This window comes from Bifidobacterium callitrichos DSM 23973, assembly GCF_000741175.1.
Classification (GTDB): Bacteria; Actinomycetota; Actinomycetes; order Actinomycetales; family Bifidobacteriaceae; genus Bifidobacterium; species Bifidobacterium callitrichos.
In genome coordinates, this window is record NZ_JGYS01000015.1 from 57,672 (window position 1) to 108,896 (window position 51,225).

37 protein-coding genes, 2 tRNA genes and 2 pseudogenes (1 of these 41 cut by a window edge) are annotated in these 51,225 nt (G+C 65.3%); 28 read left to right on the plus strand and 13 right to left on the minus strand.

Annotated elements, in window-relative coordinates:
• Positions 1-322 carry the end of a lysophospholipid acyltransferase family protein gene (locus BCAL_RS08465; RefSeq protein WP_043163848.1) on the plus strand. It extends 398 nt beyond the left edge of the window, so only the last 322 of its 720 coding nucleotides appear in the window; its start codon lies beyond the left edge, outside the window; its stop codon occupies positions 320-322.
• Between the two features lie 120 nt (positions 323-442).
• On the opposite strand, the gene BCAL_RS08470 is transcribed toward BCAL_RS08465, so the two are convergent.
• Positions 443-2,773, minus strand: coding sequence for a protein kinase domain-containing protein (locus BCAL_RS08470; protein ID WP_043163850.1), 2,331 nt, complete (start codon positions 2,771-2,773; stop codon positions 443-445).
• 48 nt (positions 2,774-2,821) lie between these two features.
• On the minus strand, positions 2,822-3,901 hold the full coding sequence (locus tag BCAL_RS08475; protein WP_043163852.1) for a polyprenyl synthetase family protein: 1,080 nt from the start codon (positions 3,899-3,901) through the stop codon (positions 2,822-2,824).
• A gap of 188 nt (positions 3,902-4,089) precedes the next feature.
• Between BCAL_RS08475 and BCAL_RS08480 the strand changes: the two genes are divergently transcribed.
• The 6 genes from BCAL_RS08480 (at position 4,090) to BCAL_RS08505 (ending at position 16,053) form a co-directional block, all read left to right on the plus strand.
• Positions 4,090-4,749 (plus strand): DUF4192 domain-containing protein, encoded by a 660-nt coding sequence (locus BCAL_RS08480; RefSeq protein ID WP_140444767.1) that lies wholly within the window; start codon positions 4,090-4,092, stop codon positions 4,747-4,749.
• 208 nt (positions 4,750-4,957) lie between these two features.
• Positions 4,958-6,397, plus strand: a complete 1,440-nt coding sequence (locus tag BCAL_RS08485) for an RNA polymerase sigma factor (RefSeq protein ID WP_043163854.1) — start codon at positions 4,958-4,960, stop codon at positions 6,395-6,397.
• Positions 6,398-6,471: 74 nt separating this feature from the next.
• Complete coding sequence (locus BCAL_RS08490) at positions 6,472-8,733, plus strand: DNA gyrase/topoisomerase IV subunit B (RefSeq protein ID WP_043163856.1); 2,262 nt, start codon at positions 6,472-6,474, stop codon at positions 8,731-8,733.
• Between the two features lie 159 nt (positions 8,734-8,892).
• On the plus strand, positions 8,893-9,864 hold the full coding sequence (locus BCAL_RS08495) for a ribokinase (RefSeq protein WP_043163981.1): 972 nt from the start codon (positions 8,893-8,895) through the stop codon (positions 9,862-9,864).
• Positions 9,865-9,984: 120 nt separating this feature from the next.
• Entirely contained in the window at positions 9,985-11,169 is a 1,185-nt protein-coding gene (locus BCAL_RS08500) for an MFS transporter (protein ID WP_043163858.1), read from the plus strand.
• Positions 11,170-11,238: 69 nt separating this feature from the next.
• Complete coding sequence (locus BCAL_RS08505; protein ID WP_043163859.1) at positions 11,239-16,053, plus strand: Lhr family helicase; 4,815 nt, start codon at positions 11,239-11,241, stop codon at positions 16,051-16,053.
• A gap of 32 nt (positions 16,054-16,085) precedes the next feature.
• Here BCAL_RS08505 and BCAL_RS12340 read toward each other — a convergent pair whose 3' ends face one another.
• The gene (locus BCAL_RS12340; protein ID WP_152600282.1) at positions 16,086-16,868 is read right to left on the minus strand and encodes a response regulator transcription factor; all 783 of its coding nucleotides are present in this window, start codon (positions 16,866-16,868) and stop codon (positions 16,086-16,088) included.
• A gap of 186 nt (positions 16,869-17,054) precedes the next feature.
• Between BCAL_RS12340 and BCAL_RS13790 the strand changes: the two genes are divergently transcribed.
• Positions 17,055-17,558, plus strand: a complete 504-nt coding sequence (locus BCAL_RS13790) for a tetratricopeptide repeat protein (RefSeq protein ID WP_223847509.1) — start codon at positions 17,055-17,057, stop codon at positions 17,556-17,558.
• A 384-nt stretch (positions 17,559-17,942) separates the two neighbouring features.
• Here BCAL_RS13790 and BCAL_RS08525 read toward each other — a convergent pair whose 3' ends face one another.
• Both BCAL_RS08525 and BCAL_RS08530 read right to left on the minus strand, forming a co-directional pair.
• Positions 17,943-19,088 (minus strand): 4-hydroxybutyrate dehydrogenase, encoded by a 1,146-nt coding sequence (locus tag BCAL_RS08525; RefSeq protein ID WP_043163863.1) that lies wholly within the window; start codon positions 19,086-19,088, stop codon positions 17,943-17,945.
• Positions 19,089-19,382: 294 nt separating this feature from the next.
• Entirely contained in the window at positions 19,383-22,058 is a 2,676-nt protein-coding gene (locus tag BCAL_RS08530) for a DNA gyrase/topoisomerase IV subunit A (protein WP_043163864.1), read from the minus strand.
• A gap of 80 nt (positions 22,059-22,138) precedes the next feature.
• Here BCAL_RS08530 and BCAL_RS08535 point away from each other — a divergent pair, with 80 nt between their 5' ends.
• Complete coding sequence (locus tag BCAL_RS08535) at positions 22,139-23,431, plus strand: alkaline phosphatase family protein (protein WP_043163865.1); 1,293 nt, start codon at positions 22,139-22,141, stop codon at positions 23,429-23,431.
• Positions 23,432-23,434: 3 nt separating this feature from the next.
• Here the strand turns inward: BCAL_RS08535 and sepH are convergent, their stop codons facing one another.
• Positions 23,435-24,505: a septation protein SepH gene (gene sepH / locus BCAL_RS08540; RefSeq protein ID WP_043163867.1), complete on the minus strand. Its 1,071-nt coding sequence runs from the start codon at positions 24,503-24,505 to the stop codon at positions 23,435-23,437.
• 158 nt (positions 24,506-24,663) lie between these two features.
• Here sepH and BCAL_RS08545 point away from each other — a divergent pair, with 158 nt between their 5' ends.
• From BCAL_RS08545 to BCAL_RS08555, 3 genes are read left to right on the plus strand one after another with little or no spacing between them, the layout of a single operon-like run.
• Complete coding sequence (locus BCAL_RS08545; protein ID WP_043163868.1) at positions 24,664-24,957, plus strand: DUF4193 domain-containing protein; 294 nt, start codon at positions 24,664-24,666, stop codon at positions 24,955-24,957.
• Between the two features lies 1 nt (position 24,958).
• Positions 24,959-25,441 carry a dUTP diphosphatase gene (gene dut / locus BCAL_RS08550; RefSeq protein ID WP_043163870.1) on the plus strand — a complete coding sequence of 161 codons (483 nt, stop codon included), beginning with the start codon at positions 24,959-24,961 and terminating at the stop codon, positions 25,439-25,441.
• Positions 25,442-25,489: 48 nt separating this feature from the next.
• Positions 25,490-27,820, plus strand: coding sequence for a RelA/SpoT family protein (locus BCAL_RS08555; RefSeq protein WP_043163872.1), 2,331 nt, complete (start codon positions 25,490-25,492; stop codon positions 27,818-27,820).
• Positions 27,821-27,913: 93 nt separating this feature from the next.
• On the opposite strand, the gene BCAL_RS08560 is transcribed toward BCAL_RS08555, so the two are convergent.
• The 5 genes from BCAL_RS08560 to BCAL_RS08580 form a co-directional block, all read right to left on the minus strand.
• Entirely contained in the window at positions 27,914-28,453 is a 540-nt protein-coding gene (locus tag BCAL_RS08560; protein ID WP_043163874.1) for a peptidylprolyl isomerase, read from the minus strand.
• A 31-nt stretch (positions 28,454-28,484) separates the two neighbouring features.
• The gene (locus BCAL_RS08565; protein ID WP_043163876.1) at positions 28,485-29,165 is read right to left on the minus strand and encodes a methionine ABC transporter permease; all 681 of its coding nucleotides are present in this window, start codon (positions 29,163-29,165) and stop codon (positions 28,485-28,487) included.
• A 2-nt stretch (positions 29,166-29,167) separates the two neighbouring features.
• Complete coding sequence (locus BCAL_RS08570) at positions 29,168-29,989, minus strand: methionine ABC transporter ATP-binding protein (RefSeq protein ID WP_043163878.1); 822 nt, start codon at positions 29,987-29,989, stop codon at positions 29,168-29,170.
• Between the two features lie 104 nt (positions 29,990-30,093).
• Positions 30,094-30,933, minus strand: coding sequence for a MetQ/NlpA family ABC transporter substrate-binding protein (locus BCAL_RS08575; RefSeq protein WP_043163879.1), 840 nt, complete (start codon positions 30,931-30,933; stop codon positions 30,094-30,096).
• Between the two features lie 190 nt (positions 30,934-31,123).
• Positions 31,124-31,936, minus strand: a complete 813-nt coding sequence (locus tag BCAL_RS08580; RefSeq protein ID WP_043163881.1) for a Cof-type HAD-IIB family hydrolase — start codon at positions 31,934-31,936, stop codon at positions 31,124-31,126.
• A 62-nt stretch (positions 31,937-31,998) separates the two neighbouring features.
• On the opposite strand from BCAL_RS08580, the gene BCAL_RS08585 reads away from it, so the two are divergent.
• The 16 genes and pseudogenes from BCAL_RS08585 to BCAL_RS08660 all read left to right on the plus strand — a co-directional run bounded on the left by BCAL_RS08585 (position 31,999) and on the right by BCAL_RS08660 (position 49,587).
• Complete coding sequence (locus tag BCAL_RS08585) at positions 31,999-33,150, plus strand: M20 metallopeptidase family protein (protein WP_043163883.1); 1,152 nt, start codon at positions 31,999-32,001, stop codon at positions 33,148-33,150.
• Between the two features lie 20 nt (positions 33,151-33,170).
• The gene (locus BCAL_RS08590) at positions 33,171-34,868 is read left to right on the plus strand and encodes an NAD+ synthase (RefSeq protein ID WP_043163885.1); all 1,698 of its coding nucleotides are present in this window, start codon (positions 33,171-33,173) and stop codon (positions 34,866-34,868) included.
• 25 nt (positions 34,869-34,893) lie between these two features.
• Positions 34,894-35,118 (plus strand): hypothetical protein, encoded by a 225-nt coding sequence (locus BCAL_RS08595; RefSeq protein WP_043163887.1) that lies wholly within the window; start codon positions 34,894-34,896, stop codon positions 35,116-35,118.
• Positions 35,119-35,327: 209 nt separating this feature from the next.
• Positions 35,328-37,703, plus strand: coding sequence for a formate C-acetyltransferase (pflB, locus tag BCAL_RS08600; RefSeq protein ID WP_043163889.1), 2,376 nt, complete (start codon positions 35,328-35,330; stop codon positions 37,701-37,703).
• Between the two features lie 214 nt (positions 37,704-37,917).
• Entirely contained in the window at positions 37,918-38,796 is an 879-nt protein-coding gene (gene pflA / locus BCAL_RS08605) for a pyruvate formate-lyase-activating protein (RefSeq protein WP_043163891.1), read from the plus strand.
• Positions 38,797-38,845: 49 nt separating this feature from the next.
• Positions 38,846-39,511: a DUF3000 family protein gene (locus BCAL_RS08610; RefSeq protein ID WP_043163892.1), complete on the plus strand. Its 666-nt coding sequence runs from the start codon at positions 38,846-38,848 to the stop codon at positions 39,509-39,511.
• A gap of 55 nt (positions 39,512-39,566) precedes the next feature.
• Positions 39,567-40,816 (plus strand): annotated as a pseudogene (locus tag BCAL_RS08615) (HRDC domain-containing protein).
• Positions 40,817-40,869: 53 nt separating this feature from the next.
• The gene (tig, locus tag BCAL_RS08620; RefSeq protein ID WP_043163895.1) at positions 40,870-42,237 is read left to right on the plus strand and encodes a trigger factor; all 1,368 of its coding nucleotides are present in this window, start codon (positions 40,870-40,872) and stop codon (positions 42,235-42,237) included.
• 236 nt (positions 42,238-42,473) lie between these two features.
• Entirely contained in the window at positions 42,474-43,889 is a 1,416-nt protein-coding gene (locus BCAL_RS08625) for a chloride channel protein (RefSeq protein ID WP_043163897.1), read from the plus strand.
• Between the two features lie 72 nt (positions 43,890-43,961).
• The gene (locus BCAL_RS08630; protein ID WP_107040650.1) at positions 43,962-44,576 is read left to right on the plus strand and encodes an ATP-dependent Clp protease proteolytic subunit; all 615 of its coding nucleotides are present in this window, start codon (positions 43,962-43,964) and stop codon (positions 44,574-44,576) included.
• A gap of 5 nt (positions 44,577-44,581) precedes the next feature.
• Positions 44,582-45,283: an ATP-dependent Clp protease proteolytic subunit gene (locus BCAL_RS08635; protein ID WP_043163899.1), complete on the plus strand. Its 702-nt coding sequence runs from the start codon at positions 44,582-44,584 to the stop codon at positions 45,281-45,283.
• A 90-nt stretch (positions 45,284-45,373) separates the two neighbouring features.
• Entirely contained in the window at positions 45,374-46,687 is a 1,314-nt protein-coding gene (gene clpX, locus BCAL_RS08640; protein ID WP_043163902.1) for an ATP-dependent Clp protease ATP-binding subunit ClpX, read from the plus strand.
• Between the two features lie 107 nt (positions 46,688-46,794).
• Positions 46,795-46,868: transfer RNA gene (locus BCAL_RS08645), tRNA-Arg, on the plus strand.
• Positions 46,869-46,903: 35 nt separating this feature from the next.
• Positions 46,904-46,977 (plus strand) — tRNA-Arg (locus BCAL_RS08650).
• A 162-nt stretch (positions 46,978-47,139) separates the two neighbouring features.
• A pseudogene (locus BCAL_RS08655) lies at positions 47,140-48,492 on the plus strand (Na+/H+ antiporter NhaA); the annotation flags it as partial.
• 420 nt (positions 48,493-48,912) lie between these two features.
• On the plus strand, positions 48,913-49,587 hold the full coding sequence (locus BCAL_RS08660) for an LOG family protein (protein ID WP_202961959.1): 675 nt from the start codon (positions 48,913-48,915) through the stop codon (positions 49,585-49,587).
• Positions 49,588-49,626: 39 nt separating this feature from the next.
• Here the strand turns inward: BCAL_RS08660 and BCAL_RS08665 are convergent, their stop codons facing one another.
• Positions 49,627-50,298: an O-methyltransferase gene (locus BCAL_RS08665; RefSeq protein WP_043166595.1), complete on the minus strand. Its 672-nt coding sequence runs from the start codon at positions 50,296-50,298 to the stop codon at positions 49,627-49,629.
• 99 nt (positions 50,299-50,397) lie between these two features.
• On the minus strand, positions 50,398-51,225 hold an 828-nt coding region (locus BCAL_RS08670; RefSeq protein WP_043260076.1), incomplete at its 5' end, for a succinate dehydrogenase/fumarate reductase iron-sulfur subunit.

Here is a 51,225-nt window from a genome sequence, read left to right on the forward strand (position 1 = left end):
CGTGGCGCGCCTCGCGCTCGAGACCGGCTGCCCGATCGTGCCGACCGCGCTCATCGGCTCGGACAAGCTCCAGCCCATCGGCACCACGATCCCGAAGAAGGGACGCACCCAGGTGATCTATGGCAAGCCGATCAAGGTCGAGAAGAAGGCCGCCGACGAGATCACGCATGACGACCTGCGCGCGTTGACCGACCATCTGACCGCCGAGATCCAGAAGCTCAGCGGTCAGGAGTACGTGCCCGAATACGCGCAGAAGGTCAAGGCCGAGCTCAAGGCCAAGCAGGAGGCCGAGGCGGCCAAGTCGGCCACCGAAACCGCGTAAGTAGGCATCGGCCGGCGAAGTCTGGACGCAGTTTGGACACAGCATGACGAAGGGCGGACCCTTGAAAGGTCCGCCCTTCGTCATGTGTCATACGACTCACGATTCAGCTCGCACGCCGGCTCATACGACCGTAAGCGTGACGACCGTCTTCTTGCCGTTCGTATCGCGCACGCGCACCTGCTGACCCGGGTTCGGGTCCTGCAGACGCACCGTGTGCGTCAGGTCGCCGAGCGGGGCGGTCTTCTGCACGTCCAATCCCAATGCCTGCAGCGTCTTGGCCGCATCGTCGTACGCCTGACCTCGCACGTCCGGTATCGTCACCATCTGCGGGCCCTTGGAGACGACCACGTCGACCGAATCGCCCCAGTGCAGCTGCGTGCCCTTCGCCACGGATGCGGAGATGATCTTGCCGGCCTCCACGGTGTCGCTGTACTGTTCGGAGTAGTTCGCCTTGAGCTTCAGATCGCCCAACGCCTGCGCGGCCTCGTCCTTGGAGCGGCCGACGATGTCGGGCATCTGCACCGGCATCGGGCCCTTCGACAGGGTCACCGTCACCTCGTCGTTGTGCTTGATCGTGGTTCCCGGATCGGGGGAGATGGACAGGGTCACGCCCTCGGGCAGCGTCTCCGAATAGGCGTCCTTCGACTCGTCATGTTTGACGTTCGTCAGTCCGGCGTTCTTCAACGCGTCCAACGGCGCCTTGCCGTTCGCCGAGTTCGGGTCGAGGATATCCGACGGGATCGTCGCCATCTTGACGCCCTTGGAGATCACCACGTTGAGCGTCTGCGTGTGGCGCTTGCTCACATGAGCATCCACCGTGGCGTCCGAACCGGCGAGTTTCGCGGAGATGATCGCCCCTTGGGCAACGGTGTCGCTGTAGTCCTCGGCGGTCGTATACGGGATTCCCGCCACCTTGAGCAGGCTTTCATAGGACTGCCATTTCGCGCCGGCGATCCTGCAGGCCTGACCCTCCGTGCAGCTCACATCGGCGGGCTTGGGCAGCGCCCAATAGCTTCCCGGGCCGAGGTAGTACCACCATGCTCCGGTTCCGCCGCCTGCGAGGGCGAGCGCCAGCAGCACCGCGATGGTGATGAGGATCGCCTTCTTCGGTCCCTTGCGGCGCTTGTCCTGTTTGGCGGGTGCCTCGGTGGAGGGGGTCGGGACTGCCGGCTCGGATTCATCTCCCATGGCGGGCATCGTGCGCGTGGCGCCGGTATCGGCCATCGGCGGCAGCATGCGCGTGGCGGCGGCCCCCATGGTCATGGTCGGCTGCGCGTTGTCCCCGTTGGTATCGGAGGCGTCGGAGGCGGCATCTGCGGGGGCGGTGGGGTGCGGCGGCATGGGTGAGGAGATCGAGGTGTGCGGGGGGTTCGCGGTGGCGGGGGCCGGGGGTATCAGCGGCAGTCGACGCGAACGAAGCGTGCTGGCGTCGATGTCCGAACCCGTGGAATCCGTCATACCGGCGGCGTTTTCGGATGCGGCGGTGCCTTCGGTCACGCCGGTGCCGGTGTCCTCCATGCCGGCGAGCATCGGTCCCTCGGGGGCCGGGTGCACGTCGGCGGCCGAGGCCGCGGGCCTGCGATACGCCCAGGCGTCCGCCGACAGCGTGCCTCCGATCCGACGCAGCTCGTCGAGCGCCGCGGCAGCGTTCGACGGCCGCTCCTCGATCGAACGGGCCGTCAGGTGCGCGATGAAGCGGGCCACGGACGGGTCTATGCCCGGGCACGGCACGGACACCGACGGCACGTCCTCGTGGACGTGCTTGAAGACGAGGGTGACGGGATTGTCCGAGATGAACGGCACCTCGCCGGCGAGCATCTCCCATGCCATGATGCCCACCGCGTACAGATCGCCCTGCGGGGTGGCCTCGTTGCGTTCGATGGTCTCCGGCGGCAGATAGGCGGCCGTGCCGAGCAGCATGCCGGTGGAGGAGAGCGTCGCCTGGGACGTGGCCTTCGCCAGACCGAAATCGGTGATCTGCACGCGGCCGCGATCGTTGAGCATGATGTTCTCGGGCTTGATGTCGCGATGCACCACGTTCACGCGATGCGCGGAGGCGAGCCCGTCAAGCGTCTCGGCCACGATCCTGAGCGTCTCGCGTACGGTGAACGTGCCCTGCAGGTTCATCTCGTGCCTGAGGTTCACGCCATGCACGTACTCCATCACCAGATAGGCGAGGCCGTTGAACTCTCCCGTGTCGTATACCTGTACGATGTGCGGGTTCGCTATCTGCGCCGCCGAACGGGCCTCGCGCCTGAATCGTTCGATGAACTGGTCGCGGTGCGGCCCCTGCGCCAATTGCGTGTGCATGACCTTGATGGCCACCGTGCGGGCCAGACGCTCGTCGCGCGCCTCGTACACCGTGGCCATGCCGCCCTGCGCGATCCTGCGCACGATGCGGTAGCGTCCTTCGATCAACTGGCCTTCGGGCGCGTTTGCGGCTTCACTCATAGTGGTTATCGTAGATTCCTCGATGTGCTGGAAATGTCATGAACTACTTTACCGGCCGGCGACGTCCGGCACGAACATCGCGCACATGGCGGTCAGATCCGCCCTGCGATCCGCGTCCAGGCCGCTCGCGTCGATGGCATGGCTCGTCTGGTCCCACAACGCCGCGATGCGCGACTTCGAACGGTCGATGGCGCCTGTGGCGCCGAACAGCTCCATGGTTCTGCGCACGTCGTCCTGCGAGCGCGATTCCGCCTCGAACATCGAGATGAGCTCGGCGCGCCCGTCGGCGTCGGCCGCACCGATGGCGTCGGCCAGCAGCACCGTGCGCTTGCCCTCGCGGATGTCCCCGCCCACCGGCTTGCCGCTGGATCGGCTCGAACCGATGACGTCGATGAGATCGTCCTCCAGCTGGAACGCCAATCCCAGAGGTCGTCCGATCGCCGTCGCCGTGCGCTCGGCGTGTTGCGGGTCGCATCCCGATGCGAGCATCGCCAGACGCAGAGGGGCGATCGTCGTATAGCTTGCCGTCTTCCATCGGAACACGCCCAGTGACGCCTCGACCAGCGCATCGGGATCGTCGAGCGGGGCCTGCTCGACCGCAAGATCAAGCACCTGTCCGATCTCCACCTCGCGCTGCATGGTGAGGAACGCGTCGACCAGCTTCGCGGAGTTCGGCAGACTGTGCGCCGCCTCATTGGCGATGGCCACGCATGCGGTGGCCAGCAGGTCGCCGAGCATCAGTCCCAGACCGCGGCCGATGGCCCTGTCCCCGGTCCAATCCTCCAACGCCTTGTGTGCGCTGGGTCGACCGCGGCGAAGATCGGATTCGTCGATGATGTCGTCATGCACCAGCGCGGCCGTCTGGAACACCTCGATGGCGCACGCCATGTCCACCATCGCGTCACGGGTCCGTGGTTCGCCGCCGAACGCGTCGTACGCGGTCAGCGCCAGCAGCGCCCGCAGCCGCTTGCCGCCCTCGCTTGAGGACACGCCCTGGCGGACGACCTCATCCATCACCTTCCGGCATGCGTCGGGGATCTCCTCGCCGTCGGGAATTCCGGCCCGTCCCGCCACCAGGGCGGCGATACGGGGCTCGATCAGGGAACGGTCAACGTCGGTTCTGCACATGCCTCTAAGTTATCCACAATGCGCCATGATTACAAGAACCCGCTATTTCCAAGGTCTTTCGAGGCCTCATCCACAAAGGCGGGAGGTTATGGCGATCGGGCGTCGAACCATTGATACTTGGGGGCGCGGCCGTCGCGGACATGTCGTCGGTCGCATCCGACAACACGATCATCAAGGAGGATGACACAATGACCAACAGACATGGGAAATGCTGCGACGGCTTCGGCTTCGACGACATCGATGCCGACGGCATCGAGCCGGTCGACGACGCCTTCATCGAGGACATGACGGAGCATCTGCGCAGCTCCCGGCGCGAGCAGGGGCCGGAGATGGCCAACCGGCAGTGGATGAACGGTCCTCTCGACTTCTGGCTCGACCATCTCGACGACCACCGTGTCGACCATGACGAGGACGTTCTGGCGGCGCTGGCGGTGGGTATGGATGAATCGCTCTCGATCCGCGATGCGCTGCTTTTGTCCCTGATGCTCAGGCGGGGGGAGTGCGACCGGGACGTGCTGATGGACGTCATCGCCCGCCCGAGCACCCCCGAGGTGGCGACCACCGTCCGTGACATGATGTTCGACCTGTTCGACGACGATCGCGGTCCGGACGTCGAACGCTGCAGGACGGGGATCGCGATGTTCTCCTCGATGGGATTGATGATGCCCAGGCGTCTGACCGTACAGCCGCTGGCCTCGATCGCCTACATCCTGTGGTGGCTCGGGGATCGCAGGGCGCCGCTCTATGCGCTCCGCAGTCTCGCTGTGGACGACTCCTGCTCGCTGGCGGTGCTGGTGCTGACCGCCGTGAGCAAGGGCGCACGTCCACGGGGATGCGCATGCCCGTAGCGTGATCCCCTTCCGCGACCGCATCCGCCGCGTCGGTTAGGGCCGAATGGACGTTTCGGATCCGATCGGCGCGACGGATGCGGTTTTCTCTGCCCGGGAATAATCGTCCCTATGAGGTGGTTTACTCACATAGTTGACGATTTGCCCTTGCCATAAGTATGCCCATGTGGTATATGCGGCCGGGGCGAGGACCCGCGAGGAGGAAAGTTTGGCTACTACGAGCACGACGGCCGGCGACAAGACCGAGGACACCACGGACGAGACCAAGGCCGCCTCCGCCAAGAAAGCCAGCACCGCACGCAAGACAGCCGCAAGGAAGTCCACCGCGAAGAAGGCTGCGACCGGCAAGACGGCGGCGAAGGGCACGGCCAAGCGCGCCGGCCGCAAGAAGACGGAGAAGGCGGAGGAGCCCGTCAAGCCCGTGGATGGCGAGGAGCCCGTCGATCAGCTGGAGGATGACGAGGACGACGATCTCGAGGTCGACGACATCGACGACATCGACGAGGTCGACGGCGAGGACGTCGACGATCCGGACGTGGACGGGGATGACGAGGACTCCGACGACGAATCCGAGGATGACGAGGATGAGGACGACGACGAGGAGGACAAGCCCGAAGTCGTCGAGGAGCCCAAGCAGAAGGGCGCCTTCGTCGTGCGCGATGACGACGATGACGACGAGCCCCGCCGCCGCGGCAAGGCGGGCAACCCGAAGCGTCGCGTGATCACCGCCGGCGCCACCGCGGATCCGGTCAAGGACTACCTCAAGCAGATCGGCCGTGTGAACCTGTTGAACGCCGAGCAGGAGGTCGACCTGTCCGAGCGCATCGAGGCCGGCCTGTACGCCCAGCATCTGCTGGACACCGAGGGCGACAAGATGGACTTCAAGCGCAAGCGCGAGCTCAAGTGGGCCGCGAACGACGGCAAGAAGGCCAAGGACCACCTGCTGGAGGCCAACCTGCGACTGGTCGTCTCGCTCGCCAAGCGCTACACCGGCCGCGGCATGCTCTTCCTCGACCTCATTCAGGAGGGCAACCTCGGTCTGATCCGCGCGGTCGAGAAGTTCGACTGGAAGAAGGGCTTCAAGTTCTCCACGTACGCCACGTGGTGGATCCGTCAGGCCATCACCCGAGCCATGGCCGATCAGGCGCGCACCATCCGCGTGCCCGTGCACATGGTCGAGGTCATCAACAAGCTCTCGCGCGTGCAGCGCCAGATGCTGCAGGATCTGGGACGCGAGCCCACGCCGGACGAGCTGGCCCGCGAGCTCGACATGCCCGTCGAGAAGGTGCAGGAGGTGCAGAAGTACGGTCGTGAGCCGATCTCGCTGCACACCCCGCTCGGCGAGGACGGCGACTCCGAGTTCGGCGACCTCATCGAGGACACCGACGCCATCGCCCCGTCCGACGCCGTCGCGTTCTCCCTGCTGCAGGAGCAGTTCAAGAGCGTGCTGGAGACGCTCTCTCCGCGCGAATCCGGCGTCATCAAGATGCGCTATGGCCTGGAGGACGGCCAGCCCAAGACCCTCGACGACATCGGCCGCGTGTACGGCGTGACCCGCGAACGCATCCGCCAGATCGAATCGAAGACCATGTCGAAGCTGCGTCACCCGTCCCGCTCGCAGACCCTGCGCGACTTCCTTGACCAGTGAGTCGCCGGGCCAGACCTGTGAACGCAGTCAACTGCGGCATGTGACGACCTACTCATCCAGCCAACGGAAGGATTATGGCGAAAGAAGAATACGGCGCGAAGGATCTTGCCGTCCTCGAAGGGCTTGACGCGGTGCGCAAGCGTCCCGGCATGTACATCGGCACCACCGACAGCCAGGGCCTCATGCACTGCCTGTGGGAGATCATCGACAATTCGGTCGACGAGGCGCTGGCGGGGTTCTGCGACGACATCGTCGTGACCCTGCACACCGACGGATCGATCGAGGTAGCCGACAACGGTCGAGGCATCCCCGTCGACAAGGAGCCGAAGACCGGTCTGTCGGGCGTTGAGGTCGTCATGACCAAGCTGCATGCCGGAGCGAAGTTCGGCAGCTCCTCCTACAACGCGGTCGGCGGTCTGCACGGCGTCGGCTCGTCCGTCGTCAACGCGTTGAGCTCCCGTCTCGACGTGTACGTGGACCGTGAGGGACTGACGCATCACATGTCGTTCCATCAGGGACATCCCGGCGTCTACGCGGATGCCGACACCGAGCATCCCTCGCCGGATTCGCCGTTCAAGCGCACGCGCAAGAACCGTCCCACCGAGCTGGAGATCACGGGCAAGGTGCCCGCCAAGCGCACCGGAACGCGCATCCGCTACTGGGCGGACCCTGAGATCTTCAACAGCACCGCCGAGTTCTCCTACGAGCGGCTCATCGATCGCGTGCGCCAGACCAGCTTTCTTGTGCCCGGACTCAAGATCACCGTCATCGACGAGAACGTGCCGGCCACCGGCGACGCATCCGTCGACGAGATGCTTGAAGTCGACGGGGATGAGGTTTCGGACGGCACCCCGATCGCGGACGAGCAGGCCGAGACACCGGAACCGGATAGCGCCGTCGTGCCGCAGGGCGTGGCCGTCGCCAAGGCCGACGCGGCGAACCGCACGCACGCACGCGTCGAGGAGTTCCGCCACACCGGCGGCGTGAAGGACTTCGTCGACTTCCTGTCGCACGGCGAACCCGTGAGCGACATCTGGCGCATCCAGGGTGAGGACACCTACGAGGAGGAGACGCAGAGCGTCGGCGAGAACGGCGAGCTGCACGCGCAGAAGGTCACCCGCACCTGCGGCGTCGACATCGCGCTGCGCTGGGTCAACGGATACGACACCACCATCCGCAGCTTCGTGAACATCATCGAGACCCCGGGCGGCGGCATGCACGTCGACGGCCTCATGAACTCGGTCACCAGACAGGTACGCAAGGCCGTCGAGGCGAACGCCCGCAGGCTCAAGGTGAACCTCAGGGATTCCAACATGCGCGTCGAACGCGACGACATCATGGCGGGTCTCGTCGCCGTCGTCACGGTGCGCATCGCCGAACCGCAGTTCCAGGGGCAGACCAAGGACGTGCTCGGCACCGCTCAGGTCAAGCCGATCGTCACGCGCATGGCCGACAGCCAGTTCGGCGAGATGATCTCCGGATCCAAGCGCGGCTACAAGGAGCAGTCCGGCCGCGTGCTCGAGAAGATCGTCGGAGAGATGCACGCCCGCGTCCAGTCGCGCAAGGCCAAGGAGGTGACGCGTCGCAAGAACGCGCTCGAATCCGCATCCATGCCATCCAAGCTGTCCGACTGCCAGCCGGGCAATGATGATGTGGCCGAACTGTTCATCGTCGAGGGTGATTCCGCACTCGGCACCGCCAAGGCCGCCCGCAACTCGGGCTTCCAGGCGTTGCTGCCGATCCGAGGCAAGATCCTCAACGTGCAGAAGGCGTCGATCACGCAGATGCTGTCGAACAAGGAGTGCGCGGCCATCATCCAGGTGGTGGGCGCGGGCAGCGGACAGAGCTTCGACATCGAACAGTCCCGCTACCACAAGGTCATCATGATGACCGATGCCGATGTGGATGGCGCGCATATCCGCATTCTGCTGCTCACCCTCTTCTACCGCTATATGCGCCCGCTCATCGAGCACGGCTACGTGTACGCGGCCGTGCCGCCGCTCCACCGCATCGCGCTGGCCGGCTCGCACAAGGGCGAGTACATCTACACGTACTCCGACGACGAGCTCGAGGGCAAGCTCGCCGATCTGGATAGCAGGCGCATCTCCTACAATCCCGACATCCAGCGCTACAAGGGTCTGGGCGAGATGGACGCCGATCAGTTGGCGGACACCACGATGGACCCGCGCACGCGCATGCTGCGCCGCATCCGCATGGAGGACGCCGCGCAGGCCGCCGAGATCTTCGATCTGCTCATGGGTGACGATGTGCCGCCTCGCAAGGCGTTCATCGTCGAGAACGCCGACGACTTCGATCGCTCCAAGATCGACACCTGATCGATTCCCGATCGATTCCCCCGATCGCCTTGCGGCATCGCCCTGCCGGAGGGCGATCGGGGTTCGTCCGCCCTCGCGGAGAGGACTATGCTGTAGCACGTGAACATCGTGATGAACAATACGGCAGCGTCCGCCGCGAAGGGCGTTGAACGACCGCAGATGCCGCAGGCCATCCGTGAACGGCTGCTCGCCCTTGGAGGCGGCGAACCCGTCGCCGTGGTCGGGTCGATGAACGCGGACTACACGGTCGCCACACGGCGTCTGCCTCAGCCCGGCGAGACGGTCGCGGGAGGCGTCCTCAAGATCCTGCCCGGCGGCAAGGGCGCGAACCAGGCGGCCAGTGCGGCGCGTCTGGGGGCGAACGTACGTATGTACGGCGCGGTCGGCGATGATTCGAATGCCGAATTCCTGCTCAGCAGGCTCGATGACGCCGGTGTGGACACCTCCGAGATCCTGCACGCCGAAGGGGCGAGCGGCACCACGGTCATCACCGTGGACGCCGAAGGTGAGAACACCATCGTCTATTCTGCGGGTGCGAACGGCAAGGTCAGCGCCGGATACGTGCAGGCGCACGGCGACGGCCTGGCCGAGGCGCGCGTGCTCGGTCTGTGCCTCGAAAGCCCGCTGACCACCGTGATCGCCGCCGCGAGAATGGCTCACGACAGCGGAGTGACCGTCCTGCTCAACGAATCCCCGTTCCTCCCCGAACTGCCGCACGAGCTCGTCGAAGCCACCGACATCCTGCTCGTCAACGAACACGAGGCGGCGTTGCTGCTCGAGCTCGATCCTCCCGCCGATGGAGACTGGGGAGAGCTGGACTGGTCCGACGTGGTTGAGCGCTTCTCCGACTACGGGTTCGATCGGGCGATCGTCACGCTCGGTGCGGAGGGTTCCATCGTCGTCGACGACGGGCACTGGCATCGCGTGTCCGCCGCGAGGATCGACGCGGTGGACACCACCGGCTGTGGTGACTCGTTCATGGGCACGATCCTCGCCGGACTCGCAGCCGGATACACGCTACTGCAGTGCGCGCAGATCGCCTCGTACGTGGCCGCATTCGCCGCCACCAAGCTCGGCGCGCAATCCTCCTACGGCACGGCCGTCGAGATCGCCGACTACTTCGCAGCCTGAATCCAGCGCGATTCGTCGGGCGTCATCATCGCCCGGCGTGTTATCCCCGGCCCTCCGTAGTATGTACGACCGTACGCATCGTGTTGTGCATATCACATTCTCAACCTTGAAGGAGGGCCGATGGCAAGCCTGCTGCTCGCCGTGATCTATCTGTCGTTCATCAGCCTCGGGCTGCCCGATGCGTTGCTCGGCGCCGCATGGCCGACCATGAGCCAGGATCTCGGGGCGCCAGTCTCATGGGCCGGCGGCATCTCCATGACGATCTCCGCGGCGACCATCTGCTCGGCGCTGATGAGCGACCGCATGACCCTGCGCTTCGGGGCGGGCCGCGTCACCGCCGTGTCGGTCGGTCTCACCGCCGCTGCGCTGATGGGATTCTCGATCGCGCCGAACTACTGGACGCTCATCGCGCTCGCCATCCCGTACGGACTCGGCGCAGGCGGCGTGGACGCGGCGCTCAACAACTACGTCGCCATCCACTACGAAAGCCGACACATGAGCTGGCTGCACTGCATGTGGGGCGTGGGCGCGCTCACCGGCCCGTACGTGATGGGCTACGCATTGTCCCACGGACAGGGGTGGCCGTGGGGCTACCGGTACATCGGATTCATCCAGATCGCACTGACCGCCATCGTCATCATCAGCCTGCCCCTGTGGAAGGCGCGCAGAAGGCCGCAGACGACCGTTTCGACCGCCGCATCGGATGCGAACGGCGAACCCCGCAAGCCGCTCGGCATCAAGGGGGTGGTCGCCATCAAGGGCGCGAGCGAGATCCTGCTCATGTTCCTGTGCTACTGCGCCATCGAATCCACCTGCATGCTCTGGGGATCGACCTACATGGTCATGGGGCACGGCATCGGCAAAGCCGAAGCCGCCAGCTGGATCAGCCTGTTCTTCATCGGCATCACCGTCGGCCGAGCCTTAAGCGGATTCCTCACCATGCGTCTCGCCGACCATCAGATGATCCGCCTCGGACAGGCGCTCATCCTCGCCGGAATCGTCATCATGCTCCTGCCTCTGCCGCACCACATCGGCGTATTCGCGGGACTGACGATCATCGGACTCGGCTGCGCCCCCGTCTACCCCTGCATCATCCACTCCACGCCCGCCTACTTCGGCGAGGAGAACTCACAGGCCATCGTCGGCGTGCAGATGGCATGCGCCTACGTCGGCACGATGCTCATGCCGCCGCTGTTCGGACTCATCGCCCAATACATGACGGTCGACCTGTTCCCGTGCTTCCTGCTCGTCTTCCTCGCGCTGATGGTCGCCATGCACGAATCGCTGCGCCGCAAACGAGGCTGATCCGAGAGGGGCGCGAATCCCGCGAGGGAGAGTGTCGGCACGTCGCGGCCGCGAGCCATAATCGAACATATGTGCGAATGTCTGGCGTCGTTCTCGAAACCCACACGGGAGTGGTTCCGACATGCCTTCGATGCGCCCACCGAGGCGCAACGCGAGGCATGGCCAGCCATCCGATCCGGCGCCAACACGCTCGTCATCGCGCCCACCGGATCCGGCAAGACCCTGTGCGCGTTCCTCTCCGCCATAGACCGCCTCATGACGGATCGGAACGACATCGGCGCGGGCGCCTCCGGCAAGCGCCCACGCGGCGTCAGAATCCTCTACATCTCCCCGCTCAAGGCGCTCGCCGTCGACGTCGCGAAGAACCTCGAAGCGCCTCTCGACGGCATCGCACGCCAATGCGAGACGATGGGACTGGCCGCGCCATCCATCCGCGTGGCCACCCGCAGCGGGGATACCACGCCCAAGGAACGCCGCGCCATCGCCACGCATCCGCCGGACATCCTCGTCACCACACCGGAGTCGCTGTATCTCATCCTCACCTCGAAAGCGCGGCGCATCCTCAGGACCGTCGACACCGTCATCGTCGACGAGGTCCATGCGCTCGCCGGAACCAAGCGCGGCGCGCATCTCGCCCTGAGCCTCGAACGTCTCGACGACCTCATCGCCGGAACGGAACGGGACCCGCGCGCGTCCGACCGCGTGACCGCCGTACGGCCCGCGCAGCGCATCGGCCTGTCCGCCACGGTGAATCCTCCCGCCGAGGCCGCACGGTTCCTCGGCGGATCGCGTCCGGTCACCATCGTCAACCCGGGCTCGCGGCCGCAGATGGACCTGAAGGTCGTCGAGCCTCTGGCGGACATGCGTGATCTGCAATCCGCGAACGTCCCGCACCGTGCCGGAGGCGTCGATCACGAATCCTCCACTGTCGGATATATCTCCGGCGTCACGCCGTCCATGCGGCGTCTTGCCGAACGCAAGGGACTCGTCGGCGATTCGTCTGCGATCATCGGCGCCTCCTCGGACCGCACATCCGGTTCGATCTGGCCGGTGGTCGAGGCGAGCGTCCTCGACGAGATCCTCGCACATTCGACCACGCTCGTGTTCGTCAACTCCCGTGGTCTTGCCGAAAAGCTCACCGCCCGTCTCAACGATCTGTACGCCGAACGTAGGGGAGGCGGGGGAGGCGGAAAGTCCGGAAGCGGGGACAAGGCGTCGCCGGAGGGGCGTGAGGGATTCGCGCCCCATTACGACGCCGTGGTCGGTTCGACCACGATGCTTGTCGGATCGCACGGTCCGGATGACGTGATCGCGATGGCGCATCACGGATCCGTGTCGAAGGACCGGCGCAAGCAGATCGAGGAGCGTCTCAAACGCGGCGAGCTGCGCTGCGTGGTCGCGACCAGCAGCCTCGAGCTCGGCATCGACATGGGATCGGTGGATCTGGTCATCCAGATCTCGCCGCCGTTGTCCGTCGCATCCGGGCTGCAGCGCGTTGGCCGCGCCGACCATCGTGTGGGCGGCGTCTCGCATGCCCTGTTCTACCCGTTGACGCGTGAGCAGATCGTCGGTGTGGTGGCCAGCATCGAAAGCATGCGCGCAGGGGATATCGAACCTCTGGCCGTGCCACGCAATCCGCTCGACATCCTCGCCCAGCAGACCGTGGCCGCCGCGTCGATGGACGACCTCAATCCGGACGCATGGTATGCGACGGTACGTCGTGCCGCACCGTTCGTCTCCCTCGAACGGGACATGTTCGACGCGGTCATGGGCATGATGACCGGCGCATACGACACCGAGGAGTTCTCGGCGTTCCGGCCGCCGCTCATGTGGAATCATGAGGCCGACCTCATCTCCGCCCGACCCGGAGCCCAACGCCTCGCCGTCACCTCCGGCGGCACCATACCCGACCGTGGCCTGTACACGGTGGTCCTGCCCGAGGCCGACGCCGGCAGGGGGCAGCGCCGGGTCGGCGAACTCGACGAGGAGATGGTCTACGAGTCACGCGTCGGCGACATCATCACCCTCGGCACCTCCACGTGGCAGATCCAGGAGATCACCCGGGATCGCGTCATCGTCACGCCGGCACCGGGCCGTACCGCACGCCTGCCGTTCTGGCACGGCGAGGAATCCGGACGCGACGCCGGATTCGGCCGTGCCAAAGGCCGGTTCCTACGCGAGACCGCATCCGGGCTTCGCTCCGCCGCCGCGGACGATGGCTCGCCCACGTTCGACCGTCATACCCTGAACCGGCTGCACGCCGATGGTCTTGACGACAACGCCGTATCCAACCTCGCCCGGCTGCTCGCCGAGCAGCGGACCGCCACCGGAGTCGTGCCGAACGATATGGCCATCGTCGTCGAACGATGCCCCGACGAGGAGGGCGACTGGCGCATCATCATCCACTCGCCGTACGGCCGACGCGTCCATGAACCCTGGTCGATGGCCGTCACCGCACGTCTCAAGGCGCGCTACGGCTTCGACGGACAGGCATACGCGGCGGACGACGGCATCGTCATCCGCCTGCCCGACGGCGTGGGCGAGATACCCCTTCGCGAACTGCTGCTGTTCGATCCGGATGATCTACAGCGACTCGTCGAAACGGGAGTGGGGGAGAGTGTACTGTACGCGGCCCGGTTCCGCGAATGCGCCGCCCGATCCCTGTTCTTGCCGCGCATCGAACCCGGCCGACGCGTGCCGTTATGGCAGCAGCGGCTGCGCGCCGCCCAACTGCTCAACGCCGCGCGCGTCAGACGCAACTTCCCGCTGCTGCTGGAAACCGCCCGCGAATGTCTGCAGGACGTTTACGACCTGCCCGCACTGCGCGAGCTCATGACCGCGCTCGCCTCCGATCGCATCGGACTGCGGATCGTGACGACGGATACCCCCTCGCCGTTCGCTGAGAACCTGCTGTTCGGCTTCGTCGGCTCGGTCATGTACCAGTACGACGTGCCGCAGGCGGAACGCGGCGTGCGACTGCTGTCCATGGACCCCGAAGTGCTGGAACGTCTGCTCGGTGTCACCGATATGGCCACCGTGCTCGACCCGGATGCCATCGCCGAAGTGGAGGGTCAGCTCGCGGGGCGCACCTTCTGGAACGACCTCGCGCCGGATGACGTGATGGGCCGCGTGACGCGTTACGCGAAGACGCACGGCCCGTTCACCGCACAACGGCTGATCGCCGATCTCGGCATCGACGCCGCCGAAGCCGTACATGCGCTCGACGAGCTCGCGGGGCGCGGCGAGATCCTGTCCGGACATTTCCTCGACAGTCTGTCGAGCGATGCGTCGCAATGGCTGCACAGGGATGTATTCCGCCGCATCCGTGCCCGCTCGCTGGCTAGGGCGCGTGCGGCCGTCGAACCCGTCGAACCGGCCGTATACCAGTCGTTCCTGCTGGAGCGTCAGGGTGTGGGGCCGGTCGGTGGCGAACAATACGAGGGCATCGACGGTCTGATGCGCGTCATCGAACAGCTCGAGGGAGTGGCGTTGCCCGCATCCGTGTGGGAGTCGAACGTGTTTCCCGCGCGTGTCGGCGGATACTCGCCCGCGATGCTCGACGAACTGCTCGCCGGCGGGGAGATCGTCTGGATCGGTTCCAAGACCGGCGGCACCAAGGCGTCGGAGCCCGGGCTCATCGCCTTCCACCCCGCGGATTCACCGCTCCTGACCGAAGCACTCAGCGAAGATGAAGGCGATGATGCAAAGGATCGCGCCGAGATGACGCTTCCCGAAGCGGTCCTCGACGTCCTCGCATCCGGCGGCGCCTACCACGCCTCTCAGCTCGCGACGATGGTACGGGAACGATGGCAGTCCGCCGATTCGCGACTCGTCGAAGTCGTGGACCCCGAAACCGGTGAGATTCTTGACGTACCCTCGTCGGATGCCTCGTCACGGCCATGGTCCGACGCCCAGTTCGAGGAGGCCCTGTGGTCACTGGTCTGGCAGGGCAGGGTCACGAATAGTTCGCTCGTGCCCGTGCGCGCATTGGCGGCGGGCGGGCGCAAGGTCCGCACGCCTGCCCGCGCGTCACGCCGCCGCATCCGCGTGCAGCCCCACATACCGATGACCATGAGCGGACTGTGGTCACAGGTCGGTGCCGCCGACACGATAGGGGACGACGGGACGAACGGAGACGATTCGCCCAACACTCCGGAGCGTCGCATGCTGGAACGAGTCGAGATCCTTCTCGACAGATACGGCGTCATCTGCCAGCCTGTGCTTGACAGGGAGGATATCCCCGGAGGATTCTCCGGACTGTACCCGGTGCTCAAGCGCATGGAGGAGCACGGGCGTCTCGCGCGAGGCATGTTCGTCAGAGGATTCGGCGCGGCCCAGTTCGCCGAACGGGACACCGTCGATGCGCTGCGGCGCATGGGGAAAACGGGGCAGACGGAAACCTCCTTGACCGCTTCGGATGACGGCCACGACGGACACATGCGTTCGGCCGTCGCGGTCAGCGTACTGGATCCGGCGAACTTGTACGGTTCCGCGATCGCATGGCCACCCGCGCCGAACGGCACCGGCAAACCGACCAGACGCGAAGGTGGCATCGTGGTACTTGCAGGCGGCGCACTCATCGCCTACGCCACACCCAGATCCAAGCACCTGACCGTGTTCGCCGACGCACCGGAGCACGACGACTCCGTTGCCGCCGAAACCTCCACCGAGAGGACCGACGATCAAGGCGGACAGACCCCCGGGCAGAGCCCGACGTTGCGCACGTCCCTTGCGGAACTGGCATACGCTCTGCGCCGCAACGGCCCCGGAACGGTCACCTTCGCCGATGTGAACGGCGAGCCGCTGAACGCTCACAACCCCTATACGCGGGTCCTGCATCAGGCCGGCTTCACACCGGTTCCTCAGGGGATGCGCCTGTACTGACATGAGGTCGTGCAGGGTCTGCGGCACAGCGCCTACAGCACGCGATACCAGTCGTCGCGCTTGGTCAGGGCAAGACCGGCGTTGCGCAGCTTGCGATCCAGTGATTCGACGCCTCGACGGACCAGCCCCTCCTGCGTGAAGTACGATCCGCCTGCGGAATGCTGCAATTCGTCGAGACCGACGAACCGTCCTCGCGCCCTCACCAGCGTCTCGAGGATGTCGAATTCCAAACGGGACAACGGCATCGCCTTGTGCGTACTGGCGAAATACGCCTTTCGACTCGTCAGATCCAACGTCAGATCGCCGCGGATCATCATCGTCTCCGGGCCGGCTCCTGCGGAATCACGCGCCAACAGTTCCACGTAGGAGAGCAGCTCCGTATCGGAGAACGGCAGTCGCAGCGTGGCATCCGGTTTCGCCGTGGCAATGGGCTGATCGGACGACTGATCGGACGGATGGCCATCTTCGTCGCCGGTCGAATCGAGGGCCGCATTGGCACGTGCGGAGGCCATACGTGCGGCATCGGCTGCGGTGCCACGCAGGGTGGTGGTGGCGAGCAGCAGGGTTCTGATCGACGGCTGTGCCGACTTTGCGGCCGCCACCAGATCCGTCGAACCGAGAATCGCGATGTCGAACGGCCTCTCATCCGGATCTGAGGCATGCTCGCGAAGAACCGAGATGACGGTTTCGGACGCCAAAGCGGGGGAGACCAGACTTTTCGGATCGATCGCCGTCACCGTATACCGGGCATTGCTGAGCGTCCCCTGAATCGCATGGGACAACGCCGTATTGCCTACCGCCACCAGAAGTCTCATGATTCGCCTCCTGCCGACCAGTGTAGTAGCCGTGATGTCGTCGCGGGGTCATAATCCCGTCTCTTCGGTCTCTCGCCATCGGCAGAGGACCATCAGCTGCGTATTGACTGCTTCAAGGCCGCCGAAATCCTGTACCGGCATGCGGCGGGCCGTGGTAACCCGATCGGCTGGCTCTGCCTTGGCTATGTGTACGCCTATGACCGGTGCGAGGGGGAGTACTATCGCTCGTATTTCGATACCTTCGGCGAAGTGCCGCCCAAGCCGGATACGGATGTATTGGCGTATGAGTGCTTCCGTCACGCAGCCGAAGCCGGTATCGCCGAAGGTTGCTACAAACTCGGTGATATGCTTTCCGAAGGCAGGGGATGCGAGATCGACTACGCCAAGGCTCTTGACATGTTCCTGAGAGCGTACCGATACGGTCGTGATGGTACGCCGCGCATCTGGGGGAGCGTAGCGCTACGTCTTGCACGGGCGTACGCAAACGCACGCGGATGTATGTTGGACTATGAGCGGGCGCTCCACTGGTATTCGATTGCGCGCACCGGTCTGGAACTGGAAGTGCGCGATGGTGGCTCAGTATACGACGCGAGGCTGTGGGAGGCCGAGGCCGGTGTCATGGATATGCGTCAGGCTCTTCGGTTGACAGGACGGTCGACGCAGGGAGCGAAACGAGTCACCGGAAGCTGATGCCTCCCTTGTGCCCGGTGGCCTTGAACGGCATGGCGCGTCGGCTGTTCCGGGCGAAGACCTTGGTATTGGCGGCGGATCCGGTGCTTTCAAGCCGTTTCGGTTTCGGCCACCTGTGTTCGTCATTCGGATATTCGTCATTCGGATACGAGGTGTCAGTTTTCTCTGTTTTCGTGGGTTTCATGGGTTTAGTGTAGTGTCGTTTCACGGCTTTTGTCGTTAAGGGTGGCCGTTTGGCCACTGATGACATGTTGGACGAATGCGCGGATGACGCCGAAGCCGGCGACTTCGGAGGTACTCCGGGGCCTGTGTGCTCAGGGCTGGTCGCTCCTGTTGCTTAGGCGGACGCGGTTTCTCGTACGTTTTCCTTCGTATCGATCCGGTTCAGTACAGCTCCTCGAAGATCTTGCGCACACGGGCTGCGTCGAGCGGCACGTAGTTGTTGCGCATGAGACGCCCCTGCGTGGTCATCACCCGTTCGGTGAACTCCGGCAGGTCCTCGCGGGTCACGCCGTACTCGTGCAGCGCCTTCTTCGGCAGCAGCTGGTTGATGAGTTTCTCCAACTCGTCGTACACGTCGGCCACGTTGCAGCCAAGCAGTCCGGCGAGCACGCCGTTGAGCTTCGCGATCTCCCCGTCCGGCTTGATCTCCATGTAGCTTCGCAGCACGCCGGTGAACATCGCATAGTTCGATTCGCCATGCGGCACATGGTACTTGCCTCCCAGCTGGTAGCTCAATGCATGCACGGCCGCGCAACCGCCGGTGTCGAAGCTGATGCCCGCGTAGTCGGAGGCGATGAGAAAGTCGTTCATCAGCTCGTTGCGCTTCACACGCCGGGCCTGCGCATCGCCGTCTGGACCGCCGGCGGCGACGATCGCCTGATAGCCGCTTACGATCATGCGCATTGCCTCATAGCCGAACAGACGCGTGTACGGTGTCGCGTTCGGTGACAGTGTGGATTCGACGGAATGCACGAGCGCGTCCAGTGAGCTCGTCATGAACACGTGGTCAGGCAGGCCGTACAGCAGCTCCGGGATGAGCACCGCATGGTCGGCGAACATTTGCGCGCTGGCGATGCCCGCCTTGCAGCCGAGACGTGTGCGGTTGATGGCCGCGATCTCGGTCACCTCGCTGCCCGTGCCGCAGGTGGTGGGTACGAGCACGAGTCCGACGGTACGCGTGAAGTCGGGCAGATGGTCGATGACCTCGTCGATCGACGCGCCACCGGCCACGGCCACGATCTTCGACATGTCCATCACCGCGCCGCCGCCGATCGCGACGATGCGGTCGTAGTCGAACGTCTTCGCATCGGTGATGATCGCATCGATCATCACATCGGTCGGCTCCTGATTGCCGTACTTGTCGACGAGCAGCACGTTCGCGCCATTCAGATACGGTTTCACGAACGCGTCATGGATCATGCCGATGGTGACGACCAGATCACGCGGTCCGAGTTCGAACTCCTCGGCGAACTCCTTGACCGTGGCGAACTGGTAGATGTCCTTCGGTCCTACGGTGAGCATCTTCATGGCTGAACCCGCCTTTCGCATATTTCGCGTATGTGTCATGCCCGCGGTGTACGCGTCGAATGCGTACGCCGTTGCGTATGATGCTAGACCCGTTCGGTAACCGTTAGTCGCATGCGAGACATGCGGCTTCAGACATGCGGTTCCACCTATCCGTCAGCTCTGCCCATGCTCGCTGTTGTAGAACTCATTGAGCAGTCTCCCGTCGCCGTTGAACTATCACTCAGGGATGCTTCGCCAGACAGATCCTCTGACAAGGGGAGCTGCCCGGCGAACAACACCTATTGACGGCAGCCTTCAGCCGATGATCGCGATCGGGGCGGTCAGGTCCACGCCTGAGCCGTCGCGACGCATGTCGGGCTTGGGCAGTTCGACGGGGGAGCCTGACTCGGAAGAGGCATGCAGCGGGTAGAGACCCACCCATGCGAGAATCAGCGTGTTCTGACCCTTGAGGAAGCGCTGCGAGCGCACGCCGCCCGTCGCACGGCCCTTGGTCGGGTACATCTCCAGCGGGGTCACCTTCGCCGAGCCGTTCTCGGTGCCGGGCAGCGCGTCCGCGTCACCGGCCACGGTGAGCACCACCGCACCCGAGGCGGCGGTCAGACCGTTCTCGCCCTCCTCATACGTCCACGCGACCTTGCCGGCGGGAACCACGTTGAACGCGGCCACATGCGCGCCCTCGGCCAGACGGATGCCGGCCATGCCTCCGGCCGTACGACCCTGCGGACGCACGTTGCCGGCCTCGAAGGTGAGCAGCGAGGAATCGGAGGAGACGAACACCAGACGATCCTCGTCCGCGGCCGGGGCCGCGAGCAGCACCTCGTCGCCGTCCTTGAGATCGATGACCGGCCACGAATCCATCGTCGTCGGCGCCTCGCGGTTCCAGCGCTTGATCACGCCGCCGCGCGTGCCGAGCGCCAGAGGAGGCAGTTCACCGCCCTCCTCGTGAGGCGTCATCGCGATCGCCGAAACCACGTGCTCGCCGTCGATCGGATCGGTCGACTCGGTCATGCCGATCAGCTCGTCGGCCTTCACGCCTCCCGTCACGCTCAGCGTCTGCGATGGCGGCAACGCCGGCAGGTCGGCCACGTGGGCGAGCACCAGACGTCCGGCGGAGGTGATCAGCGCATAGGTGGCACGGGTCGACGTGGTGAAGATCGTCGTGATCTGGTCGTCGCTCACCCGCTTGTCGGACACCGAACGCGACTCGTACACGTCCATCGCGGACGGCGTGGCCCGCGCGATCAGACCGGTGGCGCTCATCATCACCACGCATGGCTCGTCCTCGATCTGCAGCGCTGCCGCGGCGGCCTCGGTCTCGCCGGCCTTCATGGCCGCGTTCGCGGCGGCGACATCGGCCTGCACGGATGTCAGACTCGTCGCCGCCTGCGCCGCCTCCAACGCGGCACGGGCCAGACCGGAGTCATCGCCCTTGGCGACCACTGGCACCAGAGAGCCGTCGGGTCCCTCGTCGAGCAGTACGGTACGGCGCGGCGTCCCATACTGCGTGACCGTCTGGTCCATCTCGTCGACGACCACGCGATCCAGCTCCTCGGCGGAGGCGAGGATGCGCTCCAGCTCCTCGATCCGCTGCTTGAGATCGTCGCGCTCCGCCTCCAGCTCGATGCGGCTCATACGCGTCAGACGACGCAGACGCAGATCCAGAATGTACTGGGCCTGCACCTCGTCCAGATCGAACACGGCCATGAGCCGGTTCTTCGCCGCATCGGCGTCGTCGGAGGAGCGGATCACCTGGATGACCTCGTCGATGTCCACCATCGCGAGCAGCAGTCCCTCGACCAGGTGCAGACGCTCCAGCGCCTTCCTGCGGCGGAACTCGCCGCGTCGGCGCACCACCACGCGGCGATGCTCCACCCACACCTGAAGCAGTTCCTTCAGCCCCATCGTGTGCGGGCGGCCATCGACCAGCGCCACGTTGTTGATGGTGAAGTTGTCCTGCAGCGGCGTGTGACGGAACAGCTGCGCGAGCACCGCATCCGGGTCGTAGCCGGTCTTGATCTCGATGACGATACGCGTGCCGTTGTGACGGTCGGTCAGATCGATGGCGCCGGTGATGCCCTCCAGCTTGCGTGACTTCACGCCTTCGGAGATGCGTTCCAGCACGCGCTCGGGGCCAACCATGAACGGCAGCTCCGTGACCACGATGGCCTTCTTGCGCGCCGTCACGTTCTCGATATGCGTCTTCGAACGCGTGGTGAGCGTGCCACGGCCCGTCTCGTACGCCTCGCGGATGCCGTCGCGTCCGATCACGATGCCGCCGCCCGGCCAATCCGGGCCCGGCACGTAGCGCATCAGCTCCTCCAGCGTGGCGTCCGGATGAGCCATCAGATGCTTGGCGGCGGCCACCACCTCGCCCAGATTATGCGTGGCCATGTTCGTGGCCATGCCCACGGCGATGCCCGATCCGCCGTTGACCAGCAGGTTCGGAATGGCCGACGGCAGTACGGTCGGCTCCTTGAGCTTGTTGTCGTAGTTCGGCGTGAAATCGACCGTATCCTCGTCTATGTCCGCATTCATCGCGAGAGCCGCGGGCCCGAGTCTCGCCTCGGTGTAACGGGAGGCGGCCGGCCCGTCGTCGAGCGAACCGAAGTTGCCGTGGCCGTCGACCAGCGGAAGCCGCATCGCGAACGGCTGCGCGAGACGGACCATCGCCTCGTAGATCGCCGAATCGCCATGCGGGTGCAGCTTACCCATCACCTCGCCGACCACGCGCGCCGACTTCATGTATGGACGGTCCGGCGTGAGGTTCATCTGTCCCATCTGATAGATGATGCGGCGCTGCACCGGCTTGAGACCGTCCCTGGCATCCGGAAGCGCACGCGCATAGATCACCGAATACGCGTACTCGAGGAACGACTTGCTCATCTCCTCGTTCAACGGCGTCTCGACGATATGCTCCTTGACCGTGCGAGGATCATATGCCGAAGTGGTGTTCCTACGATGCGATGCCATATGTGCGGACTCCTTGGAAAAACAAACCCGCACCATAATAACAGCAGGAAGATGACGAACGGCGATTACACTGAAACCCTATGAGTGTGGATGTGCCGCAGATGAGCGAACTGCTGCGATTGACCCCGACCGCAGGATACGGCGACTGGACGCCGCAGGAACCAGGGGAGGACACGAACGTCGCCACGGACCGGCGTGGTGGCGCGCTGCATCTGTCCGCCGTGCTGCCGGCTCTGTCTTCGGCGATCGGACATCCGGTTCCGACGCGCGTGCACGCCGATCCGGCGGTGTTGCAGCATGCGCTCGGACTGCCTGACGCGACCTCCGCGATCGTCGTGCTCGTCGACGGACTCGGCTACTGGAATCTCAACATGAGGCTCGGCCACGCCCCCTACCTGCGTTCGCTGATGAAGGAGCACGCCAACCAGCGTCCGATCTCCACCTGCGCGCCCAGCACCACCGTGGCCGCGATGGCCACGTTCGGTACCGGCACCTGCCCGGGGCTGACCGGCATGGCCGGATACACGCAGCTCGAACCGGAAAGCGGAAGGATCATCCAGCTGATCCAGTTCAAGGATCCGCTGCTGCCCAAGGCGGAGAGCGAGAAGACCGGTCCCGTCATCGACCCACATGATCTGCAGCGCGAACCCACCGTCTTCGAGCGCCTCGCTGCCGAGCATGTGCGCGTCACCAGCTCGGGACTGGCCAAGTTCAAGGGCTCCCCGCTGACCGAGGCTGCCCTGCGCGGCTCCGATTACATAGCCGGCGTCACGCCGAACGACCGTGTGCGCGCGGCCGCGAAGGCGGCGCGCACGCCTGGCCTGACCTACCTGTACATCCGCGACGCCGACAAGGTCGGGCACGCCGACGGCTGGGACTCCGAGCAGTGGGTGGGCACGTTCGAACGCATCGACGCGCAGCTGGCGCTGCTGCGACGCGAGGCGCCGAAGGGAACGCTCATCGTCGTGGTCGCCGATCACGGCATGGTGGCCACCGATCCTGCCGAACGCATCGATATCGCAGCTGAACCGGCGTTGTCACAGGGCGTCGCATTGGTGGGAGGGGAGCCTCGCGCGCTCATGCTGTATGCCGAACGCGACGAGTCGCCGGAGGACATCGCCGCACGGTGGCGCGAACGGCTGGGGGAGCGGGCGTTGGTGCGCACGAGACGTCAGGCCATCGACGACGGACTGTTCGGGCCGGTGGAGCCCCGTATCGAACGGATGCTCGGCGACGTCATCGTGCAGGCGGCCGGCGCCGTCACACTGGTTGATTCGCGCATCCAATCCGACAAGGCCACGCGTCTGCCCAGCGTGCATGGTTCGCAGACCATGCTGGAGATGGACATCCCCTGTCTGATCGACGTGGCATAGACGTCACTCTCCGAACAGGATCTGATCCCAGCTCGGGATCGCGGAGCGTCTCGTACGATGCTTGCGTGCCGGCTGCCCGTTTTCGTCCGAACCGGCGGAGGAGTCGGCGTCCGTTCCCGATGCCGCGGGGACTCGGCTGAGATCGGCTTCGGTGGGATCGGGAACAGGCGGCAGATCCCCGACCGCACCGTCGGCGGCCGGGGCGGCGGATGGGGCCTTGACGGAGATGACGGGAATGTCGCCCATTGTGGCAGGCTGCGGCGTCTGCGCGGTCCCGTGTCCGGAATGAGGGTCACTCGGATCCGCATTGCCCGCGTCGCCTGCATCCCCGGTGCCCGAAGCAGCATCCGTGGACTCCGCCGTACCCGTGCCGGTGTCCACTGCCGTGGGAACGTCGACGTCGTCGGACATTCCGGCCGCGGAGGTCATGTTTTCGGCGATGATCGGCGTCAGATCCGGACGGCGTCCGTCCACGTCGCCAAGTCCGAGGTTCTGCTCGCCGAGCAGCTTCTTCGCCGCAGGATTGAGACATACCACGGTGTTGTCGTGCATGTCCCACGTCCATTCGGCACGCACCTTGCGTCCGGAGGCGAGGAACGTCGCCGAGATGTGCCAGGGCTCGTGGCCGCGGCGGGTGGCCTGCCACGCGAGCGTACCGCGGTCGACGCGTGCGAGCGAGAGCGTCATGTAGATGAGGTCCTCCACCGTGCGCACGCGGCTCTCCTTGGGTGCGGGCACGCGCTTGAACTGCTCGATCGCGTACTGCTTCTCCATCTGCACCGATGCGGAGAAACGACGGACCAGAGCCTGATCGAGACCATAGCGTTCCGCTACCTGGGACGGATCCGCACCGGCGCGGATAAGCTGCTGGATCTTGGAGATCGGCAGGGCGTCGTTCGCCCTCGGCTGGCGTAGCTTGCGTGATTCCATGCGGATCTGCTTCGCCGCGAGAACCGCACGCTCCAACGCATCGTCCACCGTGACGACGAAACGCTCGCCCCCCGCCTCGAAGACCAGGTCGCCGGCATCGGAAACATGGTCGAGACGAGCCCCTCTCGGCGAATCCTCAGTCATGCGCGCACCACTTTCTGTAAAACTTGGGTCACTTCTTCAAGTATGCCCCACGTGTCGAACTTTACGAGTATTTCAAATCGTGTATCCTATGCCGAGTAAACACAGCTGGTCATAATAGTCCGCGCCCACGCGCGCGACGCACAGACGAAAGGATCGCGATGGCTCAGGATTATGATTCCCCCCGTAACAAGGACGAGGACGAGGAATCGCTGCAGGCTCTGGGGAAGAGCTCTCAGAACTCTTCGAGCGACATCGACGACGACGAGAACGCCATTGCCGAGGACTACGAGCTGCCGGGTGCCGACCTGAGCAACGAGGACTCCTCCGTGACGGTCATCCCGATGCAGGGTGACGAGTTCATCTGCTCCGAGTGCTTCCTGGTCAAGCATCGCAGCCAGCTCGCCTACATGACGGATGACGGCCAGCCCGTATGCCAGGAGTGCGCCGCCTGATATGACGTTCGATCCCGCATACAATGAGCCGGAGAACACCGAGGTTCTCGTCAAGCCGGTCGATCCGGATCAGCCGGCCGAACTCGCCGCGCTCGGCTACGCGCATGCCGGTGACGCCGGCGCCGATCTGAGGGCCGCGGAGTCGTTCGATCTCAAGCCCTTCGAGCGCGCTCTGGTACCCACCGGCGTCGCCATCGCCCTGCCGAACGGATACGTGGGTCTGGTCCATCCGAGAAGCGGTCTGGCGGTCAAGCAGGGCGTCACTGTGCTCAATGCGCCCGGCACCATCGATGCCGGATATCGCGGCGAGATCAAGGTGCCGCTCATCAATCTGGATCCCGAGCGCACCGCGCATTTCGAAGTGGGGGATCGCATCGCCCAGTTGGTCATCCAGCGGTATGTGGAGGCGAGATTCGTTCCCGCGCGGAGCCTTCCCGGTTCCGACAGGGCTGAACGTGGATTCGGCTCCACGGGTGTGGCCTGAGTCGCGTTAGGATAGAGAGCCAGAGAGCACGAACCGAGGGAGGTGGCCATGGCAGGCGATGACATGGAGTTTGATTCCGCACGCAAGCTGGGTTGCGAGGTCAGTACGGATCCGATCAACCCGTTGCTGCCGATCATGCAGGCATGCCGTGTCCACCACCCCGGTGAGGATCTGACCATTCTCGAACGCGCCTACCGTCGCGCGGTCATCCAGCATTCCGCCCAACGGCGCAAGTCCGGCGAGCCGTACATCATCCATCCGCTCGCAGTCGCCCAGATCCTCGCCGATCTTGGCATGGGTCCGTTGGTCGTCGCCGCGGGTCTCCTGCACGACACTGTGGAGGACACCGATTACACGCTCGACCAGTGCCGCTCCGAATTCGGTGACACCGTCACAGGTCTCGTCGATGGCGTCACCAAGCTGTCCAAGATGGAGTACGGCGACTCCGCGCAGGCCGAGACCATCCGCAAGATGGTCGTGGCGATGAGCCGTGATGTGCGCGTGCTGGTCGTCAAGCTCGCCGACCGCGTGCACAACGCCCGCACCTGGCGGTATGTGAAGACCTCCAGCGCCGTCAAGAAGGCGCATGAGACCCTCGATGTGTATGCGCCGCTCGCCAATCGCCTCGGCATGAACGCCATCAAGACCGAGCTCGAGGAGCTGAGCTTCAAGGTCATCTACCCGAAGATCTACAACGAGATCGTCGTGCTCGTAGCTCGTCGCGCAGGGCAGCGCGACGTGTACCTCAAGCAGATCCTGGCCGAGATCCACGAGGATCTCGACGCCCAGCACATCAAGGCGTACGTGACCGGACGCCCGAAGGACTACTTCTCCATCTACCAGAAGATGATCGTGCGCGGCCACGATTTCGCCAACATCTACGATCTGGTGGGCGTGCGCATCATCGTCGATTCGATTCAGGACTGCTATGCGGCGCTTGGTGCCGTGCATGCGCGGTGGAACCCGGTTCCCGGCCGGTTCAAGGACTACATCGCGATGCCGAAGCTCAACATGTACCAATCGCTGCACACCACGGTGGTGGGCCCCGGCGGCAAACCCGTCGAGATCCAGATCCGCACGTGGGACATGCATCGTAGGGCCGAGTTCGGCATCGCCGCGCACTGGAAGTACAAGGAGAACGGGCAGGCAGGACGCGCGTTGAGCTCGCCGGACAAGTCCGACCGCAAGCGCGAGGGCTCCGAGAGCCAGGAGCTGAGCGAGGCCGACAACCTCAAGTGGATCCAGCAGCTCGCCGACTGGACCTCCGAGACGCCCGACTCCAACGAGTTCCTGGGATCCCTGAAGGAGGATCTCGGTTCGGCCGAGGTGTATGTGTTCACGCCGAAGGGCAAGATCATCTCCCTGCCGGCCGCGGCCACGCCGATCGACTTCGCGTACGCCGTGCACACCGAGGTCGGCCATCGTACGATGGGTGCACGCGTCAACGGCCGTCTCGTGCCGCTCGACACGAAGCTCGAGAACGGCGACACCGTCGAGATCCTCACCTCGAAGTCAGACACCGCAGGTCCCTCGCGCGATTGGCTGAGCTTCGCCAAAAGCCCGAAGGCACGCAACAAGATCCGCCAGTGGTTCTCCAAGGAGCGTCGCACCGAGGCCATCGAGGAGGGGCGTGACGAGCTGACGCGCGCCATGCGCAAGCGCAGCCTGCCGATCAACACGCTCATGACCCCGGAGGCGCTGGTCGGCGTCGCCGACGAGCTCAACTTCCCGAACGCGGACGGTCTGTTCGCCGCGATCGGCGATGGCCAGATCTCCACGCAGAACGTCATCTCCCATCTGGTCAAGGATGCGGGCGCCGACGAGGTCGACGAGGAGATCGAGCAGGAGGCACTGCCACTCAAGCCGGTGGAGAGCCGCCAGAAGACCACCAGCTCGTCGGGCGTGTCCGTCAAGGGCGTGGGCGATGTGTGGGTCAAGCTGGCCCGGTGCTGCATGCCGGTGCCCGGTGACAAGATCATCGGCTTCATCACACGCAATCAGGGCGTGTCCGTGCATCGCACCGACTGCCAGAACATGATCGATCTTGAGAAGCGACAGTCCGAACGCGTCGTCGAGGTGGAGTGGACCAGCACCAAGGGCGTGTTCATGGTCAAGATCCAGGTGGAGGCGCTGGACCGGCGCAACCTGCTCTCCGACGTGACGCGCGTGCTCTCCGATCATGGCGTCAACATCATCTCCGGTTCGATCTCCACCGGCTCCGATCGTGTGGCCACCAGCCAGTTCAGCTTCGAGATGGCCGATCCGCAGCATCTCAACACGCTGCTCGCGGCCGTGCGCAAGATCGACGGCGTCTTCGACGTCTACCGCATCACCGGCGCGAAGGACTCCGCCGAACCTCGTCTGCGCCGGATGAAGTAGAGCAGATCACAGGTCGTAATATCGAACGCCCCCCTGATCCTTGAGCGGATCAGGGGGGCGTTCCCATGTTGCGTCTGGTGGTGAGGCGAACCGTCACTCGGCCACGTCGACGGACAGGATCACGGCCGGTTCGGTCGGACGGTCCATCGGATCGGTCGGCAGCGCCTCGAGCCTGTCGACCACGGCCTTCGAGTCATCGTCCGCGACCTCGCCGAAGATCGTGTGATGGCCGTCGAGCCACGGGGTCGGCACGGTGGTGATGAAGAACTGCGAGCCGTTGGTGCCGTGGACCTTGCCGTCCATGCCGCGGCGCAGACCGGCGTTCGCCATGGCCAGCAGGTACGGGCGGTCGAACTTCAGCGACGGGTCGATCTCGTCGTCGAAGTCGTAGCCGGGACCACCGGTGCCGTTGCCCAGCGGGCAGCCGCCCTGGATCATGAAGTCCTTGATGATGCGGTGGAAGGTCAGCCCGTTGTAGAACTTCTCGTGGGAGGGCTGGCCGGTGTACGGATCCGTCCACTCCTTGTCGCCGGTGGCGAGGCCGAGGAAGTTCTTGACCGTCTCCGGCGCCTTGTCGTCGAACAGGTTGATCGTGATGTCACCTTCGGAGGTGTGCATGATGATAGTGCTCATAACGCCCCAGTCTAACGTACTCGACAGCGTGTCAGCGCGCATGGTGGTCGATGCGCTGCGCGATCCAGTCGCCGAGCGACTGGATGACCTGCACGAGCACGACGGACAGGATCACGGCCACGAGCATCACGTCGTACTGGTAGCGCTGGTATCCGTAGCGGATCGCGATGTCGCCCAGACCGCCCGCGCCGACGGTGCCGGCCATGGCCGAGTAGCCGAACAGGTTGATGAACGTGATGGCCGCGCCGCGCACCAGCGAGGGCAGGCTCTCGAAGAGCAGCACCTTGGTGACGATCTGCCAGTTGTTCGCGCCGAAGCTCTGCGCCGCCTCGATGAGGCCGCCGTCCACGTCCGCGAGGGACTGTTCGACGACGCGCGCCACGAACGGGGCCGCGGAGATGACCAGCGGCACCATCGCGCCTTCGACGCCGAGCGACGTGCCGACGATCAGACGGGTGAACGGGATGATCGCCACCAGAAGGATGATGAATGGGATCGAACGTCCGATGTTCACGATCCAGCCGAGCACCGTGTTGAGCGCACGGTGTGGCCAGAGCGACTTCGGTCCCGTGATGGTCAGCAGCACGCCGAGCGGGATGCCGAGCACGTAGGCGAGCAGCGTCGACACGGCGGTCATGACGAGCGTGTCGCGCGTACCCTCGAGCAGCAGTTCGCCGTAGTCGGCGATGAATTGCGAAACGACCTGTCCCATGGTCAGCGATCCTCCCTCGTGCCGGCATCCTCGGCGTCGTCTTCGGTGTTGTTCCCGGCCTCATGCTGTTCATCGCGGCCGTTCTGCTCGTTCGCACTGGCGATCAGCGTCCTGAGGATGTCGCTCTTCGGGTGTGCGAACAGCTCCGCGGTCTCGCCGACCTCGACGATGTTGCCGCCGTCGATCATTGCCACGCGGTCGCAGATGTTGCGTGCCACGGACAGCGAGTGGGTGATGATCACCAGCGTCACGCCGAGCTCGCGGTTGATGCGGCGCAGCAGGTCGAGGATCTGCACGGTCGTCGTTGAATCGAGGGCGCTCGTCGCCTCGTCGCACAGCATGATCTTCGGTTCGTTCGCCAGCGCGCGGGCGATGGCGACGCGCTGCTGCTGACCGCCGGACAGCTGGCTGGGGTAGCGGTCCTCGAACCCCTCGAGACCGACCAGACGCAGTAGCCGGCGTCCGCGTTCGATGCGCTGCGCCTTCGGACGGTGCGCGAGCTCCAGCGGGAAGGTCACGTTGCGAAGCACGGTGCGCTGCTGGAACAGGTTGAAGTCCTGGAAGATCATGCCGATCTTCGTGCGCAGCTCGGCCAATTCGTGGCCGGAGACGTGCGAGACGTCCCTGCCGTCGATGATCACCTTGCCTTCGGTGGGGCGCTCCAGCAGGTTGATCGTGCGCACCAGCGTCGACTTGCCGGCGCCGGAGGAGCCGAGGAAACCGAACACCTCGCCGTCCTCGATGGTCAGGTTGATGTCGTGCAGCACCTCGTGCGCATCGGCGCCGGTGCCATAGCTTTTCTTCAGATGGTCGAATTGGATCATGGGTAGTCCTTGTCGTGGGGGAGACGCGGCGATGCCGCACGAGACGGGGCCGATGGGTCCCGTGCCGTGCGGCATCGTATCAAATGGGCGTCCGAACGATCCGATCAGAAGACCGGAACCACGGCTCCCTTGTAGTTGTCGTTGATGTAGTCGCGCACCGCGTCGGAGTTCAGGGCCTTCTTGAGCTCCTTGGTCTTGGCGGTGTTCTCGTTGCCCTCCTTGACCACGAGGATGTTCGCATAGGTCTTCGCGGCCAGACCGTCGGCCTTCTCGAGCTCAAGCGCGTCCTTGGTCACATCGAAGCCGGCCTGGATCGCGTAGTTGCCGTTCAGCGCGGCGATGTCGACGTCCTTGATGACGGTCGGCACCACGGCGGCCTCGAGCTCCTTGAACTGCAGGTTCTTCGGGTTGGAGGTGATGTCCTTCGGCGTGGAGTTGATGTCCTCGGGGTTCTTGAGCTCGATCAGCCCTGCGTCCTGCAGCAGCAGGAGGGCGCGGGCCTCGTTGGTGGCGTCGTTCGGCACGGCGACGGTCGCGCCGTCGGCCAGCGCGTCAAGGGACTTGGTCTTGCCCGGGTACAGGCCGAACGGCTCGAAGTGCACGGTCTCGACGGACACGAGGTGGGTGCCCTTCTCCTTGTTGAAGTTGTCCAGGTAGGGCTTGTGCTGGAAGTAGTTGGCGTCGACCTCGCCGTCCTCGGTGGCGGTGTTCGGCTGGACGTAGTCGGTGAACTCCTTGACCTCCAGCTTGTAGCCGTCCTTCTCGACGATCGGCTTGACGGCCTTGTTGAGGATCTCGGCGTGCGGGGTCGGGCTGGCGGCGATGGTGATGGTCTTGTCGTCCTCGGAGCTGGTGGCGGTGGAGGCGTTGCCGCATCCGGCCAGTCCGAACGCTGCCAGCGTGATCGCGGCGATGGCAGCCGCGGCGGTCTTCGTGAAACGCATGATTCTTCCTCTCTCGATGCGTGATGCATGTGAAGCGCATGACGAACGGCGCATGCGCCTGTGTCGATTCGTAACTATACAGACGTTGCGAGGGGAATCGTGCGGCGTGGTAATCGACGTTGGTTATAAGAGGTTATTTCGACCGTGTTTCAAAACGCTTGGGATTGCCCGAAAGATGGCGCTATCCCGCTCAGTCGAGTACGCCGAAGTGTCTGAGGGCGTTGAGCACGCCGTCGTGGTCGACGTCGTCGGTCACCCAGTCGGCCGCCTGCTTGGGCTCCTCGGTGGCGTTGCCCATCGCCACGCCGATTCCCGCGAACGCGAGCATCGTGGTGTCGTTGCCGCCGTCGCCGAAGGCCATGATCTGGTCGCGCGTCCAGCCGTAATGGTCCATGAACTTCCGAATGCCCACCGGCTTGCCGCCGTCGGCCGGAATGAGGTCGACGAAGTCGGGATGCCAGCGCACGCCCTGCACGTTGCGGCACCGGGAGACGATCTCGGCCTGCTCGTCGGGACCGATGTACGGGCTGATCTGGAACGTCTCGTGCGTCAGCGGCCGCGTATGCGGGTCGTCGATGAACACCTTCGGCGCGGTCCGGCCCAGCTGGCGCCAGGTGGCGCGCATCGTCTCGGTCACCTGATTGAAGTACACGTAGTCGGATTCGCAGTAGTTCGCGACGACGTCCGGATGGGCGTCAAGCCATGCGGTGATCGCGGCGACGTCGTCGGCTTCGAGCGGCTCCTTGGCGAGGAACCCGTCGTCGTCGCAGCAGTACTGTCCGTTGAGGCCGACGATGCCGTCGAATCTGATCGGGATCATGTCGAGCACGACGGTCATGTGGCTCGGCGCCCGGCCCGAGCAGATGAACACCTTGATCCCCTTGGCCTGCAGACGGCGCAGCGACTCGATGGTCGAATCCGGGACGATATGCGTGACGAAACTCGTCAGCGTTCCGTCGATGTCGAAGAACACGCCCCTGATGTCGCTGCCTGCAGTCGTCACGATGAAACCTCCCGTCGATCATCTTCCAGTGTACAGGAGCGCAAGGGAGTATTTTGGGAGGCATGACCGAGCATATCGAGTTGGATCCAAGTCTCATCGCAATCCGCCACTACCTGCATGCGCACCCCGAGCGCAGCTTCAAGGAGTTCGACACCAGCATCTATCTGGCCGACCAGTTGCGCGAGCACGGCGTGGAGATCCTCGACAACCCCCTGCCCACCGGAGTCGTCGGGCTGATCCGCGGCGAAGGGGGTCCGGGGCCGCGCGTCGCGCTGCGCGCGGACATCGACGGCCTGCCCATCGTCGAGAACACCGGCCTCGACTTCGCATCCGTCAACAAGGGCGTCATGCACGGCTGCGGCCACGACCTGCACATGACCGGCCTGCTGGGCGCGGCCTTCTGGCTCGCCGCGCACCGGGACCGGTTCGCCGGATCCATCAAGATCCTCTTCCAGCCGAGCGAGGAGACTGGCCAAGGGGCCCAGGCGATGATGGACGCCGGCCTGCTCGACGACGTGGACGCGGTCATCGGCACGCACAACAACCCCAACTACGCGCCCGGCCGGATCGCCGTCGGCACGGAGCCGATGATGGCGGGCTGCGTGCGCTTCCAGGTCACGCTGCACGCCGAAGGCACGCACGCCGGCTATCCGCACAAGGGCACCGGTCCGATCGAGGCGATGGCGAGCATGATCCTCGAACTGCAGACCATCGTCAGCCGCAACATCTCCGCTCTGGACCCGCTGGTGTTCTCCATCACCGAGGTGCACGGCGGACGCGTGTGGAACGTCGTGCCCGCGGAGGCCGGATTCCAGGGCACCGTGCGCTACTTCCACAAGGAGGACAGTCTGCTCGCCGAACGCCGGTTCCGCTCCATCGTGGGGCACACCGCCGAGGCGTTCGACATCACCGCCGACGTGGAGTGGGACGACTTCCAGGATCCGGTCGTCTCCGACGCGGCGCTGGCGCTGCCGGTCGCCGGGGACGTGCACGACTACGCCTCGCTCGAGCCGATCCGTCCATCAATGGCGGGGGAGGACTTCTGCGAGTTCGCCAAGACGACCCGTTGCGTGTTTGCGTTCATCGGCTCCAACGGCGAACCCGGATGCGCCGACTGGCACAGCCCCCGCTTCGTGGGACTGGACGAGTCCCTGCCCACGTTCGTGAACTTCTACGTCAACGCCGCGCTGCGCGTCGGACGGGAACTTGCCTGAGAGGCCCTAGGATAGGTGACATGACCCAGATTCGTTTTGCACTCGCCCAGATCGACACCTGCGTCGGCGCGCTCGACGCCAACGCGGACAAGGTGCTCGACTACTCCCGCAGGGCCGCCGAAGGCCATGCAGACGTCGTCGTCTTCCCGGAGATGACGCTGACCGGATACCCGATCGAGGATCTGGCCCTCCGCCGCACGTTCCGCCAGGCCGCATGGGACAAGGCCGACGAACTCGCCGACCGTCTCAAGAGGGACGATCTCGGCGACCTGTACGTCGTGGTCGGCACGGTCGGCACCGACCACGCCACCGACAAGCCGTACAACCGTCTCGTGGTCCTGCATGACGGCGTGGTGTGGGCCGGCTACGACAAGCACTTCCTGCCCAACTACGGCGTCTTCGACGAGTTCCGCATCTTCAAGGCCGGCGATCGCTCAGTCGTCCTCGACGTCGACGGCGCCCGACTGGGCGTGGCGATCTGCGAGGACATCTGGCAGGACGGCGGCCCGGTCTCCGAACTGGCCGGCCGTGACATCGACGCGCTCGTCACCATCAACGGATCCCCGTACGAGGAGGGCAAGACCGACGTCCGACTCGACCTCGCGCACCGCCGCGCCGCCGAGGTCGATGCGCCGCTCGTCTACCTGAACCAGGTCGGCGGTCAGGACGATCTCGTCTTCGACGGCGGCAGCTTCGTCATGGACGCCGACGGCACGCTGCTCGCCCAGGCCCCGATGTTCATGGAGGACCTGTCCTACTGGACGCTCGACACCGACACGGTCCATCAGGCGAAGGGGACGATCGCGCCCCCGCTCGACCCGGACGAGGAGGTGTACACCGCCTGCGTGCTCGGGCTCAAGGACTACATGGCCAAGAACCGCTTCACCGGGGTCACGCTCGGCCTGTCCGGAGGCATCGACTCCGCGCTCGTCGCCGCGATGGCGGCCGACGCGGTGGGCGGCGAGAACGTGCACGGCATCTCCATGCCCTCCATGTATTCGTCCGACGGATCCAAGGACGACGCCGCCGACCTCGCCGCCAACATCGGCGCCCACTACGACGTCCAGCCCATCGAACCGCTGTTCGACGCCTACCAGCGGCAGCTGCATCTGGAGGGGGTGTCCGCAGAGAACCTGCAGGCCCGCATCCGAGGCGTCATCGTCATGGCGTACTCCAACTCGAAGGGGCTGCTCGCCGTGGCCACCGGCAACAAATCCGAACTCGCCTGCGGCTACTCGACGATCTACGGCGATGCGGTCGGAGGCTACGCGCCGATCAAGGACCTGCTTAAGACGCGCGTGTGGGAGCTTGCGCGCTGGCGCAACCGCGCCGCCGCCGCGGGCCTCGGCATCGGAGGTCTCAAGATCGTGGGCAATGAGGGCGGCGACCCCGGAAAGCCCCTGAAGAGCGGGGTGATGATTCCCGTCTCGTCCATCGAGAAGGCGCCGAGCGCCGAACTGCGCCCCGGACAGAAGGACTCCGATTCGCTGCCCGAATACGCGCTGCTGGACAAGGTCCTCGCCGCGTACATCGAGCACGCGCACGGACGGGCCGACCTGCTCGCCGACGGCTTCGACGAGCGGACCGTGGATACGGTGATGCGTCTGGTGGACCGCGCCGAATGGAAGCGCCGCCAGTACCCGCTCGGCCCCAAGGTCACGGCGCTCGCGTTCGGCCGCGACCGTCGCCTGCCGATCACCAACGCGTTCCGCGAATAGTTGCGCGAAGAAGGAGTATGGCATCATGTCCGATCAGGGCAAACAGTGGTATTTCAACAGCCGCACGGGGGAGCCGGAGCTGGGGCCCCAGTCGCCGATAGAGCAGCGCATGGGGCCGTACAGGTCCCGTGAGGACGCCCTCAACGCGTGGAAGATCTTCCAGGATCGCGAGACCATCTGGAAGGAGCAGGACCGTCAGTGGAACCGCCAGTGGAACGGTCCGCAGGACGACGGTCAGGCCGACGACTGACCCCGTCCCGACCATTCGCATCATGGGCCGGCTCCCCTTATCTGGGGGCCGGCCCGATTTCACTCTTGGTGTGAGCGATCACTGTGAACGATAACGGAATGTGAGATAGCTCACGCGTATTTTGCGTTAACTCCCAGTGACCAACGGCTAGACTATGGAAGTAACGACGACAACGGTGCGTCGCAGGAACACAACACCAAGGAGTGGATATGACAGCTGTGGAATCTACCGCGCTCACTCAGGAGGAGCTGGACGCCAAGGCGTGGGACGGCTTCGAGGGCGGCAACTGGCAGAAGGACATCGACGTTCGTGACTTCATCCAGAAGAACTACACCCCGTACGAGGGCGATGAGTCCTTCCTCGCTCCGGCCACCGAGAAGACCAAGCACCTGTGGCAGTACCTCGATGACAACTACCTGGCCGTCGAGCGCAAGCAGCGCGTCTACGACGTGGACACCCACACCCCGGCCGACATCGACGCATTCCCGGCGGGCTACATCGAGTCCCCGGAGGTCGACAACGTCATCGTCGGTCTGCAGACCGACGTCCCCTGCAAGCGCGCGATGATGCCGAACGGCGGCTGGCGCATGGTCGAGCAGGCCATCCGCGAGGCCGGCAAGGAGCCGGATCCGGAGATCAAGAAGATCTTCACCAAGTACCGCAAGACCCACAACGACGGCGTCTTCGGCGTCTACACCAAGCAGATCAAGGTCGCCCGCCACAACAAGATCCTCACCGGTCTGCCGGACGCCTACGGCCGTGGCCGCATCATCGGCGACTACCGCCGCGTCGCCCTGTACGGCGTCAACAAGCTGATCGCCTTCAAGAAGCGCGACAAGGACTCCGTGCCGTACCGCAACGACTTCACCGAGCCGGAGATCGAGCACTGGATCCGCTTCCGCGAGGAGCACGACGAGCAGATCAAGGCCCTGAAGAAGCTCATCAACCTCGGCAACGAGTACGGCCTCGACCTGACCCGTCCGGCCCAGACCGCCCAGGAGGCCGTGCAGTGGACCTACATGGGCTACCTCGCCTCCATCAAGTCCCAGGACGGCGCCGCCATGTCCTTCGGTCGTAACTCCGCCTTCCTCGACTGCTACATCGAGCGCGACCTCCAGGCCGGCAGGATCACCGAGACCGACGCCCAGGAGCTCATCGACAACATCGTCATGAAGCTCAGGATCGTCCGCTTCCTGCGCACCAAGGACTACGACAACATCTTCTCCGGCGATCCGTACTGGGCGACCTGGTCCGACGCCGGCTTCGGCGACGACGGTCGTCCGCTGGTCACCAAGACCTCGTTCCGTCTGCTCAACACCCTGACCCTCGAGCACCTCGGACCCGGCCCGGAGCCGAACATCACGATCTTCTGGGATCCGAAGCTGCCGGAAGGCTACAAGCGCTTCTGCGCCAAGATCTCCATCGACACCTCGGCCATCCAGTACGAGTCCGACAAGGAGATCCGCGGCCACTGGGGCGACGACGCGGCCATCGCGTGCTGCGTGTCCCCGATGCGCGTCGGCAAGCAGATGCAGTTCTTCGCTGCCCGCGTGAACTCCGCCAAGGCGCTGCTCTACGCGATCAACGGCGGCCGTGACGAGATGACCGGCATGCAGGTCATCGACAAGGGCGTGATCGACCCGATCGCCCCCGAGGCCGACGGCTCCCTGGACTACGAGAAGGTCAAGAACAACTACGAGAAGGCTCTCGAGTGGCTGTCCGAGACCTACGTCATGGCCCTGAACATCATCCACTACATGCACGATAAGTACGCGTACGAGTCCATCGAGATGGCCCTGCACGACAAGGAGGTGTACCGCACCCTCGGCTGCGGCATGTCCGGTCTGTCCATCGCCGCCGACTCCCTCGCCGCGATCAAGTACGCCAAGGTGTACCCGATCACCAACGCCGAGGCCAAGAACCTCGAGGGCCACGAGTACGAGTACGTCGAGGGCGCCGACGACGATCTGGTCGTGGGCTACCGTACCGAGGGCGAGTTCCCGATCTACGGCAACGACGACGACCGCGCCGACGACATCGCCAAGTGGGTCGTCTCCACGGTCATGGGCCAGGTCAAGCGTCTGCCGGTCTACCGCGGCGCCGTCCCGACCCAGTCCATCCTGACGATCACCTCCAACGTCGAGTACGGCAAGAACACTGGTTCCTTCCCGTCCGGCCACAAGAAGGGCACCCCGTACGCCCCGGGCGCCAACCCGGAGAACGGCATGGACTCCCACGGCATGCTGCCGTCCATGTTCTCCGTCGGCAAGATCGACTACAACGATGCGCTTGACGGCATCTCGCTGACCAACACCATCACCCCCGACGGCCTCGGCCGCGACGAGGACGAGCGCATCGGCAACCTGGTCGGCATCCTCGACGCCGGCAACGGCCACGGCCTCTACCACGCGAACATCAACGTGCTGCGCAAGGAGACCATGGAGGACGCCGTCGAGCACCCGGAGAAGTACCCGCACCTGACCGTGCGCGTCTCCGGCTACGCGGTGAACTTCGTCAAGCTCACCAAGGAGCAGCAGCTCGACGTCATCTCCCGCACCTTCCACCAGGGCGCCGTCACCGACTGATTCCTCGGCGATGAGCGACCGCATGAGGCGGTAGGACGATGAAGGGGTGGGAGTCAAATCCCACCCCTTCCTTCATGGACGGGCGCCCATCCGTGGATGGGCCCCGCCTCCGGCGGCATCCCCGCACGACCCGCATGCCGCGCACACCACCGCAATCCAACGACCTACACCACTACCACCATCCCGCATCCGCATCATCTGGAGGAGGACAACGATGCCCGAAACCCAGTTCCGCACCACCACGCGCCACATGCTGCGCGAATCCAAGTCGTATGCGTCCCAGACCCTCATGGGAGGACTCTCCGGATTCGAATCCCCGATCGGCCTCGACCGCAGGGACCGCATCGCCGCACTCAAGTCCGGCGACATCGGCTTCGTCCACTCCTGGGACATCAACACGTCCGTCGATGGTCCGGGCACCCGTATGACCGTCTTCATGTCCGGCTGCCCGCTGCGCTGCCAGTACTGCCAGAACCCGGACACCTGGAAGATGCGCGATGGCCAGCCCGTCTACCTCGACGCGATGATCAGGAAGGTCGACCGCTACAAGGATCTGTTCAAGGCCACCCACGGGGGCATCACCTTCTCCGGCGGCGAGTCGATGATGCAGCCGGCGTTCGTCTCGCGCGTGTTCCACGCGGCCAAGGAGATGGGCGTGCATACCTGCCTCGACACCTCCGGCTTCCTCAACACCAACTACACCGACGAGATGCTCGAGGACATCGACCTGTGCCTGCTTGACGTCAAGTCAGGCAACGAGGAGACCTACCACAAGGTCACCGGTGGCGTCCTGCAGCCCACCATCGACTTCGGCCGCAGACTCGCGAAGGCGGGCAAGAAGATCTGGGTCCGTTTCGTGCTCGTGCCGGGACTGACCGACTCCGAGGAGAACGTCGAGCAGGTGGCGAACATCTGCGAGAGCTTCGGCGATGCCGTCGAGCACATCGACGTGCTCGGCTTCCATCAGCTCGGCCGGCCCAAGTGGCATGAGCTGCGCATCCCGTACCCGCTGGAGAACCAGAAGGGGCCGAACGCCGCGCTGCGCGAACGCGTCACGAAGCAGTTCGAGTCCCACGGCTTCACCGTGTATTAATTCACGTGTCGATACCACGAAACCCGAGGCGTGCACGTACGCTGGAGACATGGCCGACATCTATGCGTTTCCCACCGGCGTGAATCCGCGACAGGCCGGACGCAACGCCGCTCCGGACCTGCCGGGGCGGCCTGCCGGCGTGCCCGACGCCGTGTGGAACGCGGTCGAATCGGTCCGTTCCATGCCGAGACTCGACGACGTGCGCTACCGGGAGATCCCCGTCCCCTCGACGCTGTCCGACTACGGCATCGGCGTGGAGCTCGAATCTGGGCCGCACGGGGACGGCAGGGGCTTCCCGCATGATGCTGACCCGCTGACCGATGCCGCTACCGGCTGGATCATGATGCTGTATTCCAACGACTTCCGCTCCGACTGGGGCGCGCACTGGCGCTGCGTCGCCTTCGCGCGTCTGCCGCTGTCCAGCGTCGAGAACGATTCCCTTGCGCCAGGCATGTACTGGGATGACATGTGCGAGCGGATGGAAGGTGCCGTGGAGGGCGTCGAATGCGGAAGCATGGGCGGCACCGTCACCGTCACGCAGAACACCACGTTCGGCTCCCTGGGCGACGGCGATTCCGCCGGATGCGAGATGCGTGTATCCTTTACCCCGGCGGTCCCTACCGGAGTCCACTTCGACGCCGGCGCGTACGTCGCGGCATGGGCCCGCTTCCTGAGATCCACCATCCAATTCAACGAGGGCGCAACCGTTGACTGATTCCAGACAGGAACGACGATCCGAACCGAGACTGCAGACCGAGCCGCGCGGGGGAGTGCCTGCGGTCACCGACACGCTCGCCGGCTACCATCAGGCGTGCGAGGCGCTGGCGGCCGCCTCGGGCTCGCTGGCCGCCGACGCCGAACGGGCCTCCGGCTTCCGATACGGGCATGAGGACTGGCTCATCCAGTTCAAGCGCGAGGGCGCCGGCATCTTCCTGCTCGACCCCGTGGCGCTCACCCGGGCCGGTGCCGACTGGCACGAATTCAACGACGCCGTCGGCGATGCCGTCTGGATCCTGCACGATGCGATGATGGACCTGCCGGGCTTCGCCGACATCGGCCTGAAGCCGCGGCGGCTCTTCGACACCGAATTGTCCGCGCGCCTGCTCGGTCTGCATCGCTTCGGACTCGCCGCGGTCACCGAGCACTACCTCGGCATCACCCTCGCCAAGGAGCATTCGGCCGCCGACTGGTCGTATCGTCCGCTGCCCCGCGACTGGCGCAACTACGCCGCCCTCGACGTCGAGCTGCTGATCGAGCTCGAGCGGCTCATGCGCGCCGACCTCGAACGACAGGGCAAGATCGAATGGGCCGAGGAGGAGTTCCGCCACATCCTCGACGAGGGCACCTCCGGCGTGCCCCGGCACCAGCATCCGATCCCATGGCTGCGCATCTCCCACATCACCAGACTCGGCCGCGACCGTCGCGGACTGGCCGTGGCCCGCGCCTGTGGACCAAGCGCGACGAGCTGGCGCGCCGATACGACATCGCGCCGACGCTGCTGCTGTCCGACGCCTCCATCATCGAGGCCGCCGAGAGGAAGCCCCGCAACGCCCGCGAGTTCCGCATGGTGCGTTCGCTCAACGAACGCGTGCGCATCCATACCGGGGGCGAGCAGGACAAGATGTTCGAGCGCTACGCCCCGATCCAGCGCATCGTCAAGCCGTCCGTATGGAAGACCACGATCCAGGAGGCGCTGGCGCTGCCGGAGCGCGATCTGCCGTCCATGCCGGCCATGGGATGCCAGGGGGAGGGCGAGTCCAACGCGCCGCGCGCGATGCGCCTGTGGGACCGCCGGCCCGAACGCCGGGAGCGCCTGCAGCGCGTGCGCCGCGTCATCAACCAGATAGCCGAGGACACGCGCACGCCCGCCGAGGTCATCATCAAGCCCCAGATCGTGCGCAATCTGTGCTGGACCGACGATCCGGCCGGGCGGGACGTGGCCGCGTTCCTCAGGGAGCAGGGCGCGCGCGACTGGCAGGTGCGTCTGATCGCCGCGTCCGTGTCGCGCGCTATACTATGACGGTTGCCTTCGGGCAGATATAGGACACATACGATTTTTCAGGAGCGTTTAGCGTGAAGATCAGCGTTCGTAACCTCGAACCCACCAAGGTGAAGCTCACCATCACCGTCGAACCGGAGGAGTTCGACCCGTACCTCGATGCCGCCCGCAAGGACATCGCCAAGCAGGTGAACGTGCCGGGCTTCCGCAAGGGTCACGTTCCGGGCAAGATCATCGATCAGCGTTTCGGCTTCGGCGCCGTCGCCGGCCAGGCTGTCAACGATGGTGTGCCGGAGCTCTACTCCAAGGCTCTGGAGGAGAAGAAGATCCACCCGATGGCCCAGCCGGAGTTCGACGTCACCGACGTTCCGCAGTCCGCCAAGGACGAGACCAAGCTCAAGTTCACCGCCACCGTCGAGCGTCGCCCGGAGATCGAGCTGCCCGAGCTCAACGGCATGGAGATCGCCATCGCCGCCCCGGAAGTCACCGACGAGGACGTCGACAAGCGTCTCGAGACCCTGCGCCAGCGCTTCGGCACCCTGGTGGGCGTCGATCGTCCGGCCGCCAAGGGTGACTACGCGAACATCGACCTGTCCGCCGAGATCAACGGCGAGGTCGTTGACTCCCAGGAGGGCGTGAGCTACGAGCTCGGCTCCAACACGATGCTCGACGGTCTGGACGAGGCCCTCGACGGCCTGTCCGCCGGCGAGGAGACCACCTTCGAAGGCACGCTGGAGGACGGCGAGCACGAGGGCGAGAAGGCCACCGTCAAGGTCAAGGTCAACTCCGTGAAGGCCGAGGAGCTCCCCGAGCTCAACGACGACTTCGCCCAGGAGGCCTCCGAGTTTGACACGCTCGACGAGCTCAAGGCCGACATCCGCAAGGCCGCCGGCGAGGACGCCAAGGGCCGTCAGGCCACCGAGGCGCGTGACGCCTTCCTCGCCAAGCTGGCCGAGGGCCTCGAGATCCCGGTGCCGAAGGGCGTGAAGGCCACGGCCGTCGAGGAGCACCTCAAGGGTCTGACCCCGGATCCGGAGAAGGCCACCGACGAGCAGAAGCAGCAGGCCGAGGAGGGCGCCGAGAAGGAGCTCAAGGACCAGATCCTGCTTGACACGCTCGCCGAGAAGATGGATGTCCAGGTCTCCCAGGCCGACGTGTTCAACTTCCTCGCCTCCATCGCCCAGCAGTACGGCATGGATCCGAACGCCTTCATCCAGGCGATCATCAAGAACGGCCAGCTCGGCTCCGCAGTGCAGGAGGTCGGCCGCTCCAAGGGTCTGCTGGCCGGCATGCGCGCCGTGAAGTTCACCGCCAACGGCGAGGAGGTCGACCTGTCCGCCTTCCTCGGCGAGGCCGCCGAGGATGAGGAGGCCGAGTCCGTCGAGGCCGCATCCGCCGCCGCCGCGGTCGCCGACGAGCTGTCCGCCAAGGACGGCGAGTGATCGGCGAATCGTGACCGGTCATCCGTCTGAACGGGCATGAGGGGTTGGAGCCACATCGGTTCCAACCCCTTTCGCATTGTTCGCCCTCGCCTTCAAGCGGATACCCCGCGTATCCGTGCCGTCGTCGAGTGCTTATGTAAACGATGTCGTTACATGTCGACGAGTATGGTGAAATAAAAATTTCACGGCATTGTCGTGTGAAAGAAAACGATGCTTCGATACGGGATGGGAGAGACATGCAGCGAACCGTTGACTTCAGACGCATGGGATGGCTGACCTGCGCCACGCTGGCGCTCGGCGCACTGATAGGCGCGGGCGCCGGACTGCTCACGCTACTGCTCTACGGCGTGGAGCACGCGATGCTCGGCTACATCGAGGGATCGGAGCTGCCCGGTCCGTTCGGCGTCCCGGGCATGCGACGCGCGATCTCCGTGACCGTCGGACTGACGATCGCGGGCGTCATCTGGTATCTGCTGCGCACGAGGACCGCCAGAGTACCGTCGGTCAAGAAGGCCGTGGCGGGGGCGCGCATGCCATGGTGGCAGACCATCGTGCATGTCGTGCTGCAGATCTTCATCGTCGGCTCCGGCGCGTCGATCGGCCGCGAGGTCGCCCCGCGCGAACTCGGCGCCATGCTCGCCCAGCGTTTCTGCGATCTGTTCCGCATCGGCGCGGACGGTTCCGACGCGGGCGCGATCGACCGGCGCATGATCGTGGCCGTCGCCGCCGGCGCAGGCCTGGGAGGCGTCTACAACGCCCCCCTGGCCGGCATGTTCTTCGCCGTGGAGATCCTGCTGGTCGACGTGACCCTCGAGAAGGTCGCATTCGGCCTGGGCATGTCCGCGACGGCCGCGTTCGTCGCATCCCTGATCAAGGGACGCCATACCTTCTACGACATCACCGCGATGCAGCCCCAATCCACGCCCAGCCTGATGCTGTTCGCCCTGCTGTGCGGCGCGGCATGCGGCGTGGCGGGCGCCCTCTTCCGCAGGGGATCGTCATGGGCGAGCGCGCATCAGCCCAAGGACGCGGCCATCCTGTGGCAGATGCCTCTGGCCGGCGTGCTGACCGGCCTCGTCGCCCTTCTCGTCCCGCAGGTCATGGGCAACGGACGCGCGGCGGCCCAACTGGGGTTCTCCACCTTCCTGTCCGAGATCGCCGGCCTATCCGGAGCCGCGCAGTCGGCGGCCTCCGCGGCCTCGTCGCCGTGGACTTTGCTCGCCTCGAGTGCGGGGGGTGCGCCGAACGCCGGCGACACGCTCTCGCTCGCCGGCTGGTGGACCATCCTCGGCGTGCTGGCGCTCACCTTCGCGGCCAAGACCGTCATGACGCTCCTGACGATCCGCTCCGGCGCCTCCGGCGGCGTGCTCCAGCCGGGCATCGCCCTCGGCTCCACCCTGGGGGCGATGCTGGGACTTGTCTGGATGCTCGTCTTCCCGGCCGACTCGGTGACCGCCTGCGCCCTGATCGGCGCCGCCGCGCTGCTGTCGGCATCCCAGCAGGCGCCGCTGATGGCCATGTGCCTCGTCATGGAGCTGACCGAGGCGCCCATCTCCTTCTTCGTGCCCGTCGGACTGGGCGTCGCCGCCTCGGCGTTCGTCTCGCAGTGGATGCTGTCGCGCACTACGCGTCGAGCCGAAAACGGGCGCTGATGCGCCGGCCGTCGCTTGAAGGCGGTAGTCTTGACAGTTGTTTACGACTGAATATTCGAAATGGAGAACAAGGTGAGCAACACTCTTGCAACCCTTCCGACCATGGCGGGCGAGGACGCGCCGGCCGGATTCGCCGATCCGATCTTCAACCGTCTCCTCAAGGACCGTATCATCTGGATGGGCGAGGAGGTCAAGGACGATATGGCCAACCGCATCTGCGCGCAGATGCTGATGCTGGCCGCGGAGGATCCGAAGAAGGACATCTGGCTGTACATCAACTCGCCCGGCGGCTCCATCACCGCCGGCATGGCCATCTACGACACGATGCAGCTCATCGAGCCGGACGTGGCGACCGTGGGCCTTGGCATGTGCGCCTCGATGGGACAGTTCCTGCTGAGCTCCGGCACCAAGGGCAAGCGCTTCCTGACCTCGCACGCCCGAGTGCTCATGCACCAGCCCTCGGGCGGCATCGGCGGCACCACCACCGATGTGCGCATCAACGCCGAGCTCATCATGGACATGAAGAAGACCATGAGCGAGCTGACCGCCGAGCAGACGGGCCACACCGTCGAGGAGATCTACCGCGACAACGAGTACGATCACTGGTTCACCGCCAGCGAGGCGCTGGAGTATGGTTTCGTGGACAAGATCATCACCACGCACGATTCGATGACGAAGGGAGAATGACAAGCATGGCAAGTGAGGAAGCGAGGTTCGCCGCCCGCGCCGACCGTCTGGCCGGCCCCTCCGGAGTCGTCGGCTTCATGCCGGCCGCACGTCGCGAGGCCGCGTTCGCCCCGCAGAACCGGTACATCCTGCCGCAGTTCGAGGAGAAGACCCCGTACGGCTTCAAGAGGCAGGACCCGTACACGCGTCTGTTCGAGGACCGCATCATCTTCATGGGCGTGCAGGTGGACGACACCTCCGCCGACGACATCATGGCCCAGCTGCTCGTGCTCGAATCCCAGGATCCGAATCGCGACGTGATGATGTACATCAACTCGCCCGGCGGCTCGATGACGGCCATGACCGCCATCTACGACACGATGCAGTACATCAAGCCCGACGTGCAGACCGTCTGCCTCGGCCAGGCGGCCTCCGCGGCCGCCATCCTGCTCGCCGCCGGCACGAAGGGCAAGCGTCTGATGCTGCCCAACGCCCGCGTGCTCATCCACCAGCCGGCCATCGACCAGGGCTTCGGCAAGGCCACCGAGATCGAGATCCAGGCGCGCGAGATGCTGCGCATGCGCGAATGGCTCGAGAACACCCTCGCCAAGCACACCGGTCAGGACGTCGAGAGGATCCGCAAGGACATCGAGGTCGACACGTTCCTCACGGCCCAGGAGGCCAAGGACTACGGCATCGTCGACGAGGTGCTCGAACACCGCCAGTAGGCGGTTCCGCCAATACCCCCGGCCATTGGGCGCCGGGGGTATTGTTGTACTTCGACCACGGTAGCGCATACACCGATAGGGGGCAGATGCATGGGACGTGCGATGAGCTATGACGATGAGGTTCCGGCCTGCACGTTCTGCGGCAAGACCGAGCATCAGGTGCGCAAGCTCGTCACCGGTCAGGGGGCGGCGATCTGTGACGAGTGCATCGAGCTGTGCGTCGGCATCATCTCGGAGGAGCGCCGCAAGGACGCTGAGATCAACGCGCTGCAGCTGCCCAAGCCCATGCAGATCAGCGCGTATCTCGACCGCTACGTGATCGGCCAGCAGGAGGCCAAGCGGGCGTTGTCGGTCGCCGTGTACAACCACTACAAGCGGGTCAACATGGAGCTGGACGAGGCTGCCGGACAGCTCGACCGCGCCCACGCCGGGGTGTTCGGCTCCGACGCCGCCGATCCGCTGGCGGACGTCGAGGTCTCCAAATCGAACATCCTGCTGATGGGGCCCACCGGCGTGGGCAAGACCTATCTGGCCCAATCGCTCGCCAAAGTGATGAACGTGCCGTTCGTCGTCACCGACGCCACCACGCTCACCGAGGCCGGATACGTCGGCGACGATGTCGAGACGATCCTCCAGCGGCTCATCCAGGCGGCCGACGGCGACGTGTCCCGCGCCGAGCACGGCATCATCTACATCGACGAGATCGACAAGATCGCCCGCAAATCCGGCGAGAACACCTCCATCACGCGCGACGTGTCCGGCGAAGGCGTCCAGCAGGCGCTGCTCAAGATCCTGGAGGGCACCATCGCCTCGGTGCCCGAGGAGGGCACGCGCAAGCACCGCGATCAGGAGACGGTGCAGATCAACACCCGCGGCATCCTGTTCATCTGCGCAGGCGCGTTCGTGGGACTGGCGGACATCGTCAAGAACCGTCTGGGGGCCTACGAGAGCGGCTTCTGCGCGACATGGCGCGACAATCAGATTCCGGACAGGGAGCTGCTGCGCCATGTCACCGCCGACGATCTCGCCGACTTCGGCCTGCTGCCCGAGTTCATCGGAAGACTTCCCGTCATCAGCGTCCTCGACGAACTGACCGAGGACGATCTGGCCGCCGTGCTCGTGCAGCCGGCCAATTCGCTCGTCAAGCAGTACATGAAGCTGTTCGCCGTCGACGGCGTGGATCTCGCCTTCACGCAGAAGGCGATCCGCGCGATCGCCGCCACCGCGATCAGTCAGGGCACCGGTGCGCGCGGCCTGCGTTCGATCATCGAACGCACGCTGCAGGACACGATGTTCCGCCTGCCGAGCATGCCGGACGTCGGGCAGGTGATCGTCGACGAGGCGGCCGTGCTCGGCAGAGCCGAACCGAAGCTGGTGCGTTCGGAACAGCTCAAAACCGCATGATACCGGGCTTTTGGGCGGTCTTCCACATCGATCGGCAATCGCGACACGCCGAGTTGCGGATCGATTGAAAGCATGTAATATGTGTCGAGTTGCCTCAAGGACAACATGCGCCGGTAGCCCAGCGGATTAGAGCAGCTGACTACGGATCAGCAGGTCGCAGGTTCGAATCCTGTCCGGCGCACACCTCTTCACCGCAAGAGGATAAACAAGCGGTATGCGCCGGTAGCCCAGCGGATTAGAGCAGCTGACTACGGATCAGCAGGTCGCAGGTTCGAATCCTGTCCGGCGCACGCGCAACAAGCCCTGATGGTGTAGCATCGGGGCTTTTCCTTTTCTTCATCTCTTTTTCTGTCGATCATCCGACGACCACGTGACCAAGCTCGGGGCGAAACGCCGTTCATGACGTTCTTCCGGTACCCTTGTATGGGTATGGCCTAGGAACGGGAGGGATGATGACGACTGATCGCGATAGCGGACACACTTCGGGATTCTGGGGAACCATCCACCGTATCGCGGCATCCGATCGCGTAGCCGGTCTGGTCATGCTCGGCTTCGCGCTCGTCGGACTGGTGCTCGCGAACCTTCCCGCCACGGCGCACCTGTTCGAGACGATCGCGGAGACGCACATCGCGATCCCGTACACGAATCTCGACCTTCCCCTCGGCCACTGGGCGCAGGACGGCCTGCTGACCATCTTCTTCCTGACCGTCGGACTCGAGCTCAAGCAGGAGCTCACCACCGGATCGCTGGCCAATCCCAAGGCCGCGGCGGTGCCGATGCTGTGCGCCGTGGGCGGCATGCTGACTCCGCCGGTGCTGTTCATCGTGGTCATCGCATTGTTCTCGCAATACGGTCCGGGTCCGGTGGGTGACCTTCTGCTGATCACCACCGGCAACAACATCCCGTTCGGCGAGATGATCCGAGGATGGGCGGTGCCCACCGCCACGGACATCGCGTTCTCCCTGGCGGTCCTCGCCCTGTTCGCCAAGGCGCTGCCCGGATCCATCAGGGCGTTCCTCATGACGCTCGCCACGGTAGACGATCTGCTGGCGATCATCCTGATCGCCGTGTTCTTCTCGTCGCTCAACGCCTGGTACTGGTTCATCGGCATCGCCCTGTGCGCTGCGGCATGGGCGTTCCTCGTTCGTCTCAAGCGCGTGCCTTGGCCGCTGGTGGCCGTCGTGGGACTGCTCGCATGGACCTGCATGTTCGAAGCCGGGGTGCATCCCACGCTGGCGGGCGTGCTGGTCGGACTGCTCACCCCCTCGCGTGAGATGCACGGCGAGGCCTCGCCGCGCGCCTCACGTTACGCGGAGAAGCTCCAGCCGTTCTCCGCGCTGCTGGCGCTGCCGATCTTCGCCCTGTTCGCGACCGGCGTGCACTTCGAATCGCTGACCCCCGAACTGATGCTCTCGCCACTGGTGCTCGCATTGATCGTGGCCCTTGTGGTGGGCAAGCCCCTGGGCATCATGGCGACGGCATGGATCGCCACGCACGTCGCGGGGCTCAGCATGGCCAAGGGGCTGCGCGTGCGCGACATGCTCCCCGCGGCCTGCGCCTGCGGCATCGGCTTCACCGTGTCGTTCCTGATCGCCTCGCTGGCCTACGACAATCCCGAGCTGTCGGCCGAGGCACGATTCGGCGTGCTGGCGGGATCGTTGATCGCCGCCGCCATATCGGGCGTGCTGCTCAACCGCCAGTCTAGGCGGTACGAGCGTGCGAACGCCCGTCGCCGCATCGACGAGGAGATCGAACAGCTGGAGACCGAACACGTCACCATCCTTCCGGACGGCACGGTCAGGGTCGACATCGACGCGTTCACCCCCGAGCAGCTCGCGGAGCTCAAGGCGCGCCGCGAGGAGAGAAGACGTCGTCTGGAGGGTGTGGCGAGGATGACCGCCGACGATGGGGCGAAGCCCGTGCACAAGCGGCTGATCAGGCGTCTGCGCTGGCGGCGTCGTCATCGCTGAAGACGGACGCGAATCCGAACACGGGGCAGGCCGGATGAGGGACGCCCCCGTGGCGGGCGTGGATAAGGATGGATAGGGAGAAGGAGTCTGCCGATGAGCGGGACGAAGACAACAAACCGGACGGATCCAACGGGTGACGCGGACGCGACGGCCGTGCAGGATGGATCGCACACGTCGGGTGCGTCAGGGGCATCGGATGCGTCGGCGCCGTACGACCGGACGTATCAGCGCGGACCGGTGATCCTGCGCGGGGACATGATCCCCGCCGACAGCTCGACCGCCAACCTGCTGCGCTCCGATGAGAGCACCGACTGGCTGCACATGGATCCGTGGCGCGTGCTGCGCATCCAATCCGAATTCGTAGACGGCTTCGGCGCCCTGGCCGAGCTCGGACCCGCCGTGTCGATCTTCGGATCCGCGCGAACCCCGGCCGACTCGCCGGATTACGAGGCGGCCCGCGCCATGGGCGAGCGGCTCGCCGGCAGAGGGGTCGCGGTCATCACCGGGGGAGGCCCCGGCATCATGGAGGCGGCGAACAAGGGGGCGGCGCTGGCCGGCGGCAGGTCGGTGGGGCTCGGCATCGAACTGCCGCACGAGCAGGGCATCAACGACTACGTGAACCTCGGCATGAGCTTCCGGTACTTCTTCGTACGCAAGCTCATGTTCGTGAAGTACTCGTCCGGCATCATCGTATGCCCGGGAGGCTTCGGCACGCTCGACGAGACGTTCGAGGTGCTCACGCTCGTGCAGACGCACAAGGTGGCGCGCATGCCGGTCGTGATGTTCGGAAGATCCTACTGGCAGGGCCTGCTCGACTGGCTGAACGGGCCGGTGAGGGACCGTGGCATGATCTCGGGCGTGGACCCGAAGCTGGTGACGATCACGGACGACGTGGATGAGGCGGTCGAGATCGCAGCCGGCGCCCTGTGACCGACCGGCACCAGCCTCGGCTCGGTTGTCCGTAACCGGTCAGTTCATGACGGCGACGAGCAGTCCCGTGCCGATCGCCGTCAGCGTGGAGGAGAACCGGTCGTCCGATTCGACGGCGTCGATCAGCGCCCTCATCGCGGTGGCCTTCTCGCCGCGGTCGGCGGGATCGGGCACGCCGCCGTGGATCACGGAGTCCTCGAAGGCGAGCACATCGGTGAACACGATGGCGCCATGCCCGCGCAGCAGCCGCGGCGCCTGTTCGAACGTGGTCGCATAGTTGCCCGCGTCTCCGGAGACGACGATCAGATCGTAGTTCGCGCCGTTGAGACGGGGGAGGAACACTCGGGCCGGCGCGTTCACCGCGCGCAGCTTCGTCGAGGTGGTGTCCTGCGCGCGATCGAACGCCCTACGCACCAGGGCGATGCCCTGCGTGGACGAGTCGACCGCGGTCAGCTGGCCTTCGCCGTCCAGTCCGTTGGCGAGCTCGAGCGTGTCGACGACCGAACCGGTGCCCACGGCGATCACCGAACGGGCACGGGTGATGCGCACCAGCATGGACAGGAAGACGGCCTGCGAGGCGCAGGCCTGCGGCAGTCCCGACTCCTCGGCGCTGGAACGTGCGTCACGCATCTCCTGTGACTGCGCGGCGAGCGCGTGGTCCTCCACGTACCGCCATGCCTGGGTCAGATTCGTGTACTGCTTCCTATCCATAACCGTCCATGTTCCTTGAAGATGGGGCCGCCGGAGCCCCGAAAAGAATGGTCCCGTCCGTGGCGCCGGCGACGCTTCGCGCGACGCCGGCACCCGCCGCTAGCGTTCGCGCACCTTGGCGACGATCTGCCACATCTCCTCGCCGACGTCGATGCCGCGCGGGCACTGACGGGTGCATGCGCGCACCGACTGGCAGGCAGCCACGCCGTCGGCGGTGTCGATCGCGTCCATGCGGGCCATCGACTGCGTGTCGCGCGAATCGTTGATGAAGCGGCTGGCCCAGATGAGCGCGGCGGGGCCGATGAACGCGTCGCCGCCGGCGAACACGGGACAGGAGCCCTCGCACACGCCGCAGGCGATGCAGTTGCTCAGCTGCTCGTATCTGGCCAGCTGATCGGGGCGCTGCAGGTATTCGAACACGTCCACCTTGCCGTCCTTAGTGGTGGCGAGCGTGCCGGACGCCTCAAGATACGGCCTGAGCCTTCTGATCTGGTCGAGCATCGGGTCGATGTCGGCGATGAGGTCGCGCTGCACGGGGAAGCCGGGCAGCGGGCCGAGTTCGATGACGCCGAGGCTGCCGTTCCCGGCGCATGCGTCGTCGGCATCATCGGCGGATCCGGGTTCGCAAGCGGGCTCGCCGGTATGGCGGAATCCCTCGTCGTCGGTCATGCCGGCCGCGGGGGAGGCGGGACGTTTCGCCCAGTCCCTGAGCGTGGCGGTGCACAGCAGGTTCGGGGTGCCGTTGATCGACACCGCGTCCGAGCCGCACATGCCGTGGCCGCACGAATAGCGGAAGGCGAGCGTCGGGTCGACGGTGCGCTTGATGGTCATCAGGCAGTCGAGCACGGTGTCCTCGGGGCGTGCCGGAATCGTGTACTCCTGCACCCACTGCTTGCCGCGGGGCCGGCGGCGCGACGCGGCCGCGGG

Coding starts and splice junctions, on each gene's coding strand:
- BCAL_RS08470 (WP_043163850.1), bottom strand. CDS start 2,773: ATGAGTGAAGCCGCAAACGCGCCCGAAGGCCAGTTGATCGAAGGACGC.
- BCAL_RS08475 (WP_043163852.1), bottom strand. CDS start 3,901: ATGTGCAGAACCGACGTTGACCGTTCCCTGATCGAGCCCCGTATCGCC.
- BCAL_RS08480 (WP_140444767.1), top strand. CDS start 4,090: ATGACCAACAGACATGGGAAATGCTGCGACGGCTTCGGCTTCGACGAC.
- BCAL_RS08490 (WP_043163856.1), top strand. CDS start 6,472: ATGGCGAAAGAAGAATACGGCGCGAAGGATCTTGCCGTCCTCGAAGGG.
- BCAL_RS08495 (WP_043163981.1), top strand. CDS start 8,893: ATGCCGCAGGCCATCCGTGAACGGCTGCTCGCCCTTGGAGGCGGCGAA.
- BCAL_RS08500 (WP_043163858.1), top strand. CDS start 9,985: ATGGCAAGCCTGCTGCTCGCCGTGATCTATCTGTCGTTCATCAGCCTC.
- BCAL_RS08505 (WP_043163859.1), top strand. CDS start 11,239: ATGTGCGAATGTCTGGCGTCGTTCTCGAAACCCACACGGGAGTGGTTC.
- BCAL_RS12340 (WP_152600282.1), bottom strand. CDS start 16,868: ATGAGACTTCTGGTGGCGGTAGGCAATACGGCGTTGTCCCATGCGATT.
- BCAL_RS08525 (WP_043163863.1), bottom strand. CDS start 19,088: ATGAAGATGCTCACCGTAGGACCGAAGGACATCTACCAGTTCGCCACG.
- BCAL_RS08530 (WP_043163864.1), bottom strand. CDS start 22,058: ATGGCATCGCATCGTAGGAACACCACTTCGGCATATGATCCTCGCACG.
- BCAL_RS08535 (WP_043163865.1), top strand. CDS start 22,139: ATGAGTGTGGATGTGCCGCAGATGAGCGAACTGCTGCGATTGACCCCG.
- sepH (WP_043163867.1), bottom strand. CDS start 24,505: ATGACTGAGGATTCGCCGAGAGGGGCTCGTCTCGACCATGTTTCCGAT.
- BCAL_RS08545 (WP_043163868.1), top strand. CDS start 24,664: ATGGCTCAGGATTATGATTCCCCCCGTAACAAGGACGAGGACGAGGAA.
- dut (WP_043163870.1), top strand. CDS start 24,959: ATGACGTTCGATCCCGCATACAATGAGCCGGAGAACACCGAGGTTCTC.
- BCAL_RS08555 (WP_043163872.1), top strand. CDS start 25,490: ATGGCAGGCGATGACATGGAGTTTGATTCCGCACGCAAGCTGGGTTGC.
- BCAL_RS08560 (WP_043163874.1), bottom strand. CDS start 28,453: ATGAGCACTATCATCATGCACACCTCCGAAGGTGACATCACGATCAAC.
- BCAL_RS08565 (WP_043163876.1), bottom strand. CDS start 29,165: ATGGGACAGGTCGTTTCGCAATTCATCGCCGACTACGGCGAACTGCTG.
- BCAL_RS08570 (WP_043163878.1), bottom strand. CDS start 29,989: ATGATCCAATTCGACCATCTGAAGAAAAGCTATGGCACCGGCGCCGAT.
- BCAL_RS08575 (WP_043163879.1), bottom strand. CDS start 30,933: ATGCGTTTCACGAAGACCGCCGCGGCTGCCATCGCCGCGATCACGCTG.
- BCAL_RS08585 (WP_043163883.1), top strand. CDS start 31,999: ATGACCGAGCATATCGAGTTGGATCCAAGTCTCATCGCAATCCGCCAC.
- BCAL_RS08590 (WP_043163885.1), top strand. CDS start 33,171: ATGACCCAGATTCGTTTTGCACTCGCCCAGATCGACACCTGCGTCGGC.
- BCAL_RS08595 (WP_043163887.1), top strand. CDS start 34,894: ATGTCCGATCAGGGCAAACAGTGGTATTTCAACAGCCGCACGGGGGAG.
- pflB (WP_043163889.1), top strand. CDS start 35,328: ATGACAGCTGTGGAATCTACCGCGCTCACTCAGGAGGAGCTGGACGCC.
- pflA (WP_043163891.1), top strand. CDS start 37,918: ATGCCCGAAACCCAGTTCCGCACCACCACGCGCCACATGCTGCGCGAA.
- BCAL_RS08610 (WP_043163892.1), top strand. CDS start 38,846: ATGGCCGACATCTATGCGTTTCCCACCGGCGTGAATCCGCGACAGGCC.
- BCAL_RS08625 (WP_043163897.1), top strand. CDS start 42,474: ATGCAGCGAACCGTTGACTTCAGACGCATGGGATGGCTGACCTGCGCC.
- BCAL_RS08635 (WP_043163899.1), top strand. CDS start 44,582: ATGGCAAGTGAGGAAGCGAGGTTCGCCGCCCGCGCCGACCGTCTGGCC.
- clpX (WP_043163902.1), top strand. CDS start 45,374: ATGGGACGTGCGATGAGCTATGACGATGAGGTTCCGGCCTGCACGTTC.
- BCAL_RS08660 (WP_202961959.1), top strand. CDS start 48,913: ATGATCCCCGCCGACAGCTCGACCGCCAACCTGCTGCGCTCCGATGAG.
- BCAL_RS08665 (WP_043166595.1), bottom strand. CDS start 50,298: ATGGATAGGAAGCAGTACACGAATCTGACCCAGGCATGGCGGTACGTG.